The organism is Huintestinicola sp. (assembly GCF_051882455.1).
In the GTDB taxonomy this organism is placed as follows: Bacteria; Bacillota; Clostridia; order Oscillospirales; family Ruminococcaceae; genus Huintestinicola.
The window spans coordinates 1-45,774 of record NZ_JBJERV010000031.1 but is presented as its reverse complement, the minus strand read 5'-3'; the positions used below and the strand labels follow the sequence as shown (position 1 = coordinate 45,774).

Annotated in this window: 35 protein-coding genes, 2 tRNA genes and 1 riboswitch; of the genes, 18 read left to right on the top strand and 19 right to left on the bottom strand. The window is 47.2% G+C overall.

Annotated elements, in window-relative coordinates:
• Positions 1-566: 566 nt before the first annotated feature.
• Positions 567-643, bottom strand: a tRNA-Arg gene (locus ACI4J0_RS04095).
• Between the two features lie 410 nt (positions 644-1,053).
• Between ACI4J0_RS04095 and lon the strand changes: the two genes are divergently transcribed.
• The 7 genes from lon to ACI4J0_RS04060 all read left to right on the top strand — a co-directional run bounded on the left by lon (position 1,054) and on the right by ACI4J0_RS04060 (position 10,355).
• Entirely contained in the window at positions 1,054-3,483 is a 2,430-nt protein-coding gene (gene lon / locus ACI4J0_RS04090; RefSeq protein WP_439764545.1) for an endopeptidase La, read from the top strand.
• Positions 3,484-3,506: 23 nt separating this feature from the next.
• A complete protein-coding gene (gene yihA, locus ACI4J0_RS04085; RefSeq protein WP_439764544.1) occupies positions 3,507-4,112 on the top strand; it encodes a ribosome biogenesis GTP-binding protein YihA/YsxC in 606 nt (201 codons plus the stop codon).
• Positions 4,113-4,126: 14 nt separating this feature from the next.
• Positions 4,127-5,428, top strand: coding sequence for a diaminopimelate decarboxylase (gene lysA, locus ACI4J0_RS04080; RefSeq protein ID WP_439764543.1), 1,302 nt, complete (start codon positions 4,127-4,129; stop codon positions 5,426-5,428).
• 198 nt (positions 5,429-5,626) lie between these two features.
• The gene (locus ACI4J0_RS04075; RefSeq protein ID WP_439764542.1) at positions 5,627-6,145 is read left to right on the top strand and encodes a DUF4240 domain-containing protein; all 519 of its coding nucleotides are present in this window, start codon (positions 5,627-5,629) and stop codon (positions 6,143-6,145) included.
• Positions 6,146-6,368: 223 nt separating this feature from the next.
• Positions 6,369-7,406, top strand: a complete 1,038-nt coding sequence (locus ACI4J0_RS04070) for a GGDEF domain-containing protein (protein ID WP_439764541.1) — start codon at positions 6,369-6,371, stop codon at positions 7,404-7,406.
• A 340-nt stretch (positions 7,407-7,746) separates the two neighbouring features.
• Positions 7,747-9,576 (top strand): sensor histidine kinase, encoded by a 1,830-nt coding sequence (locus ACI4J0_RS04065; RefSeq protein ID WP_439764540.1) that lies wholly within the window; start codon positions 7,747-7,749, stop codon positions 9,574-9,576.
• On the top strand, positions 9,573-10,355 hold the full coding sequence (locus ACI4J0_RS04060; protein WP_439764539.1) for a response regulator: 783 nt from the start codon (positions 9,573-9,575) through the stop codon (positions 10,353-10,355). Before ACI4J0_RS04065 ends, ACI4J0_RS04060 begins: the two co-directional genes overlap by 4 nt.
• Positions 10,356-10,431: 76 nt before the next feature.
• Here ACI4J0_RS04060 and ACI4J0_RS04055 read toward each other — a convergent pair whose 3' ends face one another.
• Entirely contained in the window at positions 10,432-11,472 is a 1,041-nt protein-coding gene (locus ACI4J0_RS04055) for a sensor domain-containing diguanylate cyclase (protein WP_439764538.1), read from the bottom strand.
• A 171-nt stretch (positions 11,473-11,643) separates the two neighbouring features.
• Here ACI4J0_RS04055 and ACI4J0_RS04050 point away from each other — a divergent pair, with 171 nt between their 5' ends.
• From ACI4J0_RS04050 to ACI4J0_RS04040, 3 genes are all read left to right on the top strand, one after another.
• Positions 11,644-13,470, top strand: a complete 1,827-nt coding sequence (locus tag ACI4J0_RS04050) for a CHASE2 domain-containing protein (protein WP_439764537.1) — start codon at positions 11,644-11,646, stop codon at positions 13,468-13,470.
• Entirely contained in the window at positions 13,463-14,236 is a 774-nt protein-coding gene (locus ACI4J0_RS04045) for a sugar phosphate isomerase/epimerase family protein (protein ID WP_439764536.1), read from the top strand. The genes ACI4J0_RS04050 and ACI4J0_RS04045 overlap by 8 nt, the downstream gene beginning before the upstream one ends.
• A gap of 140 nt (positions 14,237-14,376) precedes the next feature.
• A riboswitch (cyclic di-GMP riboswitch) is annotated at positions 14,377-14,469 on the top strand.
• Between the two features lie 81 nt (positions 14,470-14,550).
• Positions 14,551-17,796, top strand: coding sequence for a FecR family protein (locus ACI4J0_RS04040; protein WP_439764535.1), 3,246 nt, complete (start codon positions 14,551-14,553; stop codon positions 17,794-17,796).
• Between the two features lie 126 nt (positions 17,797-17,922).
• Here the strand turns inward: ACI4J0_RS04040 and ACI4J0_RS04035 are convergent, their stop codons facing one another.
• The 7 genes from ACI4J0_RS04035 to ACI4J0_RS04005 form a co-directional block, all read right to left on the bottom strand.
• Positions 17,923-18,150: a hypothetical protein gene (locus ACI4J0_RS04035; protein WP_439764534.1), complete on the bottom strand. Its 228-nt coding sequence runs from the start codon at positions 18,148-18,150 to the stop codon at positions 17,923-17,925.
• 5 nt (positions 18,151-18,155) lie between these two features.
• Positions 18,156-18,500 carry a hypothetical protein gene (locus ACI4J0_RS04030; RefSeq protein WP_439764533.1) on the bottom strand — a complete coding sequence of 115 codons (345 nt, stop codon included), beginning with the start codon at positions 18,498-18,500 and terminating at the stop codon, positions 18,156-18,158.
• A gap of 54 nt (positions 18,501-18,554) precedes the next feature.
• Positions 18,555-19,376: a peptidylprolyl isomerase gene (locus ACI4J0_RS04025; RefSeq protein WP_439764532.1), complete on the bottom strand. Its 822-nt coding sequence runs from the start codon at positions 19,374-19,376 to the stop codon at positions 18,555-18,557.
• Between the two features lie 21 nt (positions 19,377-19,397).
• Positions 19,398-20,840, bottom strand: a complete 1,443-nt coding sequence (gene pyk, locus ACI4J0_RS04020) for a pyruvate kinase (RefSeq protein ID WP_439764531.1) — start codon at positions 20,838-20,840, stop codon at positions 19,398-19,400.
• A 64-nt stretch (positions 20,841-20,904) separates the two neighbouring features.
• The gene (gene mgtE, locus ACI4J0_RS04015; RefSeq protein ID WP_439764530.1) at positions 20,905-22,263 is read right to left on the bottom strand and encodes a magnesium transporter; all 1,359 of its coding nucleotides are present in this window, start codon (positions 22,261-22,263) and stop codon (positions 20,905-20,907) included.
• A 330-nt stretch (positions 22,264-22,593) separates the two neighbouring features.
• Positions 22,594-24,006, bottom strand: a complete 1,413-nt coding sequence (locus tag ACI4J0_RS04010) for an HD domain-containing phosphohydrolase (protein WP_439764529.1) — start codon at positions 24,004-24,006, stop codon at positions 22,594-22,596.
• Positions 24,007-24,157: 151 nt separating this feature from the next.
• Positions 24,158-24,745 (bottom strand): helix-turn-helix domain-containing protein, encoded by a 588-nt coding sequence (locus tag ACI4J0_RS04005; protein ID WP_439764528.1) that lies wholly within the window; start codon positions 24,743-24,745, stop codon positions 24,158-24,160.
• 171 nt (positions 24,746-24,916) lie between these two features.
• Between ACI4J0_RS04005 and ACI4J0_RS04000 the strand changes: the two genes are divergently transcribed.
• Both ACI4J0_RS04000 and glmS read left to right on the top strand, forming a co-directional pair.
• Positions 24,917-25,000, top strand: a tRNA-Leu gene (locus ACI4J0_RS04000).
• Between the two features lie 133 nt (positions 25,001-25,133).
• Positions 25,134-26,972 (top strand): glutamine--fructose-6-phosphate transaminase (isomerizing), encoded by a 1,839-nt coding sequence (gene glmS, locus ACI4J0_RS03995; RefSeq protein WP_439764527.1) that lies wholly within the window; start codon positions 25,134-25,136, stop codon positions 26,970-26,972.
• 389 nt (positions 26,973-27,361) lie between these two features.
• On the opposite strand, the gene prfB is transcribed toward glmS, so the two are convergent.
• The 8 genes from prfB to speD form a co-directional block, all read right to left on the bottom strand.
• Positions 27,362-28,492, bottom strand: a complete 1,131-nt coding sequence (gene prfB, locus ACI4J0_RS03990; protein ID WP_439764526.1) for a peptide chain release factor 2 — start codon at positions 28,490-28,492, stop codon at positions 27,362-27,364.
• Positions 28,493-28,554: 62 nt separating this feature from the next.
• The gene (locus tag ACI4J0_RS03985) at positions 28,555-29,019 is read right to left on the bottom strand and encodes an NUDIX hydrolase (protein WP_439764525.1); all 465 of its coding nucleotides are present in this window, start codon (positions 29,017-29,019) and stop codon (positions 28,555-28,557) included.
• 21 nt (positions 29,020-29,040) lie between these two features.
• Positions 29,041-29,583 (bottom strand): nitroreductase family protein, encoded by a 543-nt coding sequence (locus ACI4J0_RS03980; protein WP_439764524.1) that lies wholly within the window; start codon positions 29,581-29,583, stop codon positions 29,041-29,043.
• Positions 29,570-30,925, bottom strand: coding sequence for a chloride channel protein (locus ACI4J0_RS03975; RefSeq protein ID WP_439764523.1), 1,356 nt, complete (start codon positions 30,923-30,925; stop codon positions 29,570-29,572). Before ACI4J0_RS03975 ends, ACI4J0_RS03980 begins: the two co-directional genes overlap by 14 nt.
• 3 nt (positions 30,926-30,928) lie before the next feature.
• Complete coding sequence (speB, locus tag ACI4J0_RS03970) at positions 30,929-31,795, bottom strand: agmatinase (RefSeq protein ID WP_439764522.1); 867 nt, start codon at positions 31,793-31,795, stop codon at positions 30,929-30,931.
• On the bottom strand, positions 31,779-32,633 hold the full coding sequence (gene speE / locus ACI4J0_RS03965) for a polyamine aminopropyltransferase (RefSeq protein ID WP_439764521.1): 855 nt from the start codon (positions 32,631-32,633) through the stop codon (positions 31,779-31,781). The genes speB and speE overlap by 17 nt, the downstream gene beginning before the upstream one ends.
• A gap of 18 nt (positions 32,634-32,651) precedes the next feature.
• Positions 32,652-34,118, bottom strand: a complete 1,467-nt coding sequence (locus ACI4J0_RS03960; RefSeq protein ID WP_439764520.1) for an aminotransferase class I/II-fold pyridoxal phosphate-dependent enzyme — start codon at positions 34,116-34,118, stop codon at positions 32,652-32,654.
• A gap of 17 nt (positions 34,119-34,135) precedes the next feature.
• Positions 34,136-34,945: an adenosylmethionine decarboxylase gene (gene speD / locus ACI4J0_RS03955; protein ID WP_439764519.1), complete on the bottom strand. Its 810-nt coding sequence runs from the start codon at positions 34,943-34,945 to the stop codon at positions 34,136-34,138.
• Between the two features lie 233 nt (positions 34,946-35,178).
• On the opposite strand from speD, the gene ACI4J0_RS03950 reads away from it, so the two are divergent.
• The 5 genes from ACI4J0_RS03950 (at position 35,179) to ACI4J0_RS03930 (ending at position 41,223) form a co-directional block, all read left to right on the top strand.
• Entirely contained in the window at positions 35,179-35,463 is a 285-nt protein-coding gene (locus ACI4J0_RS03950) for a hypothetical protein (protein ID WP_439764518.1), read from the top strand.
• A gap of 141 nt (positions 35,464-35,604) precedes the next feature.
• Positions 35,605-36,954, top strand: coding sequence for an MATE family efflux transporter (locus ACI4J0_RS03945; RefSeq protein WP_439764517.1), 1,350 nt, complete (start codon positions 35,605-35,607; stop codon positions 36,952-36,954).
• 12 nt (positions 36,955-36,966) lie between these two features.
• Positions 36,967-37,764: a GNAT family N-acetyltransferase gene (locus ACI4J0_RS03940; RefSeq protein ID WP_439764516.1), complete on the top strand. Its 798-nt coding sequence runs from the start codon at positions 36,967-36,969 to the stop codon at positions 37,762-37,764.
• Positions 37,734-39,014 carry a M14 family zinc carboxypeptidase gene (locus ACI4J0_RS03935; protein WP_439764515.1) on the top strand — a complete coding sequence of 427 codons (1,281 nt, stop codon included), beginning with the start codon at positions 37,734-37,736 and terminating at the stop codon, positions 39,012-39,014. Before ACI4J0_RS03940 ends, ACI4J0_RS03935 begins: the two co-directional genes overlap by 31 nt.
• A gap of 178 nt (positions 39,015-39,192) precedes the next feature.
• Positions 39,193-41,223 (top strand): diguanylate cyclase domain-containing protein, encoded by a 2,031-nt coding sequence (locus tag ACI4J0_RS03930; protein WP_439764514.1) that lies wholly within the window; start codon positions 39,193-39,195, stop codon positions 41,221-41,223.
• A 61-nt stretch (positions 41,224-41,284) separates the two neighbouring features.
• Here the strand turns inward: ACI4J0_RS03930 and ACI4J0_RS03925 are convergent, their stop codons facing one another.
• Positions 41,285-42,985: a recombinase family protein gene (locus tag ACI4J0_RS03925; protein ID WP_439764513.1), complete on the bottom strand. Its 1,701-nt coding sequence runs from the start codon at positions 42,983-42,985 to the stop codon at positions 41,285-41,287.
• Positions 42,986-43,101: 116 nt separating this feature from the next.
• Entirely contained in the window at positions 43,102-43,245 is a 144-nt protein-coding gene (locus tag ACI4J0_RS03920; RefSeq protein WP_439764512.1) for a hypothetical protein, read from the bottom strand.
• Between the two features lie 736 nt (positions 43,246-43,981).
• Here ACI4J0_RS03920 and hsdR point away from each other — a divergent pair.
• Positions 43,982-45,774: EcoAI/FtnUII family type I restriction enzme subunit R (hsdR, locus tag ACI4J0_RS03915; RefSeq protein ID WP_439764511.1), on the top strand; the 1,793-nt coding region annotated here is incomplete at its 3' end.

Below are 45,774 nucleotides of genomic sequence, written 5' to 3'. Positions count from 1 at the left end.
TTGTTGAAACTAATATTGATATTGACGATGAAAGAGGGACTGAAAGAGGAGAAAGTAGATAATTGATAATTCCCCAATGGGGAAATAAATGAGGAGCAGCTGATGCTGTTCCTCATTTATTTGACAAGGGAATTCAAATCTTTTTAAAGCTATTGACATTTTTCTGTTTATGAACTATAATGATAATAGCAACAGAATATCTGTTGAGCAGACAGCAGGAGCTGTCGAGTACGCTGACGAAACTTAACAGTCGTAGCAGCTTACTAAGTGATGAAGTCTTGAGGTTGGTCAGGCAACGGCAAGATGGAGCTTATCTTATGGTTCGCATATGAGCCAAACCCTGAATAGGCAGAAATGCTGAAAAGAAAATATGCCATTAAAGCCTTGCGATTCGCAAGGCTTTTTGTATATATCTTTTGATTTTTTTGATGTAGGATAATGAATAAGGGTATAAAACTTGGCTTTGCTGTCCTGTTTTTATACATTTCAATAATATAAGTGGGTTATAAAGTGGGTTATTCTAAAAAGAAGAAGCCACGTAAACGACGTGTTTACGTGGCTGTTGTTGGTGCGCTGCAAGGGACTCGAACCCCTGACCTACTGGTTCGTAGCCAGTCACTCTATCCAGCTGAGCTAGCAACGCATCTTCAATCAACTATTATATTATATCACTTTGATTTGAGTTTGTCAAGCTTTTTTTCAAAAAAAATTTCCCGGTGCGAAAATTCTTTGTTTAGAGCGGTTTTTCATTAAATACAGAAAAAATGTTCGGAAAGAAAATAGGCTTTTGGGGCTTTTTTCTGAGACTGAAAGTTTTTTTGCAATATTATGCACGTATTTATACATAGAATATGAAAGTAAAAATATATAAATTGTTACTTGCATTATTGGAGAAAATGTATTATAATATTATGTGTAACCGTGCTTTGTTTACGCATTGCCCGTCCAATGCAAATGGGGTATTATCGCACGGGTGTGCAGCGGACATGATCTGCAGAATGAAGCTTTTGCGGATTTTGTCTGCAAAATACCTATTAAGGATGGCGTTTGATTATGAGTAATGAAACTTCAAGGACAGCTCCACTCGAGCTTCCTATGCTTTTGCTGAGGGGACTTGTGGTATTCCCCAAGGTGATGATACATTTTGATGTGGCGAGAGACAAGTCCACCAAGGCGCTTACCGCCGCCGCTAAGGGAAACAAGCTTATCTTCCTTACGGCTCAGAGCGATTATTCCGAGGAGACCGAGCCCGATAAGATATACAAGGTGGGCGTGGTAGCCGAGGTAAAGCAGCTGCTCAAAACTCCCGGGGGAGTTACACGCGTTATGGCGGAGGGGCTTTACCGTGCAAAGCTTGTGAATATCGTGTCCAATGAGCCCTTCTATACCGCTTCGGTGAAGAAATATCCCGAGAGAAATCTGAAGATCGACCCTCTGGAAATGGAGGCTCTGGTCCGTGCGGTAAAGGACGAATTTAAGGCATATTGCGAAAATATGCCCCGCATGCCGAAGGATTACATAGAGTCTATTATCGGAAGCGACGACCCCAAGAGCATTTTTGACAATATTGCCGTAAGTATGCCCCTGCCTGTGAGCGAAAAGCAGCAGCTTCTCGAGGCTAACGGACTTCACATCAAGCTCGGTATGCTCCTTGCCATGCTTTCCCGTGAGGCAGAGGTAATGGGCATTGAAAAGGAAATTCAGGACAAGCTGAGACAGCAGGTTGACGAAAGTCAGAGAGAATATTACCTCAGAGAGCAGATGAAGGTCATTTCCAGAGAGCTTGGGGAAGAGGATTCCGTTCAGGACGAGGCTTTCGATTATCTTGACAGGATAAACGAGCTTTCGCTTCCCGAGGAAATAGCCGAAAAGCTGTCTAAGGAGGCGGACAGACTTGCCCGCACTTCCTCCTCCTCGCAGGAGGCTTATGTTATCAGAAATTACCTTGACACCTGCCTTGAGCTGCCCTGGAACAAGTTCACAAAGGATAAGATAGACCTTAAAAAGGTAAAGGCTCAGCTTGACAAAGACCACTACGGTATGGATAAGGTCAAGGAGAGGATACTCGAGACCATTGCCGTTAAAAAGCTGGCTCCCGAGGGCAGCGGTCAGATAATCTGCCTGTACGGACCTCCGGGCGTGGGCAAGACCTCTGTGGCAAAGTCCATTGCCAAGGCACTGGGAAAAAAATATGTGCGCATCTCCCTCGGCGGTGTAAGGGACGAGTCGGACATAAGAGGTCACAGAAAGACCTACGTGGGGGCAATGCCCGGAAGGATAATCGACGGGCTTATCAAGGCGGGAAGCAGCAATCCGCTCATTCTCCTTGACGAGATCGACAAGATATCGGGAGACTACAAGGGCGACCCCTCTTCCGCACTTCTTGAAGTCCTCGACAGCGAGCAGAACAGCACCTTCAGAGACCATTACACCGAGCTGCCCTTTGACCTGAGCAAGGTGATGTTCATCACTACCGCAAACGATCTGAGCACCATTGACCCGCCCCTCAAGGACAGAATGGAAATTATCGAGCTTACAAGCTATACCCGTGAGGAAAAGTTCCACATTGCAAAGGAACACCTTATCTCAAAGCAGCTGAAAAAGCACGGCTTGAAGGCTTCTCAGCTTAAAATCGCCGACAAGGCAGTATATATGCTCATTGATTTTTACACCCGTGAGGCGGGAGTAAGAGAGCTTGAAAGACAGATAGCGTCCCTCTGCCGAAAGGCTGCAAAGGAGCTTTGCGAAGGCGAAAAGACCAAGGTATCCGTTACCGCTTCCAACCTTGAGGATTATCTGGGACACAGAAAGTACATCGAGGACGTGGTATCCCATACCGATGAGGTGGGCATTGTGAACGGTCTTGCATGGACTTCCGTAGGCGGCGTAATTATGCCCCTTGAGGTGATTGTAATGGACGGCAAGGGAAATGTGGAGGCTACAGGCTCTCTGGGCGATGTTATGAAGGAAAGCTCAAAGATAGCTGTGAGCTACGTCCGCTCCGTTGCCGACAGATACGGTATCGATAGCAATTTCTATAAGGAAAAGGACATTCACATTCACGCTCCCGAGGGCGCAACTCCCAAGGACGGTCCCTCCGCAGGCGTTACAATGACAACAGCGCTTGTCTCCGCACTTTCGGGCATTCCCGTAAGGGGAGATGTGGCTATGACGGGTGAGATAACCCTCAGAGGCAGGGTGCTTCCTATCGGCGGACTTCGTGAAAAGACCATGGCGGCTTATAAGGAAGGGCTTAAAGCTGTTATTATCCCCGCAGGAAACAAGGGCGACCTTGACGAGGTGGACAAGGCGGTAAAGGACAATATGGAATTTATCTTCGCCGAGAGGATAACGGACGTTCTTGACGCCGCTCTTACGAAAAAGCCCGATATTTCCCGAAACGAGGAGCCTCGTTCCGCTGCTGTGCTGACTGCCCGGGAGGAGGACAGGAGAGTTCCTGTTCATTCGAGAAAGCACAGCTGAATTTCCCCCATAAGGAGGACATTATGAACTTTAACAAAGCAGAATTTTTCAGGTCATACGGCGAATATTCCCAGCTGCCGCCCTCGGACAGGGTGGAGATAGCCTTCGCAGGGCGTTCCAATGTGGGAAAATCTTCTCTTATCAACAAGGTTTTCAACAGGAAGAATTTAGCGAGAGTGTCCGCCGTTCCCGGAAAAACAGCGACTATAAATTTTTACAGCTTGGAAAATATCTTCCTCGTTGACCTCCCCGGCTACGGCTATGCAAAGGTGGCAAAATCCGACAAGGTGCGCTGGTCGGGGCTTATCGAGGGGTATTTGCATGACGACAGACAGCTCAGCCTCATTTTCCAGCTCATCGATATGCGCCACCCGCCCACAAAGGACGATCTGCAGATGATAGATTTCCTTATTGAGAGCGAGCTTCCCTTTGCCATAGTATTCACAAAGGCGGATAAGCTTTCAAAGCGTGAGCGTGAGGAGCGTATGTCGGGATTTGCCACGGAAATTCCATATTTCGAGGATATCGAAAAGGTGGAATTCTCCGCTCAGACGGGGGAGGGCGCTGAGAAGATAAGACAGATAATCGAGGAGCTTGCCGACGATAAAGATAATGACGCAGAAAAGTGAAAGGATATGAGAATATGTTAGTATCAAAGAATTTAGCGGTCAATGAGCAGGGTCATCTTACTGCGGGGGGTATCGATACCGTTGAGCTTGCAAAGCAGTACGGCACCCCTCTTTACGTAATGGACGAGGGACTTATCAGAGAGCACTGCCGCAGCTTCAAGGAGTCAATGGACAAGTATTACGGCGGCGAGGGACTTGTCTGCTATGCCAGCAAGGCGTTCTGCTGCAAGGCTATGTGCAGGATAATGCTTGAAGAGGGTCTGGGTCTGGACGTGGTCTCCGAGGGCGAGCTTTACACGGCTCTGAGCGTTGGTTTCCCTCCCGAAAAGCTTTGCTTCCACGGAAACAACAAGACCGACAGCGAGCTTTCCTTTGCCCTTGAAAAGGGCGTGGGCAGGATAATTGTAGATAATATTTACGAGCTTGAGCGTCTTAACCGCCTTGCGGAGCAGACAGGCAGGAGCGCAAATATTATGTACAGGATCAAGCCCGGCATCGACGCTCACACTCATAATTTCATTATGACAGGTCAGATAGACAGCAAGTTTGGCTTTGCCCTTGAAACAGGGGAGGCATATGAAGCTGTTAAGAAGGCTATCGAGTGCAGCCATATCAACCTTGTGGGACTTCACTGCCACATCGGAAGTCAGATATTCGATATCGACCCCTTTGTTAGAGCGGCTGAGGTAATGCTCACATTCATCGCAAAGATAAAGGACGAGCTTGGCTTCGAGGTAAAGGAGCTTAATCTGGGCGGCGGCTTCGGTATCAAGTACACCGAGGAGGACGCTCCCGTAGCTTATGACAAGTATATGGAGAAGGTCTCCGAGAAGGTAAAGGAAGTTTGTGCGGAAAAGAACGTAAAGCTGCCCTTTATCCTTATCGAGCCGGGACGCTCTGTTGCCGCACCTGCAGGCATTACCCTTTACACCGTGGGCGGAAAAAAGGAGATACCCAATATCCGTACATATGTATCTGTTGACGGCGGTATGTGCGACAATCCCAGATATGCGCTTTATCAGTCAAAGTATGATGTTGAGGTGGCAAACAAGGCAAACCTTCCCAAGAGCGAAACTGTCACCGTTGCAGGAAAGTGCTGCGAAACGGGAGACCTTATCGGTGAGGGCATGCCCATTCAGCCTGTGGAGCCGGGAGATATCCTTGCTGTCCTTGCTACGGGCGCATACAATTACTCAATGTCCTCAAATTATAACCGTATCCCCAAGCCTGCTGTGGTCATGCTCAGGGACGGAAAGAGCAGGGTAGTTGTGAAGAGAGAGACCCTTGAAGATATCGTTAGAAACGATCTGGACTGAATTTATAAAGCTGACGCCGTAATGTGCGAAATGTACATTACGGCGTTTTTTCTTTGTGCAAGATGATGTTTTGGTGTAAAATTCATTAAAATTTGCAGTATCCTATTGATTTTTTTGTGATTTGTGTTATAATTTTATATGATGAATATGATAATAAGTGTGGCTTCCTTAGAGGAAGCTTTTTAAGGGGGTACTTTTGTGAGTATTATAATGGACCTGTTTATGCGCAGTCAGACAACAAGCAAAACTGTCACCGACAAGGATTTCTGGGAGATAATCGACAGCATCGACCACGAATACGGCGGCGACAGCGAAGCGGTGGTATCATCTATCGTCCGTCATCTCAAGCACTGCGAGGACAGCTATATCTTTTCCTTTGACGACAAGCTCTGCGAGCTGATATATTCCCTGGACGGAAAGAAGTGGGCGGAGGATATCTTCGGGGACGAGGAGTTTTCGGAGGATAAATTCCTCAGCGCAAGATGTCTTGCCGTTGCTTCGGGTATGGAAACATATACCAAAGTCCTTGGTCACCGCGAGAAGATAAATACGGAGGAAATACATTTCGACAACGGAAAATGGTACGGCTCCACAGACGGTCTTGTTACCGCTGCGGCGGAGGCATGGTCTGCAAAGCACCTTATGAGTGTCTCAAAATATCCTCATAAGCCGCCTTTTTCCATCAAGTCCCACAGCAATGAGGAAATGTGGAAATAACATTCAGAGCGTTTTCCGTATGACTGCGGAAGACGCTTTTTTGATCTTCATATCCCTATATGCTGATAGGAGATCATACTGCTTAATCAAAAATTAACGGGTATTTCAGCAATATTACAATACTGATACAGGGTAAATGTGGTATAATGGTAATAACAGAAGATATGACTTTGTTTCTGACCCCCGTGTGCTGACAGAAAATTTATTTTTCTGCGAGGTTATAATGTTTAAAAAGCTTTTTGATCGATCCATAGATCTTAAAAAAAGAATGTTTGCTGTGCTTGCCGCAGCAGGTATTGCTTCAAATTCCCTTGGCTTTGCGGTGAATATTGCGGTTTACGGAGTAAATTGGATAACCGCCGCCTGCGGTATCTGCGCCCTTATTATCGGCGCGGCAGGGGTTTACGGGCTTAAAACAGGCAAGGTAAGAGTCCCGCTGGGCATAATTCTGGGGCTTATCATAATTTTTGAGTTCCCGATGCTGTTTCTGGCTTACGGTGCGTCAACCTTTCCCTATATGCTGCTGGGGCTTTTCACCATTATTGCTTTCTGCGATGAAAAAAGGCGTGGAGCGTTATTTGCCGCAGCTATGGTCTATGACGGGGCAGTCATAGGGGCGAGATTTGCATTCTGCGATGTTATCACCAGGTATGACTCTTCGGAGTATTTCGGTACGGGACTGAGCGCATTCCTGATATCCGCGGCGGCAATGTTCTACTGCCTGAGCATCATCATAAGGCAGTATGAGGATAAAAACAGGGAGCTTAAAAAGCTTGCCGACGAGCTTGGTGAGATAAACAAGCTGGACGCTCAGACGGGTATATATAACCGTTCCTATCTGACGGAATATTTAAACGGACTTGTACGGGGCGAGAAGAAATTCTGCGCTGCCCTTATCGACCTTGATAATTTCAAGCTGATAAATGAAAAATACGGTCTGCCCTTCGGCGATATGGTCATAACCGAATTTGCGGGGATAATCAACAATGCTTCGGGAACCTCGGGCATTGCGGCGCGGTACGGCGGTCAGAAATTTATGATCGTATGCATTGGCGATGTTATGAAAACCGAGGATATGCTTGATAATGTCCGCAAGGAATACGCCGCCTTTTCCGTAAGCGAGAAGCAGGAGGAATTTACCTTCAGCGCAGGAATTGAGGAATATTCCCACGGTATGGAGATATCGCGCATATTCCGAAATGCCGAGGAAAAGCTGGCAAGGGCAAAGGTCAAGGGTAAAAACCGCGTCGTTTCAAAGTAAGAATAATATACATAACAAACAGAAAGGGCTTGAGACCTGTTTATCGGCAGGTCCGGGCTCTTTTTTTCGGAATGTGAATGGTGATACACAACTTTTCAAAACACTTGACATTTTTCGACATTATGTGGTAAAATAATTATACCGCATACATAATACTAATCTTTAACCAACCTATAGACAAATCCGACAGCTATAACGCAGCCACTCGTCGTCAAGCTCCCTTGCCGGGCGACAGCCCGCCTGCGGTCGCTTTCCTAGATTGGCAGCGTTCTATCTGCCGCCTTTGTCTACAGAACGATTAAAGATTAGTATAAATGCATTTTATCTCGGAGATGATCTTTTGAAAAAAGTACCTGTTGATCTTGTGGGACGTATCACAGCGATAATTTTATTGGCAGCAGCACTTCTTACAGCCTGCTTCGGAAGCATTCAGGCAACCAGGTCAATTTTTTTACCCTTAGGATTTAAAGGAGAATACAGCCTTGACAGCGGTGAGACCTGGCAAACGTTGTCTGAGGATACGGATATTCCCGCCGAATACGGCAGTGTTATCCTGAAAGGCAGCTTCGGGATAGGATTTCCAGAAGGGGCAAATTTACATTTTTATCTTGACCATATTACTATGGATATCTTTATAGACGGAGAGCAGGTTTTTGATGACAGCAGAAACGAGATAGGACTGAACAGTACCACCTGCGGCAGAGTATGGCGGCATTGGCTCACCCCTGAAATTTCCGAAGATGACATAGTGGAGATACATCTTGCAAACCCTCACAAATTCGGAAACACAAATGCATACAACGAGCTGCTGGACTCGGTTTACGGCGGTTCGGAGGAAGCCTTCAGCAGCTTTATGATGAAAAAGAGTAAGCTTAGCAGGATGATCGGCGTATCTCTGATGGTTGCGGCGATAATGCTTCTGGCTGTAGCGCTTTTTTTCGGGCTCATGCATATAAACGGCGGTGCAGTTGTCGGAAATATGGGCGCAGCTGCATTGTTTTTCGGCGGATATTATATTCTTGACAATGTGGATATTTCCCTGTGGAGCTGGCTTGACGCGTTCAATACATACGCTTTGCAGATATGCATTATGCTTGCGGCATTGTCGGTGGCGGCGTGCATTGCGGGAAATCTGAATTCCAAAGCAAAGACGACAGCCGAATGGGCGGTGTTTGCTTCCGCGGCGGTCAATATCACTGCAGCGGTACTGTCGCTGCTCGGGGTCATGGTCATATATGATACGGCATTTTTCTGCCTTGCAGCCCACATTCTGATATATGCTGTTCTTTTTGGCTGCTGCATTTACGAATGCAAAAGCGGAAAGGTCTCAGACCGATTGACTATAGTTTCCGATTTTGCGCTTATTATCGCAGCATTTGCGGATATTATCCTTTTCGCCGCAGACTTGTCCCATGAGGGAATGTGTTCAAAGGCAGTATTTCTGATACTCTTCCTTATCCATCTTGTCAGGATAATAAAGGTAATTCCCATGAATTACAATGCCGCAAGAGAAGCCGAACATCTTAGAACAGAGCTTGCCGAAAACCGAATTTCCATAATGCTCAGTCAGATACAGCCCCATTTTCTGTATAATTCCCTTAATACGATATACGGGCTCTGCGAAAAAGACCCCTCCGCCGCAAAGGAGGCGGTGAATGATTTTGCGGATTATCTCAGGGGAAATATGGATTCGCTGTCAAGAAAGGTCCCCGTACCCTTTGAAACTGAGCTGAGACATCTGAAAGCCTATCTGGCCCTTGAAAAAATGCGGTTTAAAAACAAGCTGGAAATTGTCTGGGATATTGAGACGGACAGCTTTATGCTGCCTGCGCTCACTGTTCAGCCGCTTGTTGAAAACGCTGTAAAGCACGGCATATGCGGTTCAGAAAAGGGCGGGACGGTAAGGATATCTGCAAGAGAGCTTGCCGACTGCTTTGAAGTGGAGATATCCGACAATGGCACAGGCTTTGACCCCGCCGAGGAGAAATGCGACGGAAAAACCCATCTGGGAATTGATAATGTGCGAAACAGGCTCTGGAAAATGAGCAGGGCGACCCTTGAGATAACAAGTGAGCCCGGAAAGGGCACCGATGCGGTGATACGGATACCGAAGGACAATACAGACAGGCGGACAGAGCGGAATGAAAGCGGGGAGGAGGGTGCAAGATGAGAATAATCGCTGTGGACGATGAAGAAATGGCGCTTGGTATCCTTGAAAAGGCTATACACGAGGCAGAGCCCTCTGCGGAGGTCGCAGTCTTTGACAAAGGGGCAGCCGCTCTTGAATTTGCGGTAGATAATAAGTGCGACGCAGCTTTTCTGGACATCAATATGGGCGCGGAAAACGGTATTGCTCTTGCAAAGGCGCTGAAGCTTGAGGACCCCGAAATAAACATAATCTTTTCCACAGGCTACGATGAATATGCCTTGGAAGCCATCGGAATGAGGGCAAGCGGCTATATAATGAAGCCCATAACCGCCGAAAAGGTGCGCGATGAGCTGGATAATCTCCGCTACCGTATCCCTGCTGCCACCTGCGGAAGGCTTCGGATACGATGCTTCGGAAACTTTGATGTGTTTTCGGGGGAAAAGCCTCTTGAATTTAAGTACAGCAAGAGCAAGGAGCTGCTGGCATATCTTGTGGACAGAAACGGCTCAATGTGCGCAAACAACGAGATAATCTCGGTACTGTGGGAAACTGAGGAGGACACTAACGGCAAGCAGACCTACTTCAAAAGTATACGCCGTGACCTGATATCCGTGCTGAGAAACGCGGGCTTCGGGGACGTGATAGTACAGCACAGGGGAGCTATGGGCATTGACAAGGACAAGGTCGAGTGCGATTATTACGACTGGCAGAGCGGCAGAGCCGAGGGTATAAACGCGTACAGGGGGGAATATATGATGCAGTATTCCTGGAGCGAATTTACTCACGGGCTGCTGAAGTAATTTTTATTACATAAAAAGAGGAGCCTGCGCAACTCGGGACAGTGTGCAGGCTCCTCTCAATTTTTTTGATATCTTATCAGACGATGACTCTGTTTCTTCCGCTTTCCTTTGCCTTGTATAGCTTTTCGTCAGCGTCCTTGATGTTATCCTCGATGGACTTCATGGGGTCGAGCTGGGTCACGCCGAAGCTCATTGTCACCTTGATCTGCAGCTCCTCAAAGAGGCACACCGACTTCATGACGATGGTTCGTATCCTCTCGGCAGCCTCGGCAGCTTCGTTGATCCCCGTGTCGGGAAGGATAACTATAAATTCCTCGCCGCCCCAGCGGTAAACGCCGTCGCAGATACGTGAGTTGCGGCTGATATTCTTTGCAACGTGCCTCAGAACAGCGTCTCCCGCATTATGGCCGTATGTATCGTTTACCTTTTTAAAGAAGTCGATATCGCAGATGAAAAGGGAAACGCATCTTACTGCATTGGGGTCACTCAGTATCTTGCTGAAATTCTTGTTGTAATCATTATAAAAGCCCATTCTGTTTTTAAGCTCGGTGAGCTTGTCGTGATGGGAATCGTCAAGGAAGGTCTCGGACTCAAGAGTAATTCCGCAGATGAACGCCGCCAGAGAGAGCTTGCGGCAGTCCTCGTCCAGGTCGAATTTACCGTCGCTGTCCAGCTTGTTAATAGCCTGATATGCGCCGATAAACTCGCCTCTGCAGTTGCAGATGGGCATTACAAGAATGGACTTTGTCACATATCCCGTTTTCTTATCCACATCGGAATTGAAATCCGGGTGGTTGTAGGGATCGTTTGTGACGATGGCTCTCTGCTCCGTAAGCGCCTTTCCCACAAGTCCCGTGCCCTCGGGAATGGTTATCCTTCCCGTACCCACAGCGGCAGTGGTCCACAGCTCATGAGCACGCTTATCCCATTTCCAGAAGCTTGCACGGTCGGCATTTACAAGATTTCTTCCCAGATCGGTAAGAAGCCTGAAAATAGCGGCGTGATTGTCCGATGAATCCTCGGCGGGACGTGACATTTCCTTATATAGATCCTGTGTGATGGTAAATATTTTTTCAAGCAGAATATCAGACTGAGAGTTTGCAGATATATTGTTCATATAATATTCATCCTTCCTGTACACTTATGTTGATTTATAAGTTATTATACCACATATTTTACCGTTTGTAAATATAATTTTCGATTTTTTAAAGAAAATTCTCAAAAAATAGTGACAAATTCTTTGCAGTGTGTTATAATATATATAATAATCAACTGTTCGGAGGGGCATATGAAGGGTAAAAAACGATGGGCTTCGCTGGCGGAAGCGGCAATATTGTTCGTGCTTGTGTTTTTAACATCATTTTTTGATGTGTTCTATTCTCTTGACTGTATGCTCAGGGATAAGGTCTATCAGTCGCCCAGAGGCATAAACAACAAGATAAAGATAATAGCCATTGATGATGAGACTCTCAGAGAGCTGGGTCCCTTCGGCACCTGGTCAAGGAGCGTTTATGCCGATCTTATCGGGACCCTGGGCGATAATCCTTCCGTAATTGCCATGGATATAATGTTTTTCGGAAATATGGACGAGGAAGGTGACAACGCCCTGAGACAAGCCTGCGCGGAAAGCTCAAACGTTATCACTGGCTCATATATCAACTATACCAGCAAATACAGCTTTGATGAACAGGGCAGACCCTACATAGACCATTTTGCCGTAAGCGATATCGAGCAGCCCATAATGGAGGACTGCTGCATTACGGGCTTTGTAAATTCATCTCCCGATGAGGACGGCGTTGTCCGCTCGGTGTTTGTTACCGAGAACGCACCCGACCTTTACGGCGACAGGGTATTCAACAGCTTTGCTTCCGAGATATACTCCCTGTACTGTCAAAAAAACGGCATAGAACCCAACACGCCCTCCCTTGACTCAAACGGGCGTATGTGGATAAATTATGCGGGACGTCCCGGGGATTATGAAAATATCCCGCTCTGCAAGGTCCTTGACGGCACCATTGACCCGAAGGTGTTTACCGACTGCATCGTTATCGTGGGAGCATATGCTGCGGGACTTCGCGATCAGTTTTCAGTCCCCAACAGCTCCGACCAGATGTACGGAGCTGAGATTCACGCAAATATCGTTCAGGGACTTATTGATGGCAGATATCCCGTTCCCGGCAGCAGAGTTGTCACATCTCTCTGCGGAGCGGCGGTGGCTGCAATAGCTTACCTTCTGACAAAGCGCATAAAATTCCGCTTCTCTGCGCCCCTTGTGCTTGTTATGCTTATAGGATATGCAGCAGCGGGAATTATTCTGAATAATAACGGCACTTCCATACCGCTTCTGTATGCTCCGCTGTTTATGGCTCTGGGATATTTTGTAAATCTGGGAAGAAAATATGCGGAGGAAGCTCTGGAAAAAAGGAAGATCACTGCCGCATTCAAGAAATATGTTGCGCCTCAGGTGGTTGAGGAGATCGCAAAAACGGGAAATTATCATATAAAGCTTGGCGGTGAAAATCGCGACATTGCCGTGCTTTTCGTGGATATCCGAGGCTTTACGCCCATGTCGGAGAGCCTTGAGCCCGAGCAGGTGGTGGATATCCTTAACAGCTACTTAAATCTTACAACAAACTCGATTTTCAGCAACGGCGGTACCCTTGACAAATTCATCGGAGACGCCACCATGGCTGTTTTCAACGCTCCCTTCGACCTGGACGATTATGTGTTCCGCGCAGTAAAGACCGCATATGATATCGTAAGCGGAGGAAATGCCATTGAAAGCAAGTTTAAGGAGAAATACGGCAAATCCGTAAGCTTCGGCGTAGGCGTTAACTGCGGACCTGCGGTCGTGGGAAATATCGGCTGTGATTTCCGTATGGACTACACCGCTATCGGTGATACGGTAAATACCGCCGCCCGTCTTGAGTCAAATGCAAAGAGGGGACAGGTGCTTATCAGCGAAGCGGTCTACGAACAGGTCAAGGACAGGATCACAGTGGAGCCTATCGGAGAGATACCGCTCAAAGGAAAGTCAAAGGGCGTTTTCGTGTATTCTCTTACAGGGATAAACGGATATGAAAATGATAAAGCAAAGGAGCTTGTAAATGAGTAAGTTTCTGATGATCCCGCAGCTGAGTCATATAGATGAAAGTCTGAGGCTTGCGGAGGAATACGGCTTCGGATTTGAGTTCAACGATTTCTTTACACCCGATGTGCTGGACAGCAGAGAGCGCGTAAAGGAGATCGCTGACGGCTACAAGGCTCACAGGCTTCCGGATACCCTTACCTGTCACGGGGATTTCTTCGATGTTCTTGTTTTCAGCAGCGACAAGCTTATCAGAAATATCTCGGAAATGAGGGTGAGACAGAGCATTGAAGCGGCTCTGGAGGTCGGTGCGGAGGCAGTCATATTCCACACAAACCACAATCCCTTCTTTATCGCCGACAGCTATGTGCAGAACTGGCTTGACTGCAATGTGACCTTCTGGAGCATGATCCTTTCCGAATATCCTCAGCTGAATATCTATATTGAGAATATGTGCGACAGCTCTCCCGATATGCTTGCGTCGCTTTCCGGAAAGCTCAGCTCTTTTCCGAATTACGGGGTATGCTTCGATTATGCCCACGCATTGGTTTTCGGTTCGGATATTGAAAGCTGGGTAACGTCTCTCGCCCCCTATGTAAAGCATATGCATATCAATGACAACGACCTTAAAAGCGATCTTCATCTCGCTGTGGGGGACGGAAAGATAGACTGGAACAGATTCAGGGAGCATTATTTTGAATATTTCACAAAGGCGACTGTGCTGATAGAAACATCATCGCTTGAAAATCAGCGCCGAAGTGCAGAATTTTTATCAAAGCTGGGTATTATATAGCAGTTTAGCGTGATAATGCGGTATGATGGTATTGTAGTTTTTATGAGATGAATTTGAAAATATAAATATTTTTTGTGATTTCCTACAAAGTTGTTTAAAAACTATTGATAAATAAATTTATTTGTGATATAATTTACCTAACAAATTAAAGGCAAAGCCGATGAAAATCGGTGTCGCAAAGCACGAGCCTAAGCTTTTGAAAATTATCGGAGTATGGCGGTCGGGCTGCATTTGTTGGGATATTCCCGAGGGTGCGGCTCGACTGCATACTCCTTTTATTTTTATTCTGACTATAAATTTCGGAGGCGATTTTTATGAGCGTAAAGACCTTCTTTGCCGCGATGACATTAAAGGTGAAGATAATCGTCGTATGTACCGCTGTGGCGGTGACCTCGGCAACGGCAGTTGCTGTAGGTGTGGCTGTTACAAAGGAGGACGCTTACAGAGTCCTTAAAGTATTTGAAATGACAGGAAGCGCTGTGGTCGAAAGAAACGGCTCAGGCTCCCTTGACGCTTACGTGGGAATGAACCTTGAAAGCGGCGATACCCTTACTGTGGGCGATGACAGTACTCTGCGCATTTCTATGGACAATGACAAATATGTCCTTCTCGACAGCGGGACCGTTCTTGAGCTTACAGCCACAGGTTCGTCCTCCGACAGCAGAACGTCCATTGATCTGAAAAAGGGTACTATATTAAACGAAATAACCACACCTCTTTCCGCAAATTCCTCCTACGAGGTCGCAACACCCAAGGCGACAATGGCAGTAAGAGGAACCAGCTTTACAGTTTCTGTGAACGCGGACTCTGAGGGTGGATATATCATCAGAGAGGATACCTTCAACGGAAATGTGGAGGTCACGCTCTTAGACGAAGAGGGTAATCCCAGAAACGAAAAAGCGCTTGTTCCTGCGGATAAGGGAGTTACTATCCGTACAGAGCCTGACAAGGAAAGCGGAAATCCTGCCGAGGTGGACGGTACCTCACGCTTTGTATTTGAAGATGAAAACGGCGTAATTTCCGAGCTTGCCGAGGGTGCTGACCCCATACGCGATATCAGGTATGATATGGTATCGGCGACCATAAGGGAAAATATTCTGCGCTCCAATGACGAAAACCTTATGGCACTTGACGATATGATAGTTGCCAAGCTGAGAGGCAGAGACAGCAGCACCGAGGAGACAAAACAGACCACAGTAGCCGTTTCCGAAACTGAGACAACTCCTGCGGAGACCACTGTTCCCGAGACCTCTGTAATTACATCGGAGCAAACAAGGGCAACTCCTTCCGAGACCACTGTAACAAGCGTAAGCAGCGAGCCTGTCACCACATCTGTTCCCGAAACCTCTGCCGAAACTGTTTCAACAGAAGTCACTTCCGATACACAGGCAGCCGAGACCACTGTCACAGAGACTTCTTCTGATGAGAGCGAAAGCGAAAGCTCTGAAACATCTTCGGATACCAAAACCGAGACTTCCACTTCTGAAAGCTCGGAAACCACAGTTGCCACATTGCCCGTAACAAATGCTTCCGATGGTGCCTCTTATACGGGGCAGCCGGGTTCGGCTGATCTGGTACCGGTGGAAACGGCTTCCGATGAAGATGAAAATGAATTTGAAGTTAAATTCCTCTGTGATGGCAGCTTACTCTATACCGCCACCGTAAAGAGCGGAGAAACAGTGGGATATATTCCCGATATCCCCGAAAAGACAGGATATACGGCAAAGTGGATGTTCGGAGGAAAGGAATTTACCTCTGAGACAGAAGTTACATCGGATATGGTCGTTGTGGCTGTCTATACCATAAAGAGCTTTAAAGTGAACTTTACCGCTGAGGCAGACACTCCTTATTCATATACCGTTACGGCAGACTACGGAACGCTTCTTGCGGACATTCTTCCCGATGTTCCCGAAAAGACGGGTTACACAGGCGTATGGAAGATAGGCGGAACTGTCAATATCACAGGAAGCATAACAGTGACCTCCGATATTTTGATCAAGGCTGTCTATACCATCAACACCTACACCGTTACCATTACCGCCGAAGGCGATACAACTTATTCGGATACACAAACAGTTGAATACGGAACACCTCTTGCAGATCTTCTTCCTGCCGATGTGCCCGAAAAAACAGGACATGACGGAGTATGGACTGTAAACGGCAAGGAATACACTTCCGATTATGTTATAACAGGTGATACCGTTGTTACAGCGGTTTATACCATAAAAACCTATATCGTAACATTCCTCAGCTCAGACGGCAGTGTGTATGCTACAAGAGAGGCAAAGTATAATACTACAGTCACCGACATTCCCGATGTTCCCGAAAAGAGCGGATATATCGTAAAATGGATGTATGACGGTTCGGAGTTTACCTCTGAAATAGTCATTACGGAAGATATTGTGGTTACAGCTGAGGAAACAGAAGCTGTTACGCTGACGTTCCAATTTGTATCTAAGCCTGCGGAAAGCTATATCATTCCCAAGGGAACATCTTTTGAAAATAACGATTTGTCTATGCCCGAACCTGATGCTGATGCTTATTATTCGGTAACAGGCTGGCAGACTGATACATATGAGGAGGTTGACGAAAGCACAGTATTCACAGAATCGCTTACACTTATCCCGAACCAGACGGCGATCACATATCATGTTGTTTTCTATGATACTGATGGTACTACAGAGGTTGACGCACGATATTTGACATATTCTGAGGTGATAACAGTCTGGATATCACTTATCAGTGACGTTGATGCAGACTTCTGGCTCGTTTACAGCGAGGACGGTTCATCATCAAGAACAGTTACCGCCTCCGATACTGTGGGAGGATTGGTAGATGAGTATGGATTTACCGAAGCTTCGGATATTAAGATCGCAGCCGCAATAGAGGTATCCACCCTCACCTGGTATGACGAAAACGGTACATCACATACCGATACTGTTCGCAAGAGCGGCAATCTTTTTGAAACGCTTGATTCCCTTCACACGCTCCCCGACGGCTATGTCTGGGCAGGCGATGACAGGTACACACCCATTGATTCTTCGCTGACCTGCTCAGAGGATATGACAGTGTATGCAGCCATTACGGTCACATTTGAATTTAGTTCTCTTCCTTCCGAAACGGTTAATCTCCCGCTGGGCGGCTGTCTCAATGATGTTGGAGAATCACTTCCTAATAATGGTGCTTCACAATATCACACCCTCATCTGGAGTAATAACAGCACAGAAGTGAATGAGTACACTACATTTGACGAACCGGTAACACTTACGTCAACGGAAACACCGATACAGTACACCATAATCTTCAACTTTGAAGGCAATACATCCGATCCAACTATAACCACAAGCGGAATATTTAGTGATAAGGTCATGGATCTTTATGCTGCAAGTGGTGGGTATGCTTATGCTGAAGATGATGTATTAATACAATACACATATTATTCAAAGGAATTTGAAATGTATCAAGATATAGTGATTGATTCGAACACGTTAGTCAGCGAGCTTGCAGCTGAGCTTGATGAAGGTGAAACCGTCATCATTATTACAGTATATGTTTTCTGATGATTTCAGAGCTTGTAAATCTGAAAAAAGCTAAAAGAACCTCCCCCTCCCCGAAAAAAATCGGAGAGGGGGAGGTTTTCTGAACCGATAAAAAATTCGCTGCACATTTGGTACAGCGAATAATAATTATTTCAGACAAAGAATATGTATTTTCTCAGCAGTGGAGAAATTGTCCGGTCCCACCCTTGTAGGCTCTATGGATATCCCCCTCATATCAAGCTCACTAAGCAGGTTTATAAATGCATAGGAGTCAAGCAGACCGCTTTCCATAAGCTCGGTGTTCGAGGCAATGCCCTCCTCGCCGCATATCTCACGCAGGAGCGCGAGAAGCTCTTCCATTGAAATTCGTTCCATACCTGTCATATCTCATTCAGAAGATTTCCCAGAAATTCAAACAGCTCCGAAATACCTCCGAAGAACACATCTGCAAGCACATTTATTACAATAATAAGTATTATCAGATTAAGGCAGCCGCTGCCTTTTTTCTTTTTCTCGGGTGATGAGGAGGACCCGGTATTAGAGTAGCTTCTGTACTGCTGCGGGGAAGCAGTGTTATCGGAAAAGGTCTGCTTTTCGTGGGTGTGCCCCTTTATCTGAGAGCAGTTAACGGAATAATCAGTGTTGTCGTCATAAACTGCGCTGCCGCAGTTGGAGCAGAAGTCATCGTCCTTGCTTAAACGGTGACAGTTAGGGCAAAGCTTCATTATGTATTCCCCCTATGTAGTTTGCTGTGAGGAAATGTCCCCACAGCAGATATTTTATTCTCCCGTATACTCTACTATTCTTACGGACTCCATCTTTACCTGAGTGAGAGGCTTGTCGTTTTCATCGGTCTCTACCTGTCCCATGGCTCTTACAACGTCCATACCCTCGAAAACCTGTCCGAAAACGGTGTAGCTTCCGTCAAGGAAGGGTGTGCCGCCTTTTTCCTTATACATTTCCTGAACATTTTTGGGGTGAGTAAAGCCTGCTTCCTCAAAGGTCTGATATTTATATATAGAGCCGTCCTCAAGATAAGTGCCGCCCAGCTCAAACTCGCCCGGGTCGGTGTTTACGATATAGAACTGGCTGCCGTTTGTAGCGGTGGAGCCTGAATTTGCATATGCAACCGCTCCGCTGAAATGATAAAGTCCCTCGGGTATGCCGCCGTCGAATTTATCGCCCCAGATAGATTTGCCGCCCGTGCCCGTTCCTGTGGGGTCGCCGCCCTGATTCATAAAGTGGGGAATGATGCGGTGGAAGATAAGCTCATCGTAATAGTTCATCTCCGCAAGACCCACAAAGTTATCAACGCCCTTCTGAGCCTGCTCGGGGAACAGCTTTATCTTTATTTCGCCGAAGTCCTTGACGGTGATAACGGCTATCTTTTCACCCACCTCGGGCATATCAAAGTTGTAGAGAGGTCCTTCTGCGGCATTTGCGGCAGCTGTACTTTCCGCAGCTGTATTTGCTGCATCGGTCTGTTCTCCTTCGGGTTTGCCCTGCATACTTGTATTGCTTACCGAATTTGCTCCGCAGGCGCAGAGCATAACGGCAGATACCGCAAGAGCGGCAAGATTTTTTAAATTCCTTATTTTCATTTTCATTTTTCCTTTCAGATATTATATATGCGTTCCCGATTCCTTGCCCACAACAGTTACCTTGAGCATATTGGTGTTGCCCGCAACGCCCAGAGGAATTCCTGCGGTAATAACGGTTACATCGCCTTTTTCCAGAAGTCCGTGGCTCACAGCTGCGTCTATGGCTCCGTCAAGAAGCTCGTCTGTGCTGGATTTTTCGTCCATCATAAGGGGAGTAACGCCCCAGGACAAATTCATCTGGCGGCAGACTATCTCGCTGGGAGTGCAGCCGATAATGGGGCAGGCAGGACGGAATTTCGAGAGCATTTTCGCCGTTCCGCCCGTTTTGGTAACGGTAACGATAGCCTTTGCCCCCAGGTCATGGGCAGTGGTGCAGGCAGCGTGGGAAATGGCGTTGGTGATATCCCTGCCCTTATCCTCGGCGCGGGCGCGGAGGCGGTTAACATAGTTTATATCGTTCTCGGTGGTCTCGGCAATGAGCGCCATTGTGCGGACCGCCTCAACAGGGTGCTTGCCTGCGGCAGTCTCGCCGCTGAGCATAATTGCCGAGGTACCGTCATAGATAGCGTTAGCCACGTCGGTTATCTCCGCACGGGTGGGACGGATATGGGTTATCATGGACTCAAGCATCTGAGTTGCGGTGATGACCTGCTTGCCGGCGTTGTAGCCCTTTCGGATAAGGTCCTTCTGGATAGCGGGTATCTGCTCGAAGGGTATCTCAACGCCCATATCGCCTCGTGCGACCATAATGCCGTCAGCGACCTCGAGTATCTCGTCGATGTTCTTCACGCCGTCCATATTCTCTATCTTTGCGATTATCCTCGGGGTGCTCCAGCCAAGGCTCTTGATGAATTTTTTCAGATACGCCACATCTGCGGCAGTTCTTACAAAGGAGGCTGCAATAAAGTCAAAGCCTATCTTTGCGCCGAATTCAAGGTCGCTCATATCCCTTTCGGAAAGGTAGGGCATGGAAAGCTCCACTCCGGGGACGTTTATGCCCTTGTTGTCGGAAATTTCTCCGCCGTGGACAACAACGGTGTGTATCTCGTTTCCGCTGACGCTTTCGACTTTAAGCTCCACAGCGCCGTCGTTTATCAGGATAGCCGTACCCTTCTTTACATCATCGGGCAGACCCTTGAAGCTGATGGAGGCAATTTCCTTGTCGCAGACCCTTTCCTCGGTGGTGAGGGTGAATTTGTCTCCGTCGCATAGGGTAACGGGAGCTTTGTTCGCAAATTTTCCCAGACGTATCTCGGGACCTTTGGTGTCGAGAAGGGCTGCAACTGGCAGTCCCAGCTCTTCTCTAATGCGGCAGAGCTGTTCGTAGCGTTTTTCATGGGTGGCATAATCGCCGTGGGAAAAATTGAACCTGGCAACGTTCATTCCCGAGAGCATCATATCTCTCAGAATGTCGTCGTTGTCGGTAGCGGGACCCATAGTGCACACTATCTTTGTTTTTCTCATTAAGATCTCTCCATTCAAAGCGGCTTTCCGGACCGCTGTATTGCATTGTTATATCATTCCCCGTTTATGCGGGAAAATCAAGAACGTGAAGGGCAATTGTAAAATACATAAGTGTGGAGCAGCTGTCCACAAGGGTGCTGAGCAGGGGAGCGGACATTATCGCAGGGTCGATGTGTATCTTCTTTGCCAGCATAGGCAGCATACAGCCTAAAAGCTTTGAAAGGATAACGGTACCCACGAGAGTGACCGAAACCACAGCGGCTATCTTCACATCGTGATAGAAAAGAACTATCCTGCCGAAATTTACCGCCGAAAGGATAACGCTGCATATGATGGCGATGCGAAATTCCTTGAACACTACCTTGAAGAAATCCTTGAGGCGAATTTCCTCCATCGCCATACCCTGAATTACCATTGTGGAGGACTGGGAGCCGCAGTTTCCGCCCGTACCCGTAAGCATTGGCATAAAGGATACCAGCAGGGGAATGGCTGCTATCTGAGCCTCGAAATGGTTTGTAATGGCACCTGTGAGCGTTGCCGAGAGCATGAGCACCAGAAGCCAGATAATTCTGCTTCGGGCGTGCTTCCAGACGCTTGTTTTGAAATAGCTCTCTTCGCTGGGCATAACGGCGCTCATCATAGCCATATCCTCAGCGTTTTCCTCTCTGATGACGTCCATAACGTCGTCGAAGGTGATTATTCCCACAATGCGGTTTTCCTTGTCAACGACGGGGATAGCCGCAAGACCGTGCTTTGCAAAGAGATTTGCGACAGCCTCCTGGTCATCGTGGGTGTAAACGCTTACCACCGTGGAATCCATGATATCCTCGATAACTGCGTCTTCGTCAGCAACCACCAGGTCGAGAAGGGAGACCCGTCCCACCAGGCGGCGGTTATCGGTGACATAGCAGGTATAAACGGTCTCCTTAACAACTCCGACGCTGCGGATACGCTCAAAGGCTTCCTTGACGGAATCTTCTTTCCGGAAGTAGACAAACTCCGTTGTCATAATGCTTCCTGCGCTGTCCTCGGGGTAATTGAGAAGCTCGTTTATCTGCTTCCTTTTGTCGGGGTCGGTGGCTTTCAGTATTCGCGAGACCACATTAGCGGGCATTTCCTCAATGATATCGACCGTATCGTCAAGGAAAAGCTCGTCAAGGACAGCACGAAGCTCACGGTCGGAGATGGCGTTTATCAGCACCATCTGAAGGTCGCTGTCCATATAGGTGAAGGCTTCCGCCGCAAGCTCCTTGGGGAGCACGCGGAAGATAAGGGTAAATTCCTTCTCGCCGAATTCGTCCTGCTCCTCGATAAGCTCGCTGAGCAGCTGAGCGATGTCGGCGGGCATCATTTCCTGCAGCGCAGTTTTCAGCTGTACGAATGCTCTGTGCTTAACAAGCACAGCAGCTTCATATTTTTCCATTTTAATGACCTCCTTTTATTTTGATAAAACAGGAGGCACAATACCGCTTGACTCTGCCTGCGTTTTTTGTATATCAGCAGTGCAGCCGAGTAAGACTGTGAGGTATAAAAACGCAGACAGAGCGCCTTCGTGGTATCACACCGCTGTTACTTCCGCTTTCCATACTCTCACTTCCTTTATCGTGGTATGCGGCACAGTAATACGATAGCCGCATTTAAATTTATTATACAATATTTTGTTATTTATGTCAATCACAGCAATGAAATTTTTGCGTGATATTAACGTATTTTTTGCAAAAAAATACGGAGCCGTGAAGGGCTCCGCAGAATATCATATATTTTTGTTTAAGATCTCGTTTATCTTCTTGACGAAGAATGTGGGGGTAAAGGGCTTTGCTATGTAGCCGCTTATGCCGAATTTAAGCGCTTTGCTGAGGGTCTCCCTTGAGCTGTCGGCGGTAACGAAAATAACCGGCAGGCTTCGGGTCAGCTCGTCCGAGCGTATGCGGATAAGGGTCTCAATGCCGTCCATAAGGGGCATTTCCACGTCAAGGAGGATAAGGTCGATGTCCGTTTCCTCGCGAAGTATCTTCAGAGCGGCTCTGCCCGAGCTTGCCTGAAGTATCTTATACTGCTTGTAGCGGCTGAGAATGTACTCCGCCATTTTCAGTATCATAGGATCGTCGTCAACAAGAAGTATCTTCCAGTCATTCTTGGATATCTGACGGCGCTCGAAATTCTTGTCATCGTAGATTATGGAGAGAATTATCTTTGCGATCTCGGGGTCAAACTGAGTTCCCGAGCCTTTGATAAATTCTTCTCTTACCTGCTGCTGCCCCATACTGCTGCGGTAGACCATCTCGGAGGTCATGGAGTCATAGGCGTCGGCTGCGGCGATTATTCTTGCGGCAAGAGGGATATCCTCGCCGCTGAGACCGTCGGGATAGCCTGTACCGTCATAGCGCTCGTGATGCCATCTGATGCCCTGGTTTATCTCGGGTATCTGAGTTACGCCGCTGAATATTTTCGAACCGATAATTGTATGCTGTCTTAGGTCGTTGAATTCTTCTTCGGAAAGTGAGGCTCTTTTTCCAACGATATGGTCGGGGATAGCCACCATTCCGATATCATGAACGAGAGCAGCGTAGTATATCCTCATCTGCTCCTCCTCAGTGCCGCCCATTCTTTTCAGAATTTCCTTGGCAAGAGAAGCGGAACGCCTTGAATGACCTCTGAAGCAGGGGTCCTTCACCTCGGCAAGAAGGGAAATTGCCTTGATAAGCTGGTAGGACATATTATTAAGGCAGGACTGGGATTCTGCAAGTATTTCATCATCGGATTTTTCGTCATCCGTATTATCGGTACCGCCGTTTATCTCGTCAAAAATGCTTTTTATTTTTTCCGCAACCTCGTGGAAATCCTCCGAACGGTTCACGATCGTAAACAGATCGCTCACAAAGCGTTTTGTTTTCTCATCGTCCTCATCTTCATTCATCAGGCAGATAACATCAAGGGCGGAAATTCTCTCGTCATTATGGATAGTCCTTGCTATCTCCGCTCTGAGGTCGGGCGCGGCGATATCGAGTACAAGAACATCGGGGAGCGTTCTGCCTCCTATGGTAAACACAGGCTCGTCCGCAGGTGAGAGGAAAAATTCATATCCCGGACCGAGAATTTTCGATATACTCTGACCGATGTCCTCAACATCGGAGATTATCAGTATCTTCCTGGAACGCTGGAGCATTTCTATACCGCCTTTCTGTATATGCCGTGTCGAAAAATTATATATTTACTGTTATTATATCATATTTATAGGGTATTGTCAATACGGACAGACAACATTATACAAAATAAAACGGCAGGAAACGGCAGAGAAGGGTATTACATTCAGCAGCTCAGCGGACGTATTGGAACAGAAGTCCCTGTTTTTTGCTGTACCAGAGAAGCTTTCCGCTTGTCCGGCAGGGGAGTCGGAAGCAGAGATCCCACTCGGGGTAAAGCTTTATCATATAAATTGTTTCGGCAGTGACGAATGCGGCAAAGGATACGTAATCCTCCTTTGTCATCGGGCAGTCGCCTGTGACGAGCCACTCGTTCTCCACGGGGGAGACTGTGAGCTTCTGCTCCTCGGCGGCTTTTTTGGGTTCGGCAGGCTCAAGCTTTTCGCCGCAGCAGGTTATCTCAGCCTTGCCTGTGCTGACAGTTATACTGCCGCATTGACGGCAGATGTAATAGACATTGTTTTTCATATTGATCTCCTTAAACTCATTCTGTTCGCATTTCCCCATGATAAGGCTTTCTATGCTTACGGAAAGTATCTCCGCAAGCTCCGATATCAGGTTTACATCGGGGAAACCCAGTCCTCTCTCCCATTTGGAGACAGTTTTGTCGCTTATGTTCATTTTATCCGCCAGGGCTTTCTGGGTAAGTCCCAGCTCGGTGCGCCGCTTTTTAATGAGCGCTCCTGCTTCTGAGCAGTTCATATCATCAGCTCCTTTCATGGTCTATTTTAACCTATCCCGAGGCAAATTGCAATAAACGCTCCGTAGAATTTTTTTATTTCAGAAAATTCGGGAAAATTTTCAAAAAGGTATTGACAAGCATATTATATTGTGATATAATATAAAAGCTGACTGATACGAGTCAGATAATATGCGAGAGTGCTGGAATAGGCAGACAGGCACGTTTGAGGTGCGTGTGTCTTTGACGTGTGGGTTCAAGTCCCATCTCTCGCACCAATCGCCTGCAGATCTTCGGGTTTGCAGGCGTTATTTTTTTTGCGTTTCGGTTGATTTTATCGGATTTTTATGTTATAATTCTTTTATGGAGAGAGTAATGTTTATCAGCCAGAGGTTTTAAGGAGGATATCATATGTGCGGAATTGTGGGATTTACAGGCAAGAGGCAGGCGGCGCCCATTTTGCTGGAGGGTCTGTCCAAGCTTGAATACAGAGGCTATGACTCGGCAGGTCTTGCGGTGCGGGACGGCGACGGAAAGACAGAAGTTGTCAAGGCAAAGGGCCGTCTCAAGGCTCTTGAGGAGAAAACTGACAGCGGCAACGCTTTAAAGGGCTGCTGCGGTATCGGTCACACCCGCTGGGCTACTCACGGAGAGCCTTCCGAGGAGAATGCTCACCCCCATATAAGCGACGATATGAACGTTGTTGCTGTTCACAACGGCATTATCGAGAATTACGGGGAGATAAAGGAAAAGCTTTCCAAGAACGGTTATGTTTTCTATTCCCAGACCGATACGGAAGCGGTCGTTAAGCTTATCGACTATTATTACAAGAAATACAACGCAGGTCCTGTGGACGCGATCTCAAAGGCTATGGTCCGTGTCCGCGGATCATATGCCCTTGCGGTGATGTTCAAGGACTACCCCGGGGAGATATATGCCGCACGAAAGGACAGTCCTATGATAATCGGCGTGGAGAACGGTGAGGCGTATCTTGCGTCGGACGTTCCCGCAATTCTGAGGCACACGAGAAATGTTTACTACATAGGCAATCTTGAGCTTGCAAGGCTTTCCTGCCATGGCGCGGAGTTTTATAACATTGACGGGGACATTATCGAAAAGCAGTCTACCGAGATAAAGTGGGACGCTGAGGCTGCGGAAAAGGGCGGCTATGCTCATTTTATGCTCAAGGAGATACACGAGCAGCCCAAGGCGGTGGCAGACACCCTTGCTTCTGCTGTAAAGGACGGCAGGATCGACCTTTCCGCTGTGGGACTTTCCGATGAGGATATCAAGGGCATCGGACAGATCGTTATCGTTGCATGCGGTTCCTCCTATCACGTGGGAATGGCGGCGCAGTACGTTATTGAAGATCTTGCACGTATCCCTGTACGTGTGGAGCTTGCCTCCGAGTTCAGATACCGCAGTCCTATTCTCAGAAAGGACGATATGGTGGTATTTATCAGCCAGTCGGGCGAGACGGCGGACACTCTTGCGGCTCTCAGAGACGTTAAGGAAAAGGGCATTAGAACTCTTGCCATTGTGAATGTGGTCGGCAGCTCCATTGCAAGAGAGGCTGACAATGTTTTCTACACGCTTGCAGGCCCCGAGATAGCCGTTGCCACCACAAAGGCATACAGCACTCAGCTTATCGTTTCATATCTGCTTGCTGTGCAGTTTGCAATGGTGAGAGGGGAGATAGATGAGGAGAAATATGCTGCTCTTATTGCCGAGCTTATGAGCCTGCCCGATAAAATGCAGAAGCTCCTTGACGACAAGGAGCGCATTCAGTGGTTTGCTTCAAAGTTCTCCAATGCAAAGGATATTTTCTTTATCGGCAGGGGAGTTGATTATGCCATTTGCCTTGAGGGAAGTCTGAAGCTCAAGGAGATAAGCTATATCCATTCCGAGGCGTATGCAGCAGGTGAGCTGAAGCACGGTACAATTTCCCTTATTGAGGACGGCACTCTTGTGGTGGGTGTTCTCACCCAGAATGACCTATTTGAGAAAACTATAAGCAATCTGGTGGAGGTCAAGAGCCGCGGTGCTTATCTCATGGGGCTTACCACCTACGGTCATTACAATGTGGAGGACACGGTGGACTTTACGGTTTATTCCCCTCAGACCGACGAGCATTTTACTCCCAGCCTTGCGGTGATACCCTTACAGCTTATGGCGTATTATGTGAGCCTTGCAAAGGGGCTTGATGCTGATAAGCCAAGAAATCTGGCGAAGAGCGTTACGGTTGAATAAAAATACTAATTTTCAATTATAGCAATCCACAAAAATATCCTGCCAAGTTCGGCGGTTCAAAGCTTGAATAGTGTCGTCACTCACCCTTGACAGGCGGCAAGCCTGCCTGCGGGTTCCTTCCTAACTCTTCAAGCTTTGCACTCGCCTCCTTTTGTCAGTCTATTTCTGTGTCTTGCTATAGTATAAAATGGCTGTCGCATTTTAAGCGGCAGCCATTTTTGATATATATGTGCTGTTTTTACAATTCGTGAAGTCGGATTTTGTGCAGGCATATAAAATTTTATAAAATGCAACTTTTGTTTCGATAAACTCTTGACAAAATGATACAAACGTGCTATAATGTAAAAAGCGGAACAGCTCCATTTTTGGGGGCAGCTCCGCTTTGGTAATTATCCGTTAAGGTCGCCGTGGGAAAGGGCGGTGAGGTAGGCGTTTATAAAGCCGTCAAGGTCGCCGTCCATAACGGCGTTTATATTGCCGTTTTCAAAGCCTGTACGGGTGTCCTTGGCAAGGGTGTAGGGCATAAATACGTAGGAGCGTATCTGTGCGCCCCAGGCGATCTCCTTCTTAACGCCCTTGATATCCTCGATCTTGTCAAGGTGCTCTCTTTCCTTGATCTCCGCAAGCTTGGAGACAAGCATTTTCATGGCGTAATCCTTGTTCTGGTACTGGCTTCGCTGGGTCTGGCAGGATACCACTATTCCTGTGGGCTTATGGGTAAGACGTACTGCGGAGCTGGTCTTGTTTACCTTCTGTCCGCCTGCGCCGCTGGCACGGTAGAAGTCGATCTCCAGGTCCTCGGGGCGAATCTCGATGTTGAGGTTTGCGCCGTCCATTTCGGGCATTACTTCAAGGGAAGCAAAGGAGGTCTGACGTCTTCCCGAGGAGTCAAAGGGTGAGATGCGGACAAGACGGTGAACGCCGTTTTCCGACTTCAGGAAGCCGTATGCGTTAAGTCCTTCAACCAGTATGGAAGCGGATTTTATGCCTGCTTCGTCTCCGTCAAGATAATCAAGGGTAGTTACCTTGAAATTGTGGCGCTCTGCCCAGCGGTTGTACATTCTGAAAAGCATTTCTGCCCAGTCCTGAGCCTCGGTTCCGCCTGCGCCTGCGTGGAAGGTGAGAATGGCGTTTTTGCTGTCGTATTCGCCTGTGAGAAGGGTGGTGAGCTTGGTGGTCTCAAGCTCTGCTTTGAATTTGTCAGCCTCGGCTCTCAGCTCGTTTACCGTATCCTCGTCCTCGTCCTGACCCTCTTCTACGGTAAGCTCTATCATTGTGAGTGTGTCCTCAAGCATATCGTTGAGCTTCTTGTAGCCCTCAATTGTGGCTTCGTTCTGCTTGATGGTCTGCATTACCTTCTGTGAGTTTTCAAGGTCGTCCCAGAAGCCGTCAGCTGCGGACTTCTCCTGTAACTCCGAAATTTCTTCCTTGAGCTTGTCAATGTTAAGTATGACGTAAAGCTCCTTCATATCCTTTCTGTAGCCCTCAAGCTCCAGTCTGAGTTCGTCAAGTAAAAGCATTGTTTTTTCCTCCGTATATCCGTAAAGTGTTGTTTTGGTGTGACGAATTTTTTTCGGTATCGTCAGAACATTGCTCCCCGGCGGTACTCCATATATTTGCGAAGCGGCTCGCAGGTGGGTGGACTGATATTTTCGGGTATCTCATCTATACCGAAAAATCTCAGCTCCAGAACCTCTTCGGGCTGGCATTTTAGCTCTCCCGAAAAGCTTTTGCAGATGTACACGATGTCGATTGTGCTTACCTCGTCGCCGTTGGGGTAGATATAATGCTGTTCCTCGCCCGAGAATATCCCGAAAAGCTCAAGGCTCAGGGCTTTCAGTCCCGTTTCCTCAAGAAGCTCCCTTGCGGCGGCGTCCTCCACACGCTCAAAAAGCTCCACCGCTCCTCCGCAGTAGCTCCAGGTGCCGTTGTCGGTACGCTTCTGGAGAAGTATCTCTCCCTTTTCGTTTTCAACTATCACGCTGGCGGCGGTGTGCTGGATGGGCATATGTCCCACATATTTTCTTATATCGGATATATAGCCCATATGTATGTTCCTTTCTGTGGTTCAGATAAATCTGGCAATTTCTTCCGCTGATTTTTTAGGCGGGCAGTTCGGTTCTTCGGCAGGGTAGCCTACAGCGATGGCAGCGGTTATCCTTTCGGTGTCGGGGAGCTTGATTATCCCGGCTATTTTTTTATCGTCGATTATTCCCATTATCACCGAGCCGAGACCGGCATTGTGCGCCGCAAGGGAAAAGGTCTGTGCGGCAATTCCGCTGTCGTACATTTCCCAGCTGTCACCCTTGGAGGTGGTGAAGCTGCCGTCACGTTCATAGCCGCATCTTTTGGTGACTGCGCTCTGGACGACAAGGCAGGGGCAGCCCAGGATTATATCCCTGTTATGCTCAAAGCCGAAGGTGGCTTCCAGAGCTATTTTTTCGATAATTGCTCTGTCGGTGATGACATTCCATCTTGCGGTCTGGGAATTTTTCCAGGAGGGGACGTATGCCGCTGCCGAGATCATCTCCGTAAGCGTTTCCTTTGAAACGGGCTTATCCGTGAATTTGCGGACGGTGCGGCGGGTCTTTATACATTCAATCAGTTCCATTGTTATTTTCTTCCTTTGTATCATGATCGTTCAGGCTTTCACGTATTTCCTGATATGTACGGAAACGCTTGAATTTTTTGTGACGAAGTTTGTTATCATAGAATTTCTGGGCACTGTAAAGCCCTCTGTAGCCCGAGAGCATATAGGAAAGTCCGATAGCAAGGGCGAAATAGGGCAGTCCTTTGGTGCTGTAAAGTTCAATGCTCAGTATTATTGCGGATAAGGGGCAGTTTGTTACTCCGCAGAAAACCGCAACAAGCCCCAGCGCTGCTCCGAATGAGGGAGGAAGTCCTATCAGTCCTCCGAAAAAGCAGCCGAAGGTGGCTCCCGCAAACATAGTGGGGACTATCTCGCCGCCTTTAAAGCCTGCACCGAGAGTAAGGGCGGTAATGAGTATCTTTATCAGAAAGGCTTCGGGACGGCATTCGCCTAAAAAGGCTCTTTCGATAACGTCTGTGCCTGCGCCGTTGTAGTCAAAGGTCCCTGTGAGAAAGTAAAGTCCGAAGGAAATGGCTGCGACAGTAAGTCCGCCGACTGCGGCTCTGAGGTAGGCGTTGGGAATGTATTTCTTATATGCGCCAGATATTCCCGGAATGGCGGCGCAGAAAAGTACGCTTACCAGTGCGCAGGCTATTCCCATAAGCAGCACCTGCAAGGCGGTGACAGCCGAGCCTGAGCCGAATACGGGCACGGTCTCCACAGTAAATGAGGTGGGGTGAACTCCTATTGCCGAGGCGGTTATTGCGGCAGTTACCGAGGATATAAGGCAGGGGACTATTGCCGAATACTGTACTATTCCCACTACGGTCACTTCTATGGCGAATATGGCAGATGCAACAGGTGTGCCGAAGAGGGCTGAAAAGCCTGCTGCCATTCCGCACATTATGAGGACGGAATAATCCTCATCGCTTAGCTTCAAAGGCTTTCTGAGGGGGGAGATAAGGCTTCCGCCAAGCTGGAGCGCCGCTCCCTCACGTCCTGCGGAGCCGCCGGAAAGATGGGTAAGAAGTGTGGCGATGATTATGAGAGGGGCGGTCTTGGGGGAGACGGTCTCCTCGCCTCGTGCGCCCCTTATAATGCTGTTGGTGCCGCCGTCCTTATCCATTCCGCACAGCTTATAGAGCCATACGATGATAACGCCGAATATGGGCAGGAGCAGTATGAGAAAGGGGTTACTTTGCCTTATTTCGGTCACATAGCCTAAAAGCTCGTGAAAGACCGCTCCCACAGCTCCTATCACAATTCCCGAACAAACGGCTATAACAAGCCATTTCAAGAATACGGCGCTTTGGTAAAATATATTTTCGTTATCCGAAAATATGCTCTTTATATTCTTTTTCATAGCTTAAAGCACCGCTAAGAGAAGCTCCCTGAGAAGCTTGCAGGCGATAGCGGTGGAAGCTCCGCTCAGGTCGTAATGGGGGGAAAGCTCGTTAAGGTCTGCTCCGACGATATTAAGGCTTTCGCCTATCATTATTATGGCTTCAAGAAGCTGGTTGAAGGTGGCTCCTCCCGCTTCGGGTGTGCCCGTGCCGCAGAAATATGCGGGGTCAAGAACGTCCATATCTATAGTAAGGTAGACGTTTTTGCCCTTGAGCTTTTCGATAACGGCGGGGAGGGCTTCAAAGGATACGCCCTTTATGCCTGTTTTGTGCATTTCGGTGTGACCCTCGGAGGCAAAGCGGAACTCGTCCCTGTCGCCGCTTCTGATGCCGAACTGGAATATCCTGCCGTCTCCCACGATATCGTGGCAGCGGCGGATAACGCAGGCATGAGAGAGCTTCTGCCCGAGATAATCTTCTCTCAGGTCGCAGTGAGCGTCAAAGTGGAGAAGGTACAGGTCATTATATTTTTTCTGCACTGCTCTGAAGGAGCCGAGTGTGACAAGGTGCTCGCCGCCAAGCATTACGGGCAGCTTTCCCGAGTCAAGTATCTTTTTTGTATGCTCCTCGATATCCTCAAGGGCTTTTTCGGGGGAGCCGAAGCAAAGCTCAAGGTCTCCCGAGTCAAACACCTTCAAGTCAAGCAGGTCTTTGTCCTGGTAGGGGGAATAGGTCTCTATCCCGAAGCTTTCGGAGCGCATTGCGGAAGGTCCGAAGCGTGTCCCGGGGCGGAATGATGTTGTGCTGTCAAAGGGTGCGCCGAATATTACCGCTTCTGCCTCTTCAAAAGGCGTATCGCAGGCTATGAATGAATTAGTTTGTGCAAGCATCCTCGAGAAGCTCCTTTACATAGTTTGGAATGGCAAAACAACCCTTATGCAGGTCGGTGTTGTAATATTTTGTCTTTATTCCCAAGGCGTTCCACCTGTCGGCATCGAATTTCAGCGGGTCAACAGTCTTTGAGGCAAAGCCGAAGAGCCAGTGTCCCGAGGGGTATGTGGGGATATGCACCTGATAGACATTGCAGATAGGGAAAAATTCTCTTATGCGCTTATGGGCTCTCTGCATTGCCTTGGCGTCCTCCTCGTAATAGGGGCTTTCGTGCTGATTTACGAGTATGCCGTTTTCCGTGAGGGCATTGAAGCAGTTGCCGTAAAATTCGCTGGTGAAAAGTCCTTCGCCGGGTCCGAAGGGGTCGGTGCTGTCAACGATTATCAGGTCATAGGCGTTTTCCTTGGTGCGGACGTATCTGAGTCCGTCCTCAAAATATAGGTGTACTCTGGGGTCATCAAGCTTGCAGGCGGTCTGGGGGAGATATTCCTTGCAGACGCTGACAACTTCCTCGTCAATTTCCACCATATCGATATGCTCCACAGTCTTGTAACGGGTAAGCTCCCTTACGGTGCCGCCGTCTCCTGCGCCGATAACGAGTATCTTCTTTATTTCGGGATTTGATGCCATTGCCACGTGAGTTATCATCTCGTGGTACATAAATTCGTCCTTTTCCGTAAGCATCATAAGCCCGTCAAGGGTGAGAAATCTGCCGAACTCGGGGCTGTCAAAGACGTCTATTCTCTGAAATTCACTCTGTCCGCTGAAAAGCTGCTTGTCTATTCTAATAGACATTTTTGCGCCTTTTGAATGATATTCGCTGAACCACAGCTCCATAAATATTCCGCCTTTCTATCAGTCCTGCCTGATAACTCTTATCTTCTCAATATTCATATCCTCGGTACCCGTCATAAAGCAGCCCCGCTTCTTGCTGTAGTCGATATTCTCAAGTATTTCGGGGGTGAGCTGCTCGCCGGGGGCGATTATGGGTATTCCCGGGGGATAGCACATTACAAACTCGCAGGATATGCGCCCTGCGCTTTCCATTATGGGCAGCACCTCCTGCTCGCCGTAAAAGGCTTCCTTGGGGGAGAGGATTATCTGTGGATTTATGTACTCGTGGTCAATTCGTCCTGCGCTGTCCCTGCCGAACCGCCTTTTTATCTCCGAAAGGGCGGAAACAAGGCGCTCGATGTCCTTCCAGCGGTCGCCGGGGGAGATTATGGCAAGGACGTTGCCGATATCGCCCAGCTCCATCTGGATATCGTAGGAGTCGCGGAGACGGTCGTAGACCTCGATGCCTGCAAGTCCGATATCGCGGGTATATATTGACAGCTTTGTCTTGTCGAATGCAAAGATATCGTCCCCGTTTACAAGCTCGTCCGAGTATGCGTAATAACCGCCTATCTTGTTTATTTCTTCTCTTGCGTATTCTGCCGATTTTATTATCTGGGCGCAGAGCTCCTTGCCCTGAGTGGCGTAGTATTTTCTTGCGATATCAAGAGATGACAGCAGGAGATAGGAGCCGCTGGTGGTCTGGGTAAGGTTGATTATTGCCCGCACATGACCCTCGGTGAGGTCTGTGTTTTTACCCACAAGAAGAAAGCTGCTCTGAGTGAGAGAGCCGCCTGTTTTATGCATGGATACGGCAGCCATATCTGCTCCCGCAGCCATTGCGGATATGGGCATATTTTCTCCGAAATAAAGGTGAGTTCCGTGAGCCTCGTCCGCAAGGACCTTCATTCCGTGGGAATGAGCAAGCTCAACTATGCTTTTAAGGTCGGAGCATATGCCGTAATAGGTGGGATTATTTACGAAAACCGCCTTTGCGTCGGGATTTTCGAGAATTGCCTTCTCCACGTCCTTGACGCTCATTCCGAGGGGTATGCCCAGACGGCGGTTTACTCCCGGGTTAACATAAACGGGCTTTACTCCGCTTATTATCATGGCATTGATAGCGCTTCGGTGGACGTTTCGGGGAATGATTATCTTATCCCCCTCCTTGCAGACCGAAAGCACCATGGACTGCACCGATGAGGTGGTGCCGTTTACCATAAAAAAGCAGAGACCTGCCCCGAATGCCTCGGCGGCAAGCCGCTCTGCGTCTCTTATTACCGATACGGGGTGGCAGAGATTATCCAGGGGCTTCATGGAATTTACGTCCACGTTCATACAGGTCTGCCCCAGAAACTCTGTGAGCATAGGGTTTCCCTTGCCGTGCTTATGTCCCGGCACGTCAAAGGGGACTACTCTCGCTTCGTTGTATCTGTTAAGCGCTTCGTAAATAGGAGCTTTGTTCTGATCCAAGGTTATTACCCCCATTCAAAAAATACCAATGATCAAAAGATATTCATTCCGCTGAATATTTCTATCATTTCACGTCTCAGAAGGTCGTTTATCTCAAGCCTGCGCTTGGGGGCAAGCTCGTAGGTGTCGGTATTGAAAAGGTAATTCTGGAGGAAAATTTCCTTTATCATCATCTTTGTGTGGAAGATATTCGCCTGATAAACGTTGATGTCGATAGCGTCGTATCTTTCAAGGGTCTCCTTGGCGATATAGTCCTGGATAGAGGTGATATCGTGGTCGATAAAAAGCTTTTTGCCCTTTTCGTCACGGGTGAAGCCTCTTACCCTGTAATCTATGGTGATGATGTCCGAATCAAAGCTGCCGATAAGGTAATCAAGAGATTTCAGAGGGGTGATCTCTCCGCAGGTGGAAACGTCGATATCCACTCTGAAGGTGGTTATGGCGTTATCGGGGTGAAATTCGGGATAGGTATGAACGGTAAGATGGCTCTTGTCAAGATGGCCTGCAATATCCTGCTTCTGGGGAACGCCCCTCATATTGCAGGACTCGTCCATATCCTCCTTGGAGATATGCTCCTCGGAGATAAGGAGAGTTACCGACGCACCCTGAGGCTCATAGTCCTGCTTGGAGATATTCAGCACGTGTGCGCCGATGGCTTCGGTCACGTCGCAGAGTATCTTTGTGAGACGGTCGGAATTATACTGCTCGTCGATATACTTGATATAGTCCTGCTGCTCCCTCTGGCTCTTGGCATAGCAGATATCATATATATTAAAGCTTAAAGTTTTTGTAAGGTTATTAAACCCGTAAAGCTTGAGCTTATCGTTCAACCCTAACATCACGTTCCTTTCGGAAATATTCTTCCGATGTTCCAAAAAAAGGTTGTCGGAAGTTTATACACTATTACACATTATATATAATAACCTTATTCGTCAAAAAAGTCAAGAGAATTGCAAAAAAAGTTTTTATGACTTAACCAAACGGTATATATATGCCGCGTTCGGAAATACTGCAAACACGGCTGAGTTTTTACAGCCGCATAACACAAATTTTATGGGAAAGGACGGCAATAAATATGGCAAAGCAAGGTATGAGGCGGTATGACAGCGGGGAAACGGAGCACAAAAACGGCACTCCACCCGTTCCGGAGCTTTCGGGTAAGGCGAAAAGCGGCAAGGAAAGGGCAAATCCCATAATTGCGGGAACCCATTCCCCCGACCTAAAAGTTTACCACACCGCTCCCTACGGAAGGAAAAAGGCGGAGAAGCCTATTTCTTCTGTTTATTCAACCATTGACAACGATCTTGCAAGGGATAATCTGGAAAACGACATTACGGCGGCTGATCTGCAGGATATGTGATTTTTTGCGGGGCAGACGATATTTCTGTCTGTCCCGTATTGTTTACATAAATTTTACCAATAAGTTAATAAATTGCCCGTTTAACAAAATGAGGAAAAATGTTATAATCATATAAATATATATTCAAGGGAGAGGACAGCTTTGATCTCTGCGGAGGAAAAAAGACGGCAGATGCTTGAGGAGCCTGTGGAGCTTCTGGTGTGCAGGCTTGCGGTTCCGACTATCATTACAATGATGATAACCGCATTTTACAATATGGCGGACACTTATTTTGTGGGCAGGCTTGACACTGTTTCTACGGCGGCGGTGGGAATTGCGCTGCCGCTTATGAATATTATCCAGGCTATGGGATTTTTCTACGGTCATGGCTCGGGAAACTATATGTCCGGAAGGCTGGGAGCGGGGGACACTCGTTCGGCGGCGGTAATGGGCGACACTGCGGCGGTGCTGTCGCTGCTTACGGGGGCGCTTATTGCGGTGTTCGGGCGCGTTTTTGACAGGCAGCTGGCGGCATTTCTCGGTGCGGACGAGATACTTATGGACAGCACTATAGAGTACATTTCCGTACTTCTTATCGGTGTGCCCTTTCAGATGGCTTCCTTTACGATGAACAATCAGCTCAGATTTCAGGGAAGCGCTTTTTACGGTATGATAGGTATGGCAGGCGGCTCGGTGCTGAATGTTATTCTTGACCCTATATTCATTTCCGTTCTGGGAATGAGGGTGCGGGGTGCGGCTCTTGCTACGGTCATAAGTCAGATGGTCTCCTTCGTGATCCTTCTTAAAATGAGCGGAAGGCTTCGGCTTAAAATGCCCCTTTTCAAGCCCTCAAAGGAAATAGTTTCCGCTCTTTTCAAATTCGGTTCCCCATCGCTTTTCAGGCAGGGAATAATGAGCGTTGCTTCCGTTTGCCTCAGTCATGCTGCGGTGGTGTACGGACCTGCTGCCATTGCTGCCATTTCTGTGGTGAACAGGATAGTTATGCTGGGCGGCTCGGTGGTCATCGGCTTCGGACAGGGCTTTCAGCCCGTATGCGGATTTAACAGGGGCGCGGGGCAGTATGGCAGAGTAAAAAAGGTCTATCTTTTCTGCATTAAGGTCTCCACACTGTTTATGACTGTATTCGGTGCGGTGGTATATGTTTTTGCTCCCCGGCTCATTCTGTTTTTCAGAGATGACCCGGAGGTGGCTGCGGCGGGAACGGATATCCTGCGCTTTCAGTGCTTTACGGCTCCTCTGCAGGGCGTTTGCGTTATGACAAATATGATAATGCAGAATATGGGAAGGACTGTCCGTGCAACGCTTCTTGCCATTTCCAGACAGGGGCTTTTCTTTATCCCGCTTCTGTATATCCTTTCGGGAGCCTTCGGTTTTTTCGGTATTCAGATAACTCAGGCGGCGGCAGATGTGCTTAGTGCCGCACTCTCTGTGCCTATAGCTGTTATGGTGGCAAGGGAGCTTTCGGAAAAGGAAAAGAATGCTTTGGAGTAAAGGAGACAAGCTATGGACAGATATTTATTGTTTAAGGAATGTTTTCCTCAGATACCTCTTTGCCGTGAGGCATTTGAGGAGCTTTGCCGGGGCTGTGAAGTCTTAGAGGACGGGGAAAGGGGATTTGCTCTTATAAAGGGCAATGAACTGCGCCTTGTTTGCGTTGGTGAAGCTTTCAGGGGACAGGGAACAGGCTCGGGACTTGTGCGCAGGGCAGAAACGCTTATCGGAGGCAGGGGCTTTGATAAAATATATGCGGGAGGCTTTTCGTCGGGGCTTTTTATCGGTATCCCTGCTGAGGATATAAATGCTCCCTGTCCCTTCTGGGAAAAGCTTGGGTATGTGAAAACGGGTGGCTGTGCGGAAATGAAGCGGAGCCTTTCGGATTTTTCTTCCAAAAATTATGATATTCCCGTTCCCGAGGGTGTGGAATTTCGCATTACTCCCGTATGCCCCGAGCTTAAAGCGGCAGTGGCGGCTGTTGAAGAGGACTGGGTGCAGTATTTTGACGGGTGCGAGGTGTTCTGCGGATATTTAAACGGCGAGCTCGCGTCATTCTGCATTTTGGGAGATGACGAGACCTGCCTTATCTCAGACGGCAGAAGGACGGGCAGCGTGGGCTGTGTGGGAACTGTCCCTGAGTTCAGAAAACAGGGAATAGGGCTTAAAATGGTGGCTCTTGCAATGGAGGAGCTTAAAAGCAGGGGCTGCGAGAGCTGCTTTATCCACTATACACATTTAAATAATTGGTACGCAAAATTAGGTTGCGAGGTCTTTTTATGGGAAATTTTTTCAGAAAAGCAGCTGTGACAGCTTTGGCAGTTCTGGCGGTAATGTCCGCAGGCTGCTATGCTTACTGCTATGGCGGAGTATGGGGAAATACGGGGAATATACTTGAGGACGAGGAAGTTTCCGATGAGACGGAAGCTGTCGTTTCGGAGACGGAGCCTGCTTTTACGGAAGAAACGGGCGGAAATACTCAGCCTGACGCTCCTGCGTCTCCCTGGAGCAGTCCTGCCGGTAATACAGCCGATAATCCCGATGCTGACGAAGAGAAGCAGACTTCCGAAAACAAGCTTTCGCAGAGCGGGAAGAAAAAGTCGGAAAAGATAGTGGACAATACCGATTCCAAATATTCCTATAATGATATGCGTGAGGATATCGACAAGCTTATTGCCGCTTATCCTAAGCTTGTGAGGACCGAGGTCATAGGAACTACCGCAGATAAGCGGAAGATATACGATATCATTATCGGAAATGACAAGGCGGATAAGCAGATAGTGATACAGGCAGGCTGTCACGGCAGGGAATATATGACCTGTCTGCTTGTCATGGATATGACTGAGTATTACCTTAATGGGTATAACAGGATAACCTACAAGGACAGGCTCCTTTCCGATTATCTGGAGGACTTTCAGGTACATATTGTTCCCATGCTCAATCCCGACGGGGTGACTGTCAGTCAGCTGGGGGCAAAGGGACTTAAAAATCCCCAGCTGAGAAAAAATGTGGCGGCAATGTATAGAAATGCGGTCGCATACGGTTATACGGACCTTCCCGAAGCACGGTACTATGAAAGATGGAAGGCAAACGCACACGGTGTGGACATAAACTGCAATTTTAACGGCAAATGGGGAATGGCGGAGGAGCTGAAATGCCCGACAGGCTGGGGCTACAAGGGCACCTCTCCCGAGTCTGAGGCGGAAAGCAGGGCTATAACAAAGCTTATCGGCTCGCTTTCGGACCCTGTTACCGTCATAAGCTATCATGCCTCAGGTTCGGTGGTGTGGTGGGATTATGCACAGCAGGGGAATTTCCGAAGCAGGTGCTATGCCGAAGCGAAGCTTATCTCCGATATGACGGGGTACAAGCTTAATCCCTATGACAAGACCTCCTGCGCAGGGCTTTGCGACAGGATAATCGCAAGGGGCGGCGGAAAAACTGTTCCTATTCTTATTGAGATAGGGCAAGGAGAGTGTCCTCTGGATATATCCGAATATCCCGAGATATTCAGAAAAAACTACAGACTTCTTCCTGCACTTATGAATTTGTATGGATAATCAATATGCCGAAAATGTTTAAAAATATTTGTTGCAAATAACGAAAAATGATTTGGAGTATGAAAAAAAGCTAAAAGTTATTTACAATTTTTCGGAGTTGTGGTAAAATTAAACTATAACTATGCAGGGACACGGCAAGGCTTTGTTCAATCCGCAGAGGAAGGGAATGACCGTCGCAATGAAGATAAGATTTAAGCTTGCAGGGCTTATGCTTATCATACTTATCATACCTATGATCGTGGTTTCTTCTGTGTACTCATCAAAGTCCGCCGACGCTATAGTTAAGGGACAGATAAACTCCCTCGGTATAATTAACGGGGACAGGGCTGCATATCTCAATGAATTTATCGGAAATATCATCTTGTCCCAGAAGAGCTTTACTTCCGACAACGGTGTCAGGGAATTTGTTGAACATGAATGCTCGGACGCTCATTCAGATGATGAGCTTAAATATGTAAATGAGCTTATCCGTGACACAGTGCGCCGCAGCAGCGCTGTTACCGATATGTTCATTCTGAATGACAGAGGGGTCATTCTTGCAGCATACAAGACAGACATGATCGGTCAGACTGACAGTCAGGTCAATGATTATATTTCCTTTTCCGGTTCAAACAGCGGCATTTCCGGGATATATCCTCCCAATTCTTCCGATAAATGCTATTTTTATTCCTGTCGGAGAGTTTATACGCCGGGCAACAAGAAGGTCGGCGTGGCTGTTCAGAAGGTAAGCCTTGAGGAAGCGGCTGAAATGCTTAAGATCACGGGCTACAGCAATTTTGCGGTCTCACTTATTGTTGATTCAAACGGAAAATATATTTCGGGAAGCGTCAGCAATCCCCGTAAGCTTGAGGACGTTGTGGAGTTCAGGGCGATAGCTGAAAGTATCCCCGAGGCTATTCCATATTACGGAGACACGAACGGCAGCGACACTGTGATAAAGGAAAATGAGGGATATCACATTTTCGGAACTCCTGTTTCTAACGGCGGCTGGAGCGTTGTGAGTATGTTCGAGTCGGTTGACGCGAAAAAGGCTGCTTCCGATTCCGTATCAGGTGTTCGTGTGGCTGTCATTATCATTACAATTCTTGCGGCGGCGGCTATCATTCTGGTCTGCTATTTTTTCACCGAGCCTATTAAAAAGCTTGTTTCAGTAATTTATCAGAAAAACAAGGGCGATGTTAATGTTAGGCTTGATCTTGATTCAAATGATGAATTTGGTCAGATAAGCACTGAGTTCAATGCAATGTTCGACAGCATTTTCGAGAGCGAGCAGCGTTACCGCACTGTGGTCTCGATGATGGATAATGTGGTTTTCGAGATAAATCTGAAGACCTTCAAGGTATATGTTTCCAATAATTTCAATCAGAAATTCAGCTACCGTGCAAAGGACGATTCCATCAGCGAGAGCTTCTTCTACAAGATGAAGATACACAAGGACGATATGAAGCGCTACAAGGAAGACCTGGACACCATTGTTTCTTCTCAGGGAGACAAGTGGGAAGGCGAGTACCGTATGAAAAATCTTTACGGTGATTTCTCCTGGATAAGGGTCAAGGGAAAGAAGTTTTTTGACAGATCGGGCGCTCCTTCAAAGATCATCGGTCTGCTTGTGGATATCGACAAGGAGAAAAAGAGTGCCATTACTCTTATCCAGAAGGCAAGCTTTGACGCTCTCACTCAGCTTTATAACCGTCCCACCTTCCTCCGTACTCTGGACGAGGAGATGAATGCATCAAGCACACGAAGAAGCTTGGACGCTCTTATGTTCATCGACCTTGACGATTTCAAGCATTTTAATGATGAGTACGGTCACAAGTGCGGCGATGAGGTGCTTAAATTCGTGGCTGACACCATTAAAGAGGTCACTTACGAAAGAGGCTTCGGAGGACGTCTCGGCGGCGATGAATTTGTTATGTGCCTTACAAATCTTACTCTTATCGGTGATGCGGGCAAGGTCGCTGCGGAGGTCATCAGTATTCTTAACGAGGGCTTTGTTTCCGAGTCTACCGAGCTTCATTTCAATATCCACTGCAGTATCGGTATTGCTTTCTTCCGTGAAAATGGCTCAAATTCCGCCGAGCTTCTTGAGGCTGCTGATACCGCTATGTACAAGATCAAAAAGAGCGGTAAATCAAACTTCGCTTATGCCGGCGGCGAGACAAGGATAGACATTGTGGAGACCACTGCAACCTTTGACAGCACTTTTTAACCATAATACAAAACGGAGCTATTCATTCCGAATGGCTCCGTTTTTTTTTATGGTTTACAGCTTAGCCGTTGAGACCCTGCTTGTAGTTGTCGATCATTTTCTTACAGATGTGTCCCGAACGACAACCGTTTATATTACGTCCTCTGATATACGCAACATCGCGGTTTGCGCCTGTTTTCAGCTTGATCTCCAGCTTCATACATTCCTCGTTTCGGGGAATGACGTTTATCCTGTCAATGATCGTGAGCACCATTTCGTCCACTTCCTCACGGGTCATATCCCTGTCGGGGCTGTACATTTCCTTGAAATATTTCTCGATTTTTTCAAGCTCACGGACATAATCGTCCGATTCGGCTGCCTTTTTCTCTATGGAATATATTTCTTCTTCAAGATCGTTGATAGTGATATTTGAAGCGTCATTTCGCTCCTTGAACTCCGCCTTGGTGATAAGATCCTCGGTATATGCGTCAAGGAGCTTTTCACGCTTGGCTTTTTCCTTTTCAAGCCTTGCTCTGAGGGAGTCAAGCTCTTTTTGTGTGGTTGAAGATGTGTCAGCTTCACGATAGATTTTGAGAAAGGTATCAACATAATCCTCTATATTCTCGGCAATATCCTTGAAATGCTCGGAAAGCATCTGATAGAGGTCGGATTCGAGAATTGAGAAGGACGCACAGGCTTTTGCACCGAAGCGGCGTTTCTCACTGCATATCCACTGATATATGGGCTTGCCCTTGGAAACGCTGTTTGAATAGCTTGTCCGCCAGTAGGCTTTATCATCGGCGGCGCAGAATATTTTCCCCGTAAAAACGCTCTTGTCTTTCAGAGAACGCTCACGGGATTTTACCACTGCGCTTCTTGCCTTAAATATCTCGTTGCACTTATCCCAAAGCTCCTCGCTGACGATTGCGGGTACTATCTCGCCTGTTTCGTCCTTGTACATTACCCATTCGTCCTCGGGAAGGAAACGCTGTTCCTTGGTGCGGTAGTCGATTATTTTTACCTTGTTGCCGCAGTAGTAGCCTTTATATTTGGGATTTTGGATTATGCCGGAAATGGTGTTGTGGTGTATGCGTGTGCCGTTTCGTCCTCGATAGCCTTTGTCGTACAGAATATCCTCTATCTTGCGGACGCTGTATTTGCCTGTGGCGTATTCCTCAAATATCAGGCGCACCATTTCTGCTTCGCTTTCGTTTACTGCAAGCTTGCAGTCCTTTTTGTCATAGCCGAAAATGCGGTTGTTGCCCATTACATTGCCGCTTTCGATGGCTCGCTTATGTCCCCAGCGGACACGCTCGGACAGCTTGCGGACTTCATCTGCGGCGATACTTGACATTATTGTGAGACGCAGCTCGCTGTCGGTGTCGATGGTGCAGATATTATCGTTCTGAAAGAAAACGCCGACTCCTGCTCGGAGAAGTTCTCGGGTGTAGGTAAGGCTGTCGATAGTGTTTCGGGCAAATCGGCTGACTTCCTTTGTTAGAACGAGGTCAAAAACGCCTGCCTTGCCGTCCTCTATCATACGCATAAAGTTGGCACGATTTACAGCGTACTCGCCTCGTACACGGTCGACATAGCCCTCAACATAGGTCCAATTCTTATTGTTCTTAATAAAATCCGTAAAGTAGGCTATCTGATTTTCAATAGAATTTTCCTGCTCTTCCTTGGTGGTGGAAACACGAGCATAAAAGGTTACCCGCAGTTTAAGGTCAAAGATGTTTTTCTGTTCGTATTTCATTTTGTTGGCGGCTTCGTATATATCCATAAGGGACCTCCTGTATGTATCATAGGTTATATTTTGATGTTACCATACCAAACGCTTTTTGTCAAGACGTTTCGTATGTTTTTGTGAAAAAAGGGCAGGATAGCTCCTGCCCGTAATTACGCCGCCAGCTTTTCAATCATTGCGATCATTTTGTTGCATTTGGCGAGACTGATCTTACCCTGCTTGTGGAGTATCATTGTCCAGGCTTTGAGGGTAAGCTTTTTCAGATAGAGCTTATTCGCTTTTTCTTCCGTTATCATTGGCAATTCCTCCATGTTGTATTTTGTTGTATTTTTTACATATTATTGTGAATTATTCTTAAAACGCCTTGTTTTTCTTGATTTCAATTCTATCACAAAGTAAAATTCTCCGATTGACGTCCATTTGTCATGAAATTGACATCGCACAGGTGTCATTTTCCGGATTTTGATGTCATTTTACGCCAGAGCCTGATTTCTGCCTGCATTTATGATGTCAAAACAGGCGTTTATGACGTCACTTATATTATCGGGTAGTGTCATTTCGACGGAAATGCTGTCACTTTTTATTTATGGGCATAAAAACGAAGCTCCAAAGGCTGCAACTGCCTTCAGAGCTTCGTTTTTATGAATATTCGGTTGTAATGACGTATTTGCGTGGGTTTCAACTCGGGAGAATATTTTTTCAACCTGAGAGAATAGCAAGTGTATTCAACTCGGGAGAATGAGGGTAGGTTTTAGCAAGCATTGATTTCGTGGGAACAAAATCGGATGAGCTACTCATTATGCTAATCTGCTCCTGTCGCACTCGCCTTATTTTCCCAGCCCCTATTTTGAATTAGTCTATTACAATTATTGTTAGATTGCAACAAGATACGAAGAATTGAATTTTTAATTGTATCACTGAATAAATGTTGTAAATCTAACTAAAATTCTTGATTTTTTGACATCAATATGGTATAATAAACCCAAAAGCAACTTCTCATAATATATAATTATCGGAAGCGAGGTGCACCATATGCCAATAATTGACAAGAAGCAAATGACTGAAGAGGATATAAAGCTCAATTATATTACTCCTGCTTTACACAACAGCGGCTGGAAAGACAAAATAACCATGGAAACCCAGGTCAAATTCACCGACGGTAAAATAAACATTCATGGCAACATAACACACCGAGAGAAGCCCAAAAAAGCCGACTATATTCTTTATATAAATGCAAATAACCCTATTGCTATTGTTGAGGCAAAGGATAACAATCATTCAGTTTCATACGGAATGCAGCAGGCTATTGAATATGCCAAAATGCTTGATCTGCCCTTTGCTTACAGTTCCAACGGCGATGCTTTTATGGAACACGATATGCTCCTTGGCACAGAACACGAAATTTCTATGGAGGACTTTCCGTCTCCCGATGATCTGTATCTGCGTTTCAAAAGAGAAACTAATGGCTGTAAAGGCTTTAGTGATGAAGAAGAAAGAATCCTTAATCAGCCGTTTTATACAAGTCTGAATGCTCATTCGCCAAGATATTATCAGCGAATTGCTGTCAATAAAACGCTTTATGCTATTGCAAGAGGTCAGCAGCGTCTGCTTCTTGTTATGGCAACAGGCACAGGTAAGACATATACTGCCTTTCAGATCGTTTATCGTCTGCTGAAAAGCGGTATGAAACATAAGATACTGTATCTTGCTGACAGAAATATTCTTGTAGATCAGTCAATACAGCAGGATTTTGCTCCGCTGGAGAAAACTATTCATAAGGTGAACTTCTCAAAGGATGATCCATCGACCATTTCTTCATATGAGGTATATTTTTCCTTGTACCAGCAGCTTGCAGGAAATACGGATAATGATGACGAGGACAGCAACGAGGACACTATTGAGAAATTCAAGACTTTATTCAAGCCTGACTTCTTTGATCTGATAATTGTGGACGAGTGCCATCGTGGAAGTGCAAAAAAAGACAGCAACTGGCGACGAATACTCGAGTATTTTGAGTCAGCAACTCAGATAGGCATGACCGCAACACCCAAGGAAAGTGAAACTGTTTCAAATATTGATTATTTTGGTGAGCCTATTTATAAATACAGCCTTAATGATGGAATCAAAGACGGATTTCTTGCACCTTTCAAAGTCATTGATATAAAAACAGATATTGGTGACGGATGGAGACCAACAAAAGGTCAGCTTGATTATTATGGTCATGAAATACCGGACAGAATATACAATAATACCGATTACGATTATAATATTGTGATACAAGACAGGATCGACCAAGTTGCGGCTGAGATAACGGGATATCTAAAAAGCACCGAAAGAATGTCTAAAACAATCGTATTCTGCGCAACCGAAGAACACGCCGAGCGTATGAGAGTGGCTCTTGTTAATGCCAATGCTGATATGGTTGCCGTAAATCCCGATTATGTAGTTAGAATAACAGGCAGTGATACATACGGCAAGAGCAAGCTTGATTATTTCATATCCGTATCAGCAAAATATCCTGTTATCGCTACTACATCTAAACTTCTATCAACCGGCGCTGATTGTAAAATGACGAAATTGATCGTTTTGGACCAGTCGCTCAATTCTATGACAGAATTCAAACAGATCATTGGACGTGGAACACGCTTGCGTGAAAAAGAAGGCAAAACTCACTTTATGATAATGGACTTCCGAGGAGTAACCAGACTGTTTGCCGATCCCGATTGGGATGGACCGATCGAAATTGATACCGGTTATGATCCAAACAAGGAGTCCGGTGGAAAGAAAACCACACCACCAACTCCTCCTGTTCCTCCTGAGCCTCC

Excerpts from the sequence above, each read along its gene's own strand:
- lon (WP_439764545.1), top strand. The coding sequence starts at position 1,054 with ATGAGTAATGAAACTTCAAGGACAGCTCCACTCGAGCTTCCTATGCTT.
- yihA (WP_439764544.1), top strand. The coding sequence starts at position 3,507 with ATGAACTTTAACAAAGCAGAATTTTTCAGGTCATACGGCGAATATTCC.
- lysA (WP_439764543.1), top strand. The coding sequence starts at position 4,127 with ATGTTAGTATCAAAGAATTTAGCGGTCAATGAGCAGGGTCATCTTACT.
- ACI4J0_RS04070 (WP_439764541.1), top strand. The coding sequence starts at position 6,369 with ATGTTTAAAAAGCTTTTTGATCGATCCATAGATCTTAAAAAAAGAATG.
- ACI4J0_RS04060 (WP_439764539.1), top strand. The coding sequence starts at position 9,573 with ATGAGAATAATCGCTGTGGACGATGAAGAAATGGCGCTTGGTATCCTT.
- ACI4J0_RS04055 (WP_439764538.1), bottom strand. The coding sequence starts at position 11,472 with ATGAACAATATATCTGCAAACTCTCAGTCTGATATTCTGCTTGAAAAA.
- ACI4J0_RS04050 (WP_439764537.1), top strand. The coding sequence starts at position 11,644 with ATGAAGGGTAAAAAACGATGGGCTTCGCTGGCGGAAGCGGCAATATTG.
- ACI4J0_RS04045 (WP_439764536.1), top strand. The coding sequence starts at position 13,463 with ATGAGTAAGTTTCTGATGATCCCGCAGCTGAGTCATATAGATGAAAGT.
- ACI4J0_RS04040 (WP_439764535.1), top strand. The coding sequence starts at position 14,551 with ATGAGCGTAAAGACCTTCTTTGCCGCGATGACATTAAAGGTGAAGATA.
- ACI4J0_RS04035 (WP_439764534.1), bottom strand. The coding sequence starts at position 18,150 with ATGGAACGAATTTCAATGGAAGAGCTTCTCGCGCTCCTGCGTGAGATA.
- ACI4J0_RS04030 (WP_439764533.1), bottom strand. The coding sequence starts at position 18,500 with ATGAAGCTTTGCCCTAACTGTCACCGTTTAAGCAAGGACGATGACTTC.
- ACI4J0_RS04025 (WP_439764532.1), bottom strand. The coding sequence starts at position 19,376 with ATGAAAATAAGGAATTTAAAAAATCTTGCCGCTCTTGCGGTATCTGCC.
- pyk (WP_439764531.1), bottom strand. The coding sequence starts at position 20,840 with ATGAGAAAAACAAAGATAGTGTGCACTATGGGTCCCGCTACCGACAAC.
- mgtE (WP_439764530.1), bottom strand. The coding sequence starts at position 22,263 with ATGGAAAAATATGAAGCTGCTGTGCTTGTTAAGCACAGAGCATTCGTA.
- ACI4J0_RS04010 (WP_439764529.1), bottom strand. The coding sequence starts at position 24,006 with ATGCTCCAGCGTTCCAGGAAGATACTGATAATCTCCGATGTTGAGGAC.
- ACI4J0_RS04005 (WP_439764528.1), bottom strand. The coding sequence starts at position 24,745 with ATGAACTGCTCAGAAGCAGGAGCGCTCATTAAAAAGCGGCGCACCGAG.
- glmS (WP_439764527.1), top strand. The coding sequence starts at position 25,134 with ATGTGCGGAATTGTGGGATTTACAGGCAAGAGGCAGGCGGCGCCCATT.
- prfB (WP_439764526.1), bottom strand. The coding sequence starts at position 28,492 with ATGCTTTTACTTGACGAACTCAGACTGGAGCTTGAGGGCTACAGAAAG.
- ACI4J0_RS03985 (WP_439764525.1), bottom strand. The coding sequence starts at position 29,019 with ATGGGCTATATATCCGATATAAGAAAATATGTGGGACATATGCCCATC.
- ACI4J0_RS03980 (WP_439764524.1), bottom strand. The coding sequence starts at position 29,583 with ATGGAACTGATTGAATGTATAAAGACCCGCCGCACCGTCCGCAAATTC.
- ACI4J0_RS03975 (WP_439764523.1), bottom strand. The coding sequence starts at position 30,925 with ATGAAAAAGAATATAAAGAGCATATTTTCGGATAACGAAAATATATTT.
- speB (WP_439764522.1), bottom strand. The coding sequence starts at position 31,795 with ATGCTTGCACAAACTAATTCATTCATAGCCTGCGATACGCCTTTTGAA.
- speE (WP_439764521.1), bottom strand. The coding sequence starts at position 32,633 with ATGGAGCTGTGGTTCAGCGAATATCATTCAAAAGGCGCAAAAATGTCT.
- ACI4J0_RS03960 (WP_439764520.1), bottom strand. The coding sequence starts at position 34,118 with ATGGGGGTAATAACCTTGGATCAGAACAAAGCTCCTATTTACGAAGCG.
- ACI4J0_RS03950 (WP_439764518.1), top strand. The coding sequence starts at position 35,179 with ATGGCAAAGCAAGGTATGAGGCGGTATGACAGCGGGGAAACGGAGCAC.
- ACI4J0_RS03940 (WP_439764516.1), top strand. The coding sequence starts at position 36,967 with ATGGACAGATATTTATTGTTTAAGGAATGTTTTCCTCAGATACCTCTT.
- ACI4J0_RS03935 (WP_439764515.1), top strand. The coding sequence starts at position 37,734 with ATGGGAAATTTTTTCAGAAAAGCAGCTGTGACAGCTTTGGCAGTTCTG.
- ACI4J0_RS03930 (WP_439764514.1), top strand. The coding sequence starts at position 39,193 with ATGAAGATAAGATTTAAGCTTGCAGGGCTTATGCTTATCATACTTATC.
- ACI4J0_RS03925 (WP_439764513.1), bottom strand. The coding sequence starts at position 42,985 with ATGGATATATACGAAGCCGCCAACAAAATGAAATACGAACAGAAAAAC.
- ACI4J0_RS03920 (WP_439764512.1), bottom strand. The coding sequence starts at position 43,245 with ATGATAACGGAAGAAAAAGCGAATAAGCTCTATCTGAAAAAGCTTACC.